This window comes from Pseudomonas sp. TJI-51 (genome assembly GCF_000190455.2).
GTDB classification, from domain to species: domain Bacteria; phylum Pseudomonadota; class Gammaproteobacteria; order Pseudomonadales; family Pseudomonadaceae; genus Aquipseudomonas; species Aquipseudomonas juntendi.
In genome coordinates, this window is sequence record NZ_AEWE02000006.1 from 191 (window position 1) to 57861 (window position 57671).

Consider the following 57671-nt stretch of genomic DNA (forward strand, 5'->3'; position numbering starts at 1 on the left):
CTGTAGGAGCTGGCTTGCCGACGATTGGCTGCGAAGCAGCCCCATTGGGTGTTACTCACACTCAAGTGAACTACCCGCTAGCGGTGGTGCACAGCTTCCCAGCGAGATACAAGCCCATTACAATCGCGATGAATTCCTATTCTCGTTTTCGCGTGGGTAACAAGATGTCCGGATCGGTCACGGAAACGACGCACCATCAACACCTGCACAGGCTGTATCAGGATCACAACGGTTGGCTACGTGGCTGGTTGCGCCAACGTTTGAGTAATTCGGCGGATGCTGCCGATCTTGCCCAGGACACGTTCGTACGGGTAATGGTCGCGCGCACCGCCCATTCGCTGCAGCACCCCCGTCATTACCTGGCGACCATCGCGCGCGGGTTGGTCATCGACCTGTATCGCCGCCGCAGCCTGGAGCAGGCGTACCTGCAAGCATTGGCGTCCAGGCCAGACGTTCATGCGCCCTGTGCCGAGACCCGGGCAATCATTCTGGAAAGCCTGCTGGCCATAGACCGCATGCTCGACGGCCTGGGGCTGCGTACACGGCAAATATTCCTTGCTGTGCAACTGGATGGGCTGACGTATGAGAAGACCGCCGAGCGTTTCAATGTGTCGGTCAGCACCGTGCGCAAGCACCTGGCCAAGGGCCTGATGCACTGCCTGTTGATGGACGGCGAATGAACCAGGTACTGGCCCAGGCGGTTGAATGGCATGTTCGCCTCAATGACAGCAGCGCCACCCAGGCCACCCGCGCGCAATGGCAGGCCTGGCTGGATGCCGACCCCGTGCATGCACAAGCCTGGCAGCGTGTAGAGCGGTTGCAACAACGTTTGAGCCTGGCACCCGCTGGCGTGGTCTCCACCACCATCGAGCAGGCACGCCAGCATAGAAGGGCGGTACTCAAACAGCTGGTCGTGCTGCTTGGGGTCGGTGCAACCGGCTGGGCAGGCTACCGGGCTTCGCCCTTCGCCGCCGACTACAGCACGGGCGTCGGCCAACGGCAGCGGCTGACGCTGGCCGATGGCAGTGTACTGGTGCTGGATACCGCCACGCGGGTGGATGTGCTGTTCGATGCCCAGCAACGGCTGATCGTGTTGCGCCAAGGTGCCATTCTGGTCGACACCGCAAAAGATGCTCGCGCCCTTAGCGTGCAGACTGCGCAGGGGCGTGTCGAGGCGCTCGGCACCCGATTCACGGTGCGTCAGGACGATGGCACTACCCGGGTTGCCGTGCAAGCGCATGCCGTGCGGGTCAGGCCGCAACTGGGCCTCGGCCAGGCACTGCGCGCCGAAGCGGGGCAGGCCGTGAGCTTCAGCGCAACCACCATAGGCCCCCTGCAGCCAGCGCCAGAACAGGGCTCTGCGTGGGCGCGCGGCATGCTGGTTGCCGTGGACTGGCGCCTGGATGCGGTACTGGCCGAGCTCTCCCGCTATCGCCACGGTGTGCTGAGCTGCTCGCCTGATATCGCCGGCCTGCGGATCTCCGGCACTTTTCTGCTCGACGATACCGAGGGCGCGCTGGCCAACCTGGAGGCCTCACTGCCGGTTCGGGTCCGCCGCCTGACCCGTTACTGGGTAAGGCTGGAACGCCAGGCGGCATGACGGTGAATTTTTCTGCATAGAGGGGTAACAGATTTTCATTCCTGTTTCGGCTCTACCTGCATGTGCGCATCAGACGCACCCATTGCCAACGCTGACAGGAAACCTTTCATGCAAGTACGCCCCCTCTTTTCTGGCCTTTGCGGCCAACCCACAGCACGGGCCCTGTGCTTTGCTGGCGCCGTATTGGCGGTGACGCCTGCCTGGGCCAAACCGATCGACTATGACATCCCCGCTGGCACGTTGGCTGCCGCCTTGAGTCAGCTCGCTGCCGCCAGTGGCGTGATGATCACCTTCAGCTCGGAACAAACAGCGGGCTTGAGCTCGCCAGGGCTGCACGGTAGCTACGAGGTGGAGCAAGGTTTCGCCCACGTGCTTCAGGGCAGCGGGTTGCGCATTGTGCAGGCTGGCGAAAAACGGTTCGTACTCGCCAGCATGGAACCCGGCGGGGCCCTGCAGCTGGGCGCTACCACCATCGATGCAGCAGGCCTGGGCGCCATCACGGAAGGGACCGGCGCCTACACCACGGGTGCCACCAACGCCGCCACCAAGCTTGCCTTGTCATTGCGCGAGACCCCGCAAACGGTCAGCGTGATGACACGCCAGCGCATGGAAGACCAGCAACTCACCACACTGAGCGATGTGCTGAAACAGACGCCAGGCCTTTCCGTGCAGAACATCGACAGTGAACGCGTGAACATCTATTCGCGTGGGTATGCCCTGGACAGTTACCAGTTCGATGGCATCCCGACCACCTTGATCGTGCAAACCAGCGCAAGCCCGCAGAGCCTGATCGATACCTCGGTCTATGACCGGGTCGAAATCGTCAGGGGCGCCACCGGTTTGATGACCGGTGCCGGCGACCCCTCTGGCAGTGTCAACCTGGTCCGCAAGCGGCCAACCGCCGGGTTCCAGGGCTCGGTCAGCGCCGGCGCAGGCTCGTGGGACACGTATCGCACCGAAGTGGATGTGTCTGGCCCGCTGACCACCGATGCGCGCTTGCGCGGCCGCGCTGTCATGGCTTACCAGCAGGGCAACAGCTTCATCGACCACTACCAGCAGGAGAAGCAAACGTATTACGGCATTCTGGAAGCTGACCTCACCGACAGTACGCTGCTGACGGTCGGTTTCGACTACCAGAAGAATGACCCGCGTGGCGTATCCTTCGCCAGCTTCCCGTTGTTCTACAGCGACGGCAAGCAGACTGACTTCCCACGCTCCATCAACGCCGGGGCGCGCTGGAGCTATCGCCAGCAGAACACGCTCAATACCTTCGCGACCCTCGAGCACGGCCTGGGCAACGACTGGAAACTGAAGCTGGCCGTGAACAACATGTACAGCACCCGGGACTATTCGCTGGCTTCGCTCAGTGGTGGGGCACCTGACCGTGAAACAGGTGAGGGCGCCTACCTTTACGGGGGAGATGGCTATGGCTCCCAGCGCCAATTGGGTCTCGACGCCATGGCCCAGGGGCCGTTCCAGTTCCTGGGCCGCGAGCATGAACTGGTATTGGGCCTGAGCGCTTCGCAGTTTAAGGACTACAGCGACCCGGACGATGACGACCTGGAGATGCGCCCGGCCAATATCCATAGCTGGGACAACGACACCGAGCGGCCGACATCGGTCGGTAAACTGATGAACGACGACACCACGATTCGCCAGGATGCGGCGTACATGGTGGCACGCTTCAAGCCGGCGGACGATCTGTCGCTGATTGTCGGTGCCCGTGTCGGTGACTACAGCTACAAGAAGAAAGCCATCTACAACCCGCCTTACACGCGTTCGTCCAGCACTGCCGAAAGCCGTGAAAGCGGCTTCATAACGCCTTATGCCGGGGTGGTGTATGACCTCGACGACATTCATTCGGTGTACGCCGGCTACACGACGATCTACAAGCCTCAAGCCCTACGAGAGCAAAACGGCAGGAACCTGGAGCCGAGGGAAGGGGACAACTACGAAGTTGGCCTGAAAAGCGAGTTCTTCGACGGCCGCGTCAACACGGCCATTGCCCTTTATGAAATAAAACAGGACAACCTGGGGGTTCCCACGGGCGAAACCGTGGAAGGCACGGTGCGCGAGTCGGCCTACCGCGCGGTGGCCGGCGCGAAAACGCGCGGTATCGACATGGAAATCTTTGGCGAAGTGCTCCCGGACTGGAATGTCAGCGCAAGCTACAGCCATAGCGTTACCAAGGATGCCGACCATGAGCGCATCAGAACCGAAGCACCGGCTAACTTGATAAAGCTCTGGACGACCTACCGTCTTCAAGGGGACCTGAACCCATTGACCATCGGCGGGGGCCTGAACTGGCAAAGTGGCATGAGCGTGACGACGAGCCAGGGCAAGGCGACGCAGGAACAGTATGCCGTGTTCAACGTGATGGCGCGTTATGACATCACCCGGCAGCTGAGCGCTTCTGTCAACGTCAACAACGTGTTCGACAAGCAGTATTTCAGCGCCCTGGACCCGACCTTCTTCACCGGCTACTACGGTGAGCCACGCAATGTCATGTTCAGCACCCGGTACGCTTTTTAACGCGGGGAGGGTGCAGGCCCGCCGACGCCTCAGGCCAGCCTTTGCAGATAGCCCGGCGCGTCAGGTTCGGGCAGCACCGACAGCACCTTGAGCCGCTGCAAGGTCCGTTCGCGGGCCTTGCACAGGTGGTCACGCAGGCATGAACAGGCAGTGTCGACGGTGCCGTACAGCAAGGCTTCGAAGACCAGGCGGTGCTCCACCAGCATGGCTTCGTCATTGCTGGACTGCAGGGCTTCGTGCAAGACCCGGCCGACATTCATGGGGATCTGACATTGGCGAATGACTGCTGCCATGCGGGTATTGGCCACGCCGGCGATGCAGGCCACATGCAGGTCCTGCTCGAGTTGTTCGATGTCGGCGCGCTTCACATCACGGCCGGCGGCCTGCGCACTGACTACGCGGTGCAGCATCGCTTCAAGATCACTGCGGCTGACATGCTCGACGCCTTGGCGCAGGGCATCCGGCTCCAGCAGCATCCGTAGCTCGTAATCGTGCTTGACCGCCTCGGCCGTCAGCGGGCCGGCGAGCCATTGCGAGTAGGGCTCTTTTTCCACCAGACCTTTGTCGCGCAATCGCATCAACGATTCCCTGACGACATTCCGGCTGACGTTGAGTTCTTCGGCGGCACTCTGCTCATCGATTCGGTAATGACCAAAGACCATGAACCGCACGACTGTCTGGGCAAGGTGGTCGTAAATACGCTCACCTACCGGGCGGTAATCGATCAGGTCTTCTTGTGGCTCCAGCCCCAGGAGCTTGCGCGTGAGCGGTGCGCGCAACGGGATTGCGCTGGTGCCCTGGGGGTCGACGAGAAAGCCCCGGCCCTCGAAGCGGCGGATCAGCCCTTCCTCATGCAGCAGGTTCAGGGCCTGGCGTACCGGTACCCGGCTGGTGCCGAACAGTTCTGCCAAAGGCCCCTCCACCAGCACCAGCCCTGGCGCCGTCTGCCCACCCAGAATCGCCTCGCGCAGGGTGTTCCGGATGATCTCGTAACGAGAGGCCGGGCGGTCTTCAAGGGGTTGGGTAACAGACATCAGAGGGTTCTCATGAAGCGTGGGAGGCCAGTTTCGCACAAGCGAAGCGAGATGTGACCGGTCCCCGGTGACACTGCTGTGAACGGTTTTGGGGCAGGCTGTTACCGAACACCCCAAAATGTATCATCCAGTAAAACATACATTTAATAGGCGCAACCGTGATTGGCTACAGCGGGCCATCGCCAGCCCTTGGCAAACACGGATCCGCGCACTTCTATGAATCGCTGCACAAGGTTGGCACGACGCATGCTTATGCAAATGTACGTATTACACAAATGTACATTTAAGAGGTTTTGCCATGCGTGCCGATGCGCTTTCCCTGGCCGGGCAGTTTGCTGCGGGAACCCACGACCCTGTTACTGCGATGGAAGCGGCACTGGTGAGCGCTCAGCAGGTGCCGGCTGCATTCATCACCCTGTGCGAGGCGCGGGCGCTGCGCGAAGCGGCAGCGGCCAGGTGCCGCTGGCAAGCTGGGCAACCGTTGTCTGCGTTCGATGGGGTACCGGTCGTCTGGAAAGACCTGTACGACCTGGCCGACCACATCACCACTGCAGGCGCGAAGGTGCGCTTGCACGCGCAACCGGCGCGGCGTGATTGCGCACTGGCCACGGCGCTCAGCCGGGCGGGCATGGTCAGCGTGGCAAAGACCAACCTCAGTGAGCTGGCGTATTCGGGGCTGGGCCTCAATCCCCATTTCGGCACGCCAACCAACCTGGGCTTCGCCGGCGCCGCACGCGCGCCGGGTGGCTCGTCATCGGGATCGGCAATTGCGGTCGCCCAAGGTGTGGCCCCTATCGCCATGTCGACCGACACTGCCGGCTCCATCCGGGTGCCGGCGGCGTTCAATGGTTTGGTCGGCTACCGCAGCAGTGCCAAGCGGTACTCATTCGAAGGGGTCACCCCCCTGGCACGGTCCCTCGACTCGCTGGGGCCCATTACCCGTAGCGTGCGCGATGCCATCGTCCTCGACAACCTGCTACTGGGCGACCACCTTGGCATGCCGCTAGACACCGTTGCCCTGCCCATCGCCGGGCTCAAGATTTGCGTGGATGCGCAGTTGCTGGGCGACGCACGCATTCAGCCAGAAGTCAGGGCCAACCTTGTTGCGGCACTGGAGCGGTTGGCTGCAGCCGGCGCGGTGGTCGAGCACAAAGCTGTCCCGGCCTTCCAGCAAGCACTGGAGGTGATCGAGCAAATCGGTTGGCTGGGCGGCGCCGAGGCTTTTGCCCTTTACCAAGGGCTGCTCGACAGCCCGCAGGCCGAGCAACTGGACCCCCGGGTGCGCAAGCGGCTCGAGGGCGCCCGTGCCTACCCAGCCAGCAAGCAAGTGCTGCTGTACCAGGCTGCCGAAGCACTGAAAGCACAGATCGCGCACGAGCTGGACGGGGCCTTCCTGGTAACCCCGACCGTCGGCCATGTGGCGCCACTGCTGGCACCGCTGGAAGAGGACGCAGAGCTGTTCGTTGCTACCAACCTGGCAACGCTGCGGCTGACCATGCCGGGCAGCATGTTGGACATGCCTGGCGTTGCGTTGCCAAGCGGCACGGGGGAGGCAGGGCTACCTACCAGCCTGCTGCTTTCGAGTTCGAGTGGGAATGACAAGGGGTTGCTGCGAGCTGCATTGGCGATCGAGCCCTACGTGCGCGCTGGGCTTTGAGCCAGCCCACCGGGCAGGCAGCGGCGCCTGCAATCAATTGAATAACCAAGAGGTCGAGATAATGACAAAAGAAATTTTTGTATCGATTGGCGTTGACGTGGACGCGGTAGCCGGTTGGCTGGGCTCCTACGGGGGTGAGGACTCGCCTGACGATATCTCGCGCGGTCTGTTTGCCGGCGAAGTGGGCGCGCCGCGCCTTCTCAAGCTGTTCAAGCAATATGACCTGCGCACAACCTGGTTCATCCCGGGCCATTCGGTGGAGACCTTCCCCGAGCAGATGAAGGCGGTGGTTGAAGCGGGGCATGAAGTGGGCATTCATGGGTACAGCCATGAGAACCCGATCGCGATGACGCCGGAACAGGAAGAAATCGTTCTGGACAAATCGATTGAAATCATCACCCGGTTGGCAGGCAAGCGGCCCACGGGCTATGTGGCGCCGTGGTGGGAGTTCAGCAACGTTACCAACGAACTGCTGCTGAAGAAGGGCATCAAGTACGACCACAGCCTGATGCACAACGACTTCCACCCTTACTACGTTCGAGTGAAGGACAGCTGGAGCAAAATCGATTACAGCCAGCACCCCGATACCTGGATGAAGCCCTTGGTGCGCGGTGAAGAGACCGATCTGGTCGAGATACCGGCCAACTGGTACCTCGATGACTTGCCGCCGATGATGTTCATCAAGAAATCGCCCAACAGCCACGGCTTCGTCAACCCGCGCCACCTTGAAGAGATGTGGCGTGATCAGTTCGACTGGGTCTACCGGGAGAATGACTACGCGGTATTCCCCATCACCATTCACCCCGATGTGTCCGGCCGGCCTCAGGTGCTGCTCATGCTCGAGCGGCTTATCGAGCACATGAAAAGCCACCCAGGTGTGAAGTTCGTCACCATGGACGAAATCGCCGACGACTTTATCCGGCGCCAACCGCGCAAGCGTTGAGCCACTGCTTCGGTTAGCACGTTTTCAAGCGGATCCAAAACAAGAGAAGCGCCGATATGACCACTACGCAAGCCACCACCACGGCTCCTGTGACCGAGCCTGGTACCTGGAAACCGGTACAGCTGGAATCCAGAGATGTCAGATACGCAACCTGGATTGCCTTCTTCGCCTGGGTTTTTGCAGTTTACGATTTCATCCTGTTCGGCACCCTGCTGCCGGTCATGGGCGGGCATTTCACCTGGAGTGAAGCTGAACAGGCGGAAATTGCCACCTGGGTAGCGGTCGGCGGCGCTGTCGTGGCCTTCATTGTCGGGCCGCTGGTGGACAAGATCGGGCGCCGTGGCGGGATCATCTTCACCATTGGCGGCACCGCACTGTGCTCTGCGCTGACAGCGGTGTGTGCCGGCATGGGCAAGGGGCCGTTGATTGCCGTGCGTTCGGTGGCAGGGCTGGGTTACGCCGAGGAAGGGGTCAACGCTACCTACCTGACCGAGGTGTACGCAGCGTCGACCGACCCGAAACTGATCAAGCGCCGCGGCTTCGTCTACAGCCTGGTACAAAGCGGCTGGCCGGTTGGGGCGTTGATCGCAGCAGGCCTGACGGCATTGTTGCTGCCGCACATTGGCTGGCAGGGTTGCTTCATCTTCGCCGCTTTACCTGCGCTGGTAGTTGCCATCCTGGCGCGCAAGCTCAAGGAAAGTCCCCAGTTCCAGGTGCATCAGCGCATCCACCAGTTGCGCAAAGCAGGCGACGAACCTGCCGCGCGCAGCCTGGCGCGCGAGTACAACGTCGACTACGACGAGCACGCCAAAGCCGGTGTTGCTGCTGCCTTCCGTGGGGCGGCCCTGCGATCGACCGTGGTCTTGAGCCTGGCGATCCTGCTGAACTGGTCGGCTATCCAGGTGTTCAGCGTGCTGGGCACGTCGGTGATCGTGAGTGTTCACAAGCTGTCGTTCGAGAACTCCTTGTGGATCCTGGTGTTGTCCAACCTGGTGGGCTTCATCGGCTACCTGGTTCACGGTTGGCTGGGTGACCGGATTGGCCGGCGCAATACCGTAGCGCTGGGCTGGATGTGTGGCGGCCTGGCCTTCTTCGCCATGATCCAGGGCCCCAGCGACCTGGTCACGGTCATCGCCTTCTACAGCCTTGGCCTGTTCTTCCTGACCGGCCCTTACTCCGCCATGTTGTTTTTCATGGGCGAGAGCTTCCCCACCAGTATCCGTGCCACAGGCGGCGCCATCGTGCATGCCATGGGGCCGATCGGCGCCATCGTCGCCGGGCTGGGGATTACCAGCGTGTTGTCCACTGGCGGTGAATGGCACAGCGCGGCGCTCTGGTTCGGCGCGCTGCCTTGCTTCCTGTCGGGCTTGATCATGCTTGCCGCCCGGCATGTCGAACCTCTTTCAGTCAAATAACCAGGAGTTGCACACATGTCTCGACCCGTAGCGTTGGTCACTGGGGCTGCCAGTGGCATTGGCCAGGCGGTCGCCGTCGCGTACGCCCGGATGGGGGTGCGCGTGATGGGCGGCTACCTGCCCGCCGACCCGCATGACCCCGCTGAAACGGAGCGGTTGGTCGCCCAGGCCGGCGGCGAATGTTCGATGATGGCGATGGACGTTACCGACAGCGCCTCACTGGACGCCATCGCCGCCGCGGCAGTCGAGCGCTTCGGTCGGCTCGATTATGCCGTGGCCAACGCCGGGCTTTTGCGCCGGGCGCCGCTGCTGGAAATGTCGGACGAGCAATGGAATGAAATGCTCAACGTCGACCTTACCGGCGTGATGCGCACCTTCCGCAGCGCAAGCCGCCACATTCGGGAAGGCGGCGCACTGGTGGCCATTTCGTCGATTGCCGGTGGCGTGTATGGCTGGCAGGACCACGCGCATTACGCAGCGGCCAAGGCTGGGGTGCCCGGGTTGTGCCGCTCCCTGGCGGTGGAATTTGCCCCCAGGGGCCTCCGTTGCAACACCATCATTCCCGGCCTGATCGAAACCCCGCAATCGCTGGACAGCAAAAATTCGCTGGGCGCCGACGGCCTGGCCAAGGCGGGCAAGGCGATCCCGTTGGGGCGCGTAGGGCGCGCCAGCGAGGTTGCCGACCTGGTCTGCTTCCTGACCGGCCCTGCGTCGAGCTACATCACCGGCCAGAGCATCGTGATCGATGGCGGCCTTACGGTGCGCTGGCCTGAATAGGAAATTGCTGCGCCGCAAGCTCGCCTTGCGGCCGCGAGGAGAACAAGCATGAAACCATTGCAGAACCGCCGCGCCGTCATCACCGGCGCAGGGAGTGGCATCGGCGCGGCCATCGCCCATGCCTACGCCGATGCGGGCGCGCTGCTCGTGTTGTGTGACCGCGACCCCCAGCGCCTGGCGTTAGTCGCGAACCAATGCCGCGACCGCGGCGCGCAGGTGATCGAATCTGTTGCTGATGTAGGTAGCCGGGAGGGTGCGCAAGCCGGTGTAGATGCCTGCGTGGCAGCGCTGGGGGGCATCGATGTGCTGGTCAACAATGCCGGCATGCTGACCCAGGCTCCCTGTGTGGACCTGACCCAGGAAATGTGGGATGAAATGCTGCGGGTGGACCTGACCAGCGTGTTCGTCGCAAGCCAGCGCGCGCTGCCGTACATGCTGGCGCAGCAGTGGGGGCGCATCATCAACATCGCCTCCCAGCTGGGGATCAAGGGCGGTGCACAACTGGCGCACTATGCGGCAGCCAAAGCCGGCGTGATCGGTTTCAGCAAGTCGCTGGCACTGGAGGTGAGCAAGGGCAACGTACTGGTCAACTGCGTGGCGCCAGGGCCGATTGAAACCCCGCTGGTGGAGGGGATCAGCCAGGCGTGGAAGGTTGCCAAGGCCAAGGAGCTGCCGTTGGGCCGCTTCGGCAAGGCTGAAGAAGTGGCACCGATCGCCGTGCTGTTGGCGAGCGAGCCTGGCGGCAACCTGTTCGTCGGCCAAACCCTTAACCCCAATTCCGGCGATGTAATGCCTTGAGGTGAGCCATGTGTGGACTTTGCGGCCTGATCGGTGAGGACGCGCACTGGAGCGACCCCCTGGACACGAGCCTTCCCGGCCGCCGTGAGCGCTTGCGGCGCATCGCCGCGATCAATCAGGTGGTAGCACCCTTCAGGCTCAAGGTCAGTGACGTGCAGGGTGCGTCGTATCTGGTGCAAGGCCCTACCGGCAAGCAGGGTGTTGCCTCGGGTCTGGATCAGCTCTGGCAGACCGCCGAAAGCATACTGGGGCGCACCCTTGACCCCCTGGATCCGCGCATCCTCGATCACCTGGAGGCGTCGGCATGAGCCTGCAGATCAATGTGCTGACAGGTTTTCTGGGCAGTGGCAAAACCACCTTGCTCAAGCGGGTGCTGGCCAATGCGGACATGGGCGACACGGCGGTGCTCATCAACGAGTATGGGGAGGTGGGGATCGATGACGTGCTGGTGCAGGAAGTTGCCCCCGATACGGTGTTGCTGCCGAGTGGGTGTGTCTGCTGTTCTGTTAGGGGGGATCTGAAGCAAGCGCTGATCGACCTGCACGGCAAGCGTGCGCGCGGGGAGGTTCCGGCTTTTCGCCGCGTGCTCCTGGAAACCACAGGCCTGGCCGACCCCGCGCCCATTCTTGCCACGCTGCAGCGAGACCCACAACTGCGCGGCCGCTATCACGTGGGCCTGATGGTGACGGTGGTCGACGCCCAGCACGCCATGCTTCAGGAGCGGATTCACCCCGAGTGGCTGGGCCAGGTCACGGCTGCCGATCGGCTGCTGGTGAGCAAGGCAGACCTGGTAAGCGCTGCGGTGCTCGACCCGTTGCTGGCACACTTGCAAGCCCTCAACCCGACGGCATCCATCGCGTTGGCGAGCACGGTCGGGCAGGGCGATGAGCAGCTTCTGGGCGAGGGGCTGAGAAGCCTGGAGCCCGATGAGGAGGTCGCCAGGTGGCTGCTGTTTGCGCCCACCCGGCAGCCGCACCACGGCGGCGCCCAGGTGTGTGCACTGGAGTACGACACACCGTTGGATTGGCTTGCCTTCGGGGTTTGGTTGTCGATGCTGCTAAGATGCCACGGAGACCGAATTCTGCGGGTCAAAGGGATCTTGAATGTGATCGATGCTGAACAACCTATCGTCATTCACGGCGTACAGCACTGCCTGCATCCGCCCGTGCATCTTCGCCAGTGGCCAGGGCAGGCGCGGCGCTCGCGCCTGGTGATCATCGTGCGCGATCTGGATACCCAGCTGCTGCGCCGCTCTTTCCAGGCTTTTTTGCAGCGCCTGGGGCGTGCGGCATGAGTGGCCCGGTCACGTTGCGGGTATTGGGCACATCGGTCACGCTGCTGGAGCCCATTCGCTTGCGCGCGGAAAAAGAACTGGGCATTCGCATCGAGTACCAGATCCACGATGTACAGACGGTTCAACGCATTGCGTTGATGCACCCTGAACGCTATGACCTGTACGACCAATGGTTCCATAGCATGGATTTTGTCTGGCCGGCCGGCGCCATCCAGCCCATCGACATCCGCCGGGTCGCCTTGTGGGACGAGATCAACGACCTGCCCAAGCGGGGCCGGCTGCACGCTGGGGATGAGCTGGCCGGCGGCAGCCTGCCCTGCGACCGGCTGTATGTTCAGCATGACCGGACCCTGGCCAACCGCCCGACAGACTGGATCAGCATGCTGCCGCTGACCCACAACGCGGACAGCTTTGCCTACAGGCCGGACCTTCTGCCGCCGGGGTTCGGTATCGAGAACGAGAGCTGGTCCTGGTTGGTTGACCCCAACTGGTGTGGGCATGTGGCGTTGCAGAGCGATGCAGCCATCGGGGCGCTGGACGCGGCACTGGCGGTGCAGGCCAAGGGGTTGGCCACGTTCGATGTGATCGCGAACCTGCGCCTGGACGAGATCGACCAGCTTGCGGCAGTGCTCATCAAGCTTCAGCGCCAAGGCCATTTCGCCGCGTTCTGGTCTGATGACCGCGACGCAGGCAAGCTGATGCTGGGCCCCAAGGTGCACATCGAGAGTGTCTGGTCGCCTGCCTTGATGCAGCTGCACCGCGAAGGCATTCAGTACCGCCAGGCCGTGCCCAGGGAGGGTTACCGTGGCTGGTTTGGTGGCCTGTCGTTGTCCCGTGCCGTTGAGGGTGGGGTGAAAGATGCGGCCTATGCCTACCTGAACTGGTGGTTGGCTGGTTGGCCAGGCGCGATGATGGCCCGGCAAGGGTTCTACATTTCCAATCCACTGCGCGCGCGCGATCACCTGTCGGCTGCAGAGTGGGATTACTGGTACGAGGGCAAGCCAGCCCGCGAGCAGTTGCTGGGCAGTGATGGCGAACCGCTGATCGAGCCTGGGCAGCTACGCGAAGGGGGCGCCTACGCCGAGCGTGTGGGCCGTATCAGGGTCTGGAACTCGGTGATGGATGAGCATAATTACCTGGTGCGCAAGTGGGCTGATTTTTTGCGGGCGGGTAAATGAGCCGGTCGCAGACCGGCGCCAAATACCCACGCACGCCGGACGGGCGCTATTTCGTCGTCAACGGCCAGCTCTGGCGCTGCAGCAACCCTGCGCTTGCAGACGAAGCGCGCCAGCACCTGGTGGGCGCGTTGATGGAGGCGCGGCGGGCCGTGAAGCAGGCAAAAGCCTGCGACGATGCAGCCGCTTTGAAGCGGGCCAGGGCAGCGGTCAATGATGCCAAGGTTGCATTAGGCGAGCGTGGGCCGGTGTGGTGGGATGACGGTAGCCCTGATTACAACCGCTACAAGGCTACCAACACCCCTTATGCTGCCTGGTACGACCGGCTGGGGGCGCAGCCGTGAAGGCCTTTCACCGCGCCGCCAGGGCCGCGAACCTTGCCAGCGTTCAGCGCCGAACCGATCTGATACGGAGCCTGGCACCTGCCGGCGCTCGGTGAACTTTTACCAAGGTGGACGACTAGATGCTTTTCGTGGTGCTGCTTGGGGGCAAACACCCCCAGGCAAAGATTGAGGTTCACGACATTGTGTTTGCGGCCGCGGATACGCTGGAGCAGGCATACCCGCAACTACGGGACGGTTGGTTTGGCAGCCCCAAAGGCGTGCACGTCGATGCCTGGATGGCCGTCGATGGGGTTGACAACTGGCGCGTCGAGCTCAGCTCGCTGGCGCCGTCGCCTGAATCCCTTCGGCTCTACTTCATCAACCTGGGCGGGTACGACGCCCAGGCCTTTGGCGAGGCGCACGACTATCTGCTGGTGGTCGCCAGGGACAAACGGGAGGCCATGGCTAAAGGCAAGAAACAGGCCATGGCGCACTGGTCGCAAGCACACAACGATGCAGTGCTGGATGTCGATGACTGCCTGCCCATCGACCAGGTGGGCGGGCGTTTCGTGCACCTTGTGGAGGGGCCGCATGCCGGGGTACGCAGCCGGAACCAGTACATTGTCCTTTGATAACGGTCGTGGCAGTCAGCTTGCTGGTTGAGGCATGGTCAAGCTCGTTTCTGGGCGTGGTATTCGGCCGGCGGGCTTCTCAGTTGAATTTTCCCCGCATTTCCCCCCTCACACGCATGAGTAACAGAGCGCTGTAAGTGGCATGCCACCTACAGCTAACCCCAATTGCCTGGAGGCTTTGCCATGCAACCCGAAACCAAAGGTCATGAAGAGCACGGACCGAGTGGCGTGCCGTTCATCAACGATCCGGAAAAGCCGAGTTCACCGCCTTTGAATGACGCTGATGCCACGGATGCCGCTGAGGCTGAAGAAGACATCGAGGACGATGGCCAAGCGCTGTGAGCAGCAGCGGGTCACGGATGACCATCGTTTCAGCCCGCCCCCTGGCTACTGGGGGCCGGTTTCAAGCGTGCTACACGACCTGATCTGTTGCGGGTACGGCGTGTGCCAGATCTTCAGCATCGGGCCGAGCATGCAAGAGCACGACAGGCACCGATTTCGCGGCGGGCACTTTGCTTCGCTTGGCATAGTGCCACAAGGGCACGAGCGCATTGGCCTCGGGGTAGTAAGCGGCGGCGCAGCCCACCGGTATGTCATAGGCGATAATCTGAAAAGGGCCTGCCTCGCGGCGAACTGTCGGTTCCACAGCTGTACGCAAGCGAACCCAGCCCCCCGGCACGAAGCCCAGGCGGACGATATCGTTGCGGTTGAGGAACACCACTTTGCGCGTGCCCTTTACGCCCCTGAAGCGATCGTCGTAACCGTACACGGTGGTGTTGAACTGGTCATTGCTGCGCAACGTCATCAGTTGCAGGACATCACGGCCGGCTTCGCCCGTCAGCACGTCGTCGTCTTCATCCAGCGTGCCTGGGGTAATGAACTGCGCCTTCCCTGAAGGCGTAGCCCATTGCCGCTGTGCCACGCCCAGCGGGCGATGGAACCCGCCGGGCTCCCACATCCGCGTCTCGAAGTCATGGAAAATACTTGGATAAACCTTGCTGATGGCTTCACGAACCAGGGCATAGTCGTGCTTCCAGTGTGCCCAGGGAATGGCGACCGTGTCGCCCAGCGTCGCCAGGGCCAACTCTGCGATGATCGCCAACTCCGAGCGCAGCTGCTCTCCTGCGGGTTCGGCGTGGCCGCGCCAGGCGCGGATGCAGCCGGTGCTGTCTTCAGTGGTGTAGGTTTGTTCGACGCCAAGCTGCCGGTCGATCTCGATCCTGCCCAGGCAGGGCAGCAGCCAGGTGCTTTCACAAGGGACCAGGTGGGTGCGATTGAGCTTGGTCGCGATCTGTACACTGAGGCTGAGGTGGGCCCAGGCGGGTTCCACCCGGCTGGTATCGGGCACGGCACGCAGAAAGTTACCGCCAAGCCCGATGAACCCCTTCACACTGCCATTGAGAACGCCCTCGCAGGTGTCGACCGTCGCCAGACCCTTGTGCTCCGGAATCTTGAAGCCGAACAGCGACTCGATCTTCTCCCCTGGTACTTTCGCAGGGTCCTCGGTAATGCCTACCGTGCGTTGGCCCTGTACGTTCGAGTGCCCTCTGACCGGGCAGATACCAGCCCCTGGTTTACCGATATTCCCGCGCAGCAATAGCAGATTCACCAGCATCTGCACGTTGGCCACCCCGTGCCGGTGCTGGGTCATGCCCATGCCATAGACTATTATCACTTTCTCGCTGCGCGCATAAACGGTGGCCGTGGCCTCCATCGCGCTTCGGCTCAGGCCGGACCGTCGCTCCAGTTCAGCCCATGTGTATTGCTGCACACGCTCCATGAACTGGGCCAGGCCGTCCGTATGTTGTGCGAGAAAATCGTGATCGAGCACCGGCGGCTCGCCGTTGCTTTTGGCCCTTTCCTCCATTTCCAGAAGCGCCTTGGCCACCCCCATGACGGCAGCGGTGTCACCGCCGATGGCCACTTGGTGGTATTGAGTGCTGATGACTGTGGATTGCGGACCGAGCATTTCAGTGGGGGACTGGGGGTTTACAAAACGCTCCAGACCACGTTCCCGGATCGGGTTGAAGGTGATGATCGGGACATTGCGCTTGCGCACCTCCTGAAGCGGGTGAAGCATGCGCGGGCTGTTGCTGCCTACGTTCTGCCCGAAGAACAGAATGCAGTCGGTATGCTCGAAATCGGCCAGTGAGACCGTGCCAACCGGGACCCCGATGCTTTCCTGCAGGCCAACCGAGGTGCTTTCGTGGCACATGTTGGAACTGTCGGGAAGATTGTTCGTGCCATAAGCACGGGCGAACAACTGGTAGATGAACGATGTTTCCAGTGATGCGCGCCCTGATGCATAAAAAACGACGTCGTCGGGGCTAAGCGCGCGCAACTGCGCGCCGATGGCTTCATAGGCTTGCTCCCAGGTCACGACCTGGTAGCGATCAGTGTGCTTGTCGTAACGCATTGGGTGGGTTAACCGGCCATGCTGCTCCAGCTCGAAGTCCGACCAGCCGCGCAACTCGGTCAAGGAGTGGGCCCTGAAGAAATCGGGCGAGGTGCGTCGTGACGTCAATTCCCATGCCGTGGCCTTGGCACCATTCTCGCAAAATTCCAGGGCATGAGGATCGCCTGGCTTGGCCCAGGCACAGCTCACGCAGGCGAAACCCTTGGGCTTGTTCAGCTTGAGCAGGGCGGTTGTGCCTTTGATCAGTGCCTGCTCGCGCCAAAGGATATTCAGCACGGAGTGGGCCGACCCCCAGCCGCCCGCTGCAGAGGTATAGGGCCGAAAATGTGATGTGCCATGGATCATCTTCATGTCGACCTCGCCTTGCCATTTAGTGTGTCTAAACGCTACGAGTACTGGGGAGCCTCTAAGTTCGAAGCGATTCAAGGGGCGGCTGGGACCCCGCGCACGCAACGGGGGGCGAATGGGGTGGGCGCTCACGCGCCCCTGATGCCCAGGCCCTCGCGCGCTGGCACCGACAAGTTGGCTTCTTGCGGCAATGCGGTGACCTTGATCGCCCGCACCGGTACCGCGAACTTGGCGCCCACTTTGGAGAAGCGGTCGAGCAGGTGGAAGTTGATCGCCTGCTGGATGTCCATGTACAGGTTGTAGCCTGGGTCCTGGACGATGTATACGCACTCGAACTCCAACGCTTCCTTGCCAAAACCACGCAAATGAGCACGGTCGAAGCGCACCTGCGATTGCGCCTTGATAGCCTCCTCAACGATGCCAGGGGCTTTTTTCACTGCCTCGGTGGGCGAGTCGTAGGACAGGCCAAACTCAAACACAATGCGGCGTTCCTGCAGGCGTTTGTAGTTCTGGATCGTGCTGCTGATCATGCTGGCGTTGGCCATGACGATCTGCTCGCCACCCAGGCTGCGGATGCGTGTGGTTTTCAAGCCCACATGTTCAACGGTGCCGGCCAACGGGCCAATGACGATGAAGTCGCCGACCTCGAAGGGTTTGTCCACGGCGATTGACAGGGAGGCGAACAGGTCGCCGAGTATGTTCTGCACGGCCAGCGCCACGGCGATACCGCCGACGCCGAGGCTGGCGACAAACGCAGTGATGTTGACGCCCAGGTTGGACAGCATCGCCAGTACCACCACCGACCACAGCAGCACCCGCGCCCCCCACGCCGACAGGGTGGCCAGTGCGCTGGCCTGGGTAAGACCATCGGTGCGTTGACCCGCGAAGTAGCGATCCAGCCCCAGGCCGATGGCGCGGTTGGCCCACAGCCCGATTTGGAGGGCGGCGACCACGAACCACAGGCTGCTGACCCGTGTCAGCCAGCGCTCGGGCAGGTCGAGCATGCTCAGGCCTACCAGCAAGGACGCGAGCAGTAGCAGGGAATTGCTGGTGCCGGCCAGCACCTTGGCCAGCACATGGCTGAGCACGCCGTCGTGTTCGGCCCAGCGCCGGATGCGGTGCAGCAGGAAGCTGATGGCGGCGCGGGCGACCAGGAAAGTCGCGATGGCCACCACCATGGCCAGCAGCCAATTGAGTATGGAGATGCCGAACAAGTTAGTCTCGGTGAACAGGGCTATCAGGCGGTCATTCATGAGCAGTGGGTCTCCTGGGTGACTGGATTGATATGACGGTCTTTTCATGGGATGCCCTGACGGCGCCATAGGTCGATCGGATTTCAAAAACCGCACGGCGGCATGCTGAGTCATCGCTAGGTGAGCCAGCGCGCCGGGGGTAGTGTCCATGGAACGACAAGTGCACCTGGCGACTCCATTACAGCAACGGCGATCCATGGAGTGCCATGATGATCCACGTGGGATGCGCGGGCTGGAGCTTGCCGCGCCAGTAGGCCGAGGCGTTCCCGCAGCAGGGCAGCCACCTGCAGCGCTACGCCGCGCGGTTGGGTGCCGTCGAGATCAACAGCTCGTTCTACCGGCCGCACCTGCCGGCGACCTATGCCCGTTGGGCTTGCGCTGTACCAGCGGATTTCCGCTTTGCGGTGAAGCTACCCAAGCACATCACCCACGAGTTGCAACTGGAACGCTTTGAGGCAGCGCTTGATACGTTTCTTGGGCAATGCCAACACCTGGGTGACCGCCTTGGCTGCCTGCTCGTACAATTACCGCCATCGCTGGCCCATGATGATGGCCGGGACCGGCGTTTCTTTGAACGCCTGCGCCAGCGCCATGCCGGGCCGGTGGCGGTCGAACCCAGGCACGCCAGTTGGCAAGCGGCGCAGTCGATGCTGGTCGACTTGCATATCGCTCAAGTGGCGGCGAGCCCTTCGCGTTTTGGCGCCGACGCACAACCCGCGGGCTGGCCAGGCTTGGTCTACTGGCGCCTGCACGGCGAACCGCGCATCTACCGCAGCGAGTATTCCCAACAATACCTGCAACAGCTGGCTGCACGGCTGCGGCGCAGCCACGCTGCCGGTGCGGCTACATGGTGCGTCTTCGACAACACGGCTTCGGGTGCTGCGCTTGGAAATGCGCTGGCGCTCGAAGGGTGTCTGAGTTAGGGCATTCTGCGGCCGTCGCAACCACCTTGCCTATTGCGTATTTTATTGCTTCAGCTAACTTGTACAAAAAACTGTACATGAATGAGGTTTTGTACATGTATTGCGAGTGGCCTCTGACGCTTTACTTTGACGGGGCCTGCCCATTGTGTGCCAGGGAGGTCGCATTTCTGCGCAGGCGTTGCACGGCAGCAAAGCTCATCCTGGTTGATATCGACAGCGATGAGTTCGATCCCACACCGCTGGGCCTGACGATTGAGGAACTACGGTCCTGTTTGCACGCAAGGTTCGCGAACGGGCAGTGGGTCACCGGCTTGGACGCGACCCTGTGGGCCTGGCGTGCTGCCGGTTTGGGTTTTTGGGCAGCACCCTTGGCGTGGCGCCCGTTGCGTCCAGTGCTTTCGGTTCTTTACAAATTGTTCTGTCGCTTGAGGCCAAGTCTGGCCTGGTTACCCCATCCCGATGGCGGGCAACGTTGCAAAGGTGAGGCCTCCAAATGTCACATTCGCTAGCCGAACACTATCGTGAAATCCTTGTTGGCGTGGGTGAAAACCCGCAGCGCGAAGGGCTCCTGGATACGCCTCAGCGTGCTGCCAAAGCGATGCAATACCTATGCAATGGCTATACCCAGAGCTTGGGTGAGATCGTCAACGGGGCGCTGTTCGAAAGCCAGAATGACGAGATGGTTGTCGTTCGCGACATTGAACTGTACTCGTTATGCGAGCACCACATGTTGCCGTTTATTGGGAAGGCACATGTCGCGTACCTGCCAACAGGGCGAGTACTAGGGCTTTCCAAAGTAGCGCGCTTGGTGGACATGTTTGCCCGCCGTTTGCAGATCCAGGAAAACCTGACTAGGCAGATTGCCTGTGCCATGCAGGAAGTGACCGATGCGGCAGGGGTTGGGGTGGTCATCGAAGCCAAGCACATGTGCATGATGATGCGTGGTGTGGAAAAGCAGAACTCGGTGATGATTTCCTCGGTCATGCTAGGCGAATTCAGAGACTCGCCAACGACGCGGCATGAATTCCTCACGCTGATTGGCCGACACACCTGAAGTTTGGTTTTGAGTCGTGGAGGAGGGCGCACCCATGGGTTCAGTGTTCGATACGTTATCTCCGAGCCGCTTTACGATCCTGGGCTACGGTGGCTTGCTTCCATTTCTGGGTCTGGCACTGCTGGTTTGTTTTGGCGGTGAGTATCGAGATAACCTGGCTGAAGCGTTGGTTGGCTATGGGGCCGTGATACTGAGTTTTGTCGGGGCCCTGCATTGGGGTTTCGCGATGACGTTGCCAGCCTTGCCTGCTACTGAGCGACAACAGCGGCTTGTGTGGAGTGTCATGCCAGCCCTTATCGGCTGGGTTGCCATGTTGTTACCGGTGTCATGGGGCTGTTGGGTACTGGCTTCAGGATTTACCGTGCACTTTTGGCAAGACCGTAAACTGGCCAACTTCATGCCCGGCTGGTATATGCCTATGCGGGTACGTTTGACGGTCGTGGCGAGCTTGTGTCTGGTATTGAGTGCCATTGTCATGGCGTTCGGAAACTGAAGTCACAGAAGAAACAAATAGCAAAATTTTCCCCCTTGCAACATTTTTGCGCTGGATAAAATCTGATGGTGTGACGCCGGGCCCCTCTGACGGTAAGTAGCCGCCATGTCGGAGTCATAGTTGTTAAACTACGACTATATAGGAGGGGCTCATGTCTGCCCTTAATACGTATCTCTCCCAAGACGTGCTTGGCACTGATCTCTGGCTGTGGCTTTCATTCTTCGCTGTCGTGTTGACGCTGCTGGCGCTTGACCTAGGGGTTCTCCATCGTGGGAATCGAGAAATCGGTGTCAAGGAAAGCCTGCTCCTGTCAGCTGGCTACATCAGCATGGGCCTGCTATTTGCAGTCTGGGTCTATTTCCAGAAAGGCAGCGACGCAAGCATGGACTATGTGACTGGCTTTCTGATCGAGAAGTCGTTGTCCATGGACAACGTGTTCGTTATTGCCCTCATTTTCAGTTTTCTTGCCATTCCCAGAGAATTTCAGCACCGAGTGCTGTTCTGGGGGATCATGGGTGTCATTGTATTGAGGGCCATCATGATAGGCCTGGGCGCGGCGCTGGTTACACAGTTCAGTTGGATTCTTTACTGCTTCGGCGCCTTCCTGGTATTCACGGGTGTGAAAATGCTGTTCGCTCGACTGGACCATGAGCCCGACTTGGAAAACAATCGCTTCGTCAAGTATCTGCGCAGTCATCTACGCGTGACTGACGAGTTGCACGGTCAGCATTTCCTGGTCCGTATACCTGATGGCTCCGGCAGGCGGGTAATATGGGTGACGCCGCTGTTTCTCGCGTTGATTCTGATTGAGTGCGCCGACTTGGTGTTCGCGGTTGACAGTGTGCCAGCGATCTTTGCCATCACGCAGGACCCCTTCATTGTCTATACGTCGAACATTTTCGCGATACTCGGTTTGCGCGCACTGTATTTTGCATTGGCTGCGATGATAAGCCGCTTCGCCTATCTCAAATACGCCTTGGCCCTGGTACTGGTTTTCATAGGCGCGAAAATATTCCTGCACGATATCGTTGGCAAGGTGCCTGCTGAAATTTCTTTAAGCGTTACAATTGGCCTGCTGATTGGCGGCGTGCTGCTGTCACTCTGGAAAACCAGAGCGCCGGTCAAGGTTTGAAGGCTTGCATGGCGCTCAACAGCGCGGGTGGGGTGGGCTGGTCGAGGTAACATCGCCCAGCACGCCAATCCCATGGTGAAGGTCACGTGCGGTCAACGGCTAGATACAGGTTTTGCTGCATCTGATCAATGACACGCCTGGCTCTCGACGAAAGCGGCCACTCTGATCGGTAAATGAGCCAGAGCGTGTCCACAACTGCGTTCCCACACTCCACCACCTGCAAAGCATTCTGTGCATGGAAGGCGCGCCTGGCGAACCTTGGCAGCACAGTAAAGCCCAAACCTCGTGAAACCGGCTCCAGAATGAGGCTCACCTGATTACTGAAGCCGCGTTTCTTGATTGCTTGGATGCCGGCGGCGTCTGGATATCTCCGGCTAAGCAGGCGTGTTGCCATTCCGACCCCATCGGGGTGGTCGATGAAGCCGAGTTCTGAAAGCGTTTCGAAGCCAACATAAGGTGTAGTGGTGGGCAATATCAACTCCAGGGGTTCCTCGCCAAACCGCTGCGCTGTGATCCTCATGTTGTCTGGCTTGTGAGTCACGATTCCCATTTCAAAGCGATTGGTCAGTACTGCATCGAGCACCTCCGCGTCGGGGGCGAACCTGTGGCGGATAATGAGGCCAGGATGGTTTTCTTGATAATCCAGCAGGAGCGGATACAAGGCCAGCCCTATACTGCCGGGGGACACCAGGCTGATATCGCCTACGTCTTGGTCTTCTGAACTAAGGCGGGCATCGAGTGCACGGCCAGCTCGTTCCATTTCTCTGAAGTAGTCCAACACGGCACTCCCGGCAGGGGTCAGCTCAACATGCCGGTGGTGGCGAATGAAGAGGCTGCCGTAGTGCTTTTCCAGGCTCTGGATGTGCTGGCTCACTGCGGCCTGGGTCAAATTCAGATGTTCTGCAGTGCGAGTGAAATTCCCAAGTTCGGCCAGCACTGCAAAGGATCGGAGCCACTGCGGATTAACCATCATGAAGTCTTATCGTAACCATAATGTGGGCACGGTTTTCATTATATATGACCGGGCGTAGGGTAGGGACCAACCTTTCTGGAGACTGTCCGTCATGTCCGTTTACCCCCGTAATTTCTCCCATATAGGCCTCTCGGTCACCGACCTGGATGGCGCTGTCAAATTTTACACAGAGGTGCTTGGGTGGTACCTGATCATGCCGCCGACCACCATCGCTGAAGATGACAGCGCGATTGGCATGATGTGTACGGACGTCTTTGGTGCCGGATGGGGATCGTTCCGCATCGCCCATCTGTCTACGGGCGATCGTATCGGCGTCGAGATATTTGAATTCCGCAACGCCCAGCGCCCTAACGACAACTTTGAATACTGGAAAACCGGTGTCTTTCATTTTTGCGTGCAAGACCCGGATGTCGAGGGCTTGGCCGCCAGGATCGTGGCTGCAGGTGGCAAGCAGCGAATGCCGGTACGTGAGTATTTTCCAGGTGAGAAGCCATTGCGCATGGTTTACATGGAGGATCCCTTCGGCAATATCCTGGAGATCTACAGCCACAGCTATGAGCTCACCTATTCTGCAGGCGCATACCAATCATGATTTTGCCAACAACTCACCGCGCGTTTACCTGGCAGGGCAGTGCTGACCCGGCTGATCTGTTGCTCACTGAAACTCAGATTCCCAAACCGGAAGCGGACGATGTTCTTATCCGCAACGTCGTGATCGGCCTCAATCCTGTGGACTGGAAAGTCTTGGGTGGGCAACTGGTCAACTGGCAGCCCGGGCACGTACCCGGGGTCGATGGTGCGGGGGTCGTGGTTGCTGTAGGCGACAACGTCTGCACTTCCTGGGTCGGCCAGCGCATCGCTTACCATCAAAGCCTTGGTCGGCACGGCAGTTTTGCAGAATATACCCCGGTGAGAGCCAGCGCAGTGCTTCGTGTACCAGCCATGGTTAGCTGGGAGCATGCAGCCAGTCTCCCTTGCCCAGGCTTGACCGCTTGGCTGGCGCTGGAAAAGCTGCCGCAATCATGTCGGACTTTGCTGGTGAGCGGGGCGGGCGGCTCCGTTGCCAACCACCTGATTCAGATAGCGGTGCGGCGCGGGTTGAAGGTCACTTCACTGAGCCACCGACGACATGCTCAACGCCTGGCGGATCTAGGGGTGGCAGAGTGCATGGAGGGTCCACTGGATCAGGCCTGGAGCGGCCCCATGGTGTTCGATGCTGTTATAGACACCGTGAACGCTGAACATGCTGCGCGACTCGAACCCGCGCTCAGAGCCAACGGCCATCTGGTATGTGTTCAAGACCGGCTCCACGCCTCGCCCATACCACCGTTCACCCGGACCATTTCGCTGCACGAGGTCGCTCTCGCGGCATTGCATACGTTTGGTGATGATCGTGCCTGGCAAGCGCTAGTGGACGCGGGCGAGGGCATGCTTACCTCAATGGGGCGGGCGCAGTGGACGCCTGAAAGTTACAGCGTAGCCTCGTTCGAGCGTCTTCCAGATCACCTCACCGGGCTGCAACAACGCACGTTCAGCGGCAAAGGCGTGATTCGGGTCGCAAACGACTAATTGCGTGGCATGCATGAACCACCCAGACTCGGGCCCTGAAGAATTCGCATTCCGTTTCATTCATAGCCAAGGTATACCAATGCACAGTGCCCCCGAAGGAAATGAGATCATCATTGGCGCCGACCTGGGGGGAACCAAGCTCCTGCTGGTATGCGGAGCCCATTCACGACGTTGTGAAACCGGGCCCGGGTATACGCCTGACGATTTTGCCGCCCAGCTCCGCGCCTTCATCGAAGATTTGGGGCTACGCCCGGCTCTTATCGGGATTGCGGTACCGGGGCTGGTCGGTTGCGATGGCATAGTCGTTAGTTGCGACGTGCTGCCTGGCCTGACCGGCTGGCGTCCGGCGCTTGCACTCGAAGCACTTGGGTGCCGGATAGCTGTCATCAATGATGTAGAGGCCGCCCTGCTGGAAGAAATGCAGGATGCCAGCGCTGAGTTCACGGGCGGCGTCATCATGGCTGGCACGGCCATTGGTGCTGCCTTCATGACGCACGGACGGGCGTTGCGGGGTGCCAATGGCTGGGCTGGCGAGCTTGGTTACCTGCCGCTGCGTGTTGGTGGTTCAGTCAGGCGGCTGGATGAGGTAGCCGGCGGTGGCGCTATGGCCAACCGGCTTGGCATCAGTGGCGATAAGCTCGCACGTTTGGTAGAGGCTGCAGACCCTGGCGCCATGGATACAGTCAGGGCCGGCGGCCAGGCCCTGGGTCTTGGCATTGCCACTATCATCAACTTGCTCAACCCCTCGCGTCTGGCAGTGGGTGGTGGAACCTTGAAACTCGAAGGGTACTGGGAGGGTGCATTGCAGGCAGCCGAAGCCCATGCCATTGCACCCCTCTGGGATGCTTGTACTGTCGAACGCGTGAAGTCGGAAGATTTCGTAGTGGCACTAGGGGCGATTCGAGCCGTTCAGAGCACCTTGAAACCATAGGTGCCTTCGCGTTCTAGTTGAGCGATCAGACCGCACTTCCAGTGCAGATACCCCAGCATGGCCTCGCCGGGAAATGTCCGCTTTCTCGTAAGGGCGCTGGCAGCGTTAGTACCGCTACTGTTGAGTGCTACCGTGAAATGCGGCCAAGCATGCCGGCTATTCACTGCTGGACGAGGTCGAGCGGCGCATCCGGCACTTCATCGTCGCGCAGTGTGCCGGGCTGGTTAGAAAATGGTGTTGGAAGCGGCGCATTGAGGACATCGTGTGAGCGTCTTGCGGTGGAGCGCCGAGCTTGTGGACGCACCCGGCAGATGAACGCTTGGCCGCCAACACCTTCGAAACAGCGAGCGCCACTGCTGGTTCAGGCGGGTTGGTCTGGGAGAGGGCGGAAGTTTGCGGCCAAGCATGCTGAACTGATCTTCATAGCCAAGTCGAACCCGCACGAAATCCGTCAAGGACTGGAAGAGATTTGGACGATAGCTGAGGCACGTGGCCATGCTCGCGATGATGTAAAGTCGCTGACAGTGCTGCGCATCCCTTTAACCGCCGGAGATGTCAGAAAGCGCTTTGCAAATGTTACACGGGGCACCTATCTGATCCTGGTAGGTACTGCGGAGCAGGTGGCAGGCAGAATCGACGCGCATGCCCGGATATCGGGTACGAGTGGCTACATGCTCAACCCGTTGACGAGCCCTGGCACATTAGAAGATTTCGTGGAGCTGGTGGTGCCGGCGCTGCAAAAGAGAGGTTTTTACCGAACCGGTGCTCAGAGCGGAAGCTTGCGTGCCAGATTGAGGGCTGACAGATCTGACTGCCTGCCAGCGTCGGCCTACGGATCCTCCTTCCGCTTTCCCGCATAAACAACATCAAAAGCGGGGCCCGTGGGCTAACGCCAGTCAGTCAAATAATTTGGGGCCGCTTTGCGCCCCTTCGCGGGCGTGAAATGCCCATCGGCCTGCTGGTTATTGACGTCGATGATCGTGATCAGATTATCGAGCTTCCAGTGCGAGGCCGACATCGCAGCTTCCCAGGTCGAGAGTGGAGGAGGAGGGGCGGTTTTCGGTGCTGACGAGGGTGGAGGGCAGCCGCTATGTGATGGCTACGTTTCGGCGAGAGGGCGGTCGTAATTCTCTGCGGGATTTCCAGCAGATGGCTGTGGCGTGAAGCGCTTTGTGCGCGGAGAAATGGGCGTGCCGCGTCGCGGATGGCTGTCGTGAACCGAACCACCTGTGGTGTTTCGGCCCTGCGGGCTTCCATCCTGCACGCCTCCGGCCGGCAGCCTGCGCGCTCCGCTTGCCTTTGAAAACCTTAACCACTTCGACCTGGCTCCGCTTAGTGGAACTTAGGGTCGCCTCCATGCACCCCATGCAAGGAGCACTTCAGGCCTCGGGCTGACTGGCTGGATGGTCGGCGTCTGACCTACTTCACTAACCCCCCTGTAGTGGTCTACTAACCCCGGACACCCATTTAGGCCAAAATGCTCGCCACAGAGAGGTGTCCGATGACCAAGCAACGCCGTACCTTTACCCCTGAGTTCAAACGCGAAGCTGCCTGCCTGTTGCTCGATCAAGGCTACAGCCATGCCGAAGCGGCCCGTTCGCTCGGCTTGGTCGAGTCGGCACTGCGCCGATGGGTTAATCAGCTTCAGCAGGAGCGCGGCGGCGTTACGCCGGCCAGCAAAGCGTTGACGCCAGAGCAGCAAAAAATCCAAGAGTTGGAAGCCCGGATCACGCGCCTTGAACGCGAGAAATCGATACTAAAAAAGGCTACCGCGCTCTTGATGTCGGAAGATCTCGAGCGTACGCGCTGATCCGCCAGCTCAGCGATCATGAGCCCGTTGATTGTTTGTGCGAAGTGTTTGAAGTCACTCGCTCAAGTTACTACGCACATCGTCACAGAAGGCGAACTCCGGACGTTGAACGACTGCGGTTGCGCAGTCGAGTGAATGAGTTGTTCACGCGAGGTCGAGGTGCGCCCGGCAGCCGTACCATCATGGCAATGATGCAAGAAGAAGGTGAGCAAATCGGGCGGTTCAAGGTACGCAGCCTGATGCGTGAGCTGGCGTTGATCAGCAAGCAGCCAGGATCACATGCGTACAAAAAGGCCACAGTGGAGCGGCCAGATATTCCGAATACCTTGAACCGAGCGTTTGATGTCGAAGCGCCAAATCAGGTCTGGTGTGGAGACATAACTTACGTCTGGGCTCAGGGCAAATGGCACTATCTCGCAGTTGTACTGGATCTCTACGCACGCAGAGTGGTGGGCTGGGCCTTATCAGAGAAGCCGGATGCAGACTTAGTCGTCAAAGCGCTGGACGTAGCTTACGAACAGCGTGGAAAGCCTCAAGGACTACTGTTCCACTCCGACCAGGGATCGCAATATGGCAGCCGTCAGTTCCGCCAGATACTATGGCGCTACCGGATGCGCCAGAGCATGAGCCGCCGAGGCAACTGCTGGGATAACGCGCCGATGGAGCGAGTCTTTCGCAGCTTGAAGTCAGAATGGATACCGACCACGGGCTACCTGACCGGGCAGCAAGCCCAACGAGACATTAGCCAGTACCTGATGAGCCACTACAACTGGATTCGCCCCCATCAATTCAACGATGGGCTGGCTCCGGCGAAAGCTGAAGAAAAACTCAAAACTGTGTCCGGAATGAGTTGACCACTACACATATCCTCGCGGGAGGAAACGGGCTTACGAAATCAGCTCAGCTTAAGTGGGATGCGCATCAGGCAGCGTTAAGTGCCGACAATAAAGCGCTTGTCTATCTCCCTAATGAAGCCGTCGCGCGGCTGGCAAACGAATACAAACCAGAGATTCTCAGCGCGTTGAAGGGCCCGCTCGGGGTAGAGCAGCAATCACCACCTGAAAATGATGCCTGACGGCCATGCATGGCAACGCATGTGACTTAGGGCGATCTGGGCATATATGGTACATGCTCCCAGAGAGGTTGAGCATTAAAGCGATAGATGACGTGGGGCATGCGCGAACGAGATACACAAGCCGCTGCTTCCTGTAGATCTCGTAGAGCTCAAGATTCGTGAGGTAACGGCCGTCGTTTCGAGATGTGTGGCCCGATGCAAAAACAAGCATCAGGCCACACCGGTAATGGCATCAGGAGCGATCGTCATCCAGCAGCGCTACAGCCCGGACGAAGCCTGCGGATGCATGCCTGATTTTGTAGGGGAAGCATGAAATCCAGAACCCAGATGAAGGGAGTTGATCCAGGTTCGCCAGCTTTTCCATTTGACCGTAGCCTATGTCACGACCGGCTTTGTGGCCCTCCCAGACGATTGATGCATCCCCAGTCTGTGCGAAGCGCTCGCGGGTAAACTTGAATGGCGCGTCCCAACTCCATGCGTCCGTACCAACGACCCGAACCCCTTTTTCAAGAAGGTATAGGGTGGCATCGCGCCCCATCCCAACACCCGCATCGAGATAGCCAGGTTGCCCAAAAAGGCTTCCGGCGCGGGTATTGATCACTACGATCTCCAGTGGCTGAATCTCGTGACCGATGCGCCTCAATTCAGCCTCTACATCGGCAATGCTCACGACATACCCGTCTGGCAAGTGGCGAAAGTCCAATTTGACGCCTGGCTTCAAGCACCACTCCAGAGGCAGCTCATCGATCCCGTAGGCGGGCTTTCCACCATCCGTTGTCGAGGCATAGTGCCAGGGCGCATCCATGTGCGTACCGCTGTGCGTGGTGATACTTAGCCGTTCTGCCGCCCACGACTCGTTACCAGGTAAATCCTCCTTGCGAAGCCCTGGGAACATCGCGGCCATCTCTGGCCACCCCTGCTGATGATCCATGTAGTCAATCTTGGGCAGTAGGGGTGGTGGATCTGTATACGGGTTGTTGTCCAGGCTGACCGAGAGGTCGAGCATGCGAAATTTAGCCAAGTTCATGAGTAGTAATCCCTACTTCCGTGCTCTTGGGGCGTGTGAAGGGTGGGTACTTGCCGAGTGCGTTCCGAATCAGCTGGGAAGCCGAGCGATCATTCCGGAAGCCGAATTCGCGGGCGCGTGTGGTGCGCAGAGGAGGCAGGCTCCCGAACAGCGCCTCAAGCTGGGGGTCTGGATTGAACCGGATGTTTTTGCTGTTCTCAGCGCCGAATCGCGATGCAAGAGCCTCAAGGATTTCACTTATAGAGAGCTGCAGAACTGGCAATTGCCAGACTCGATTCCCCTGAGACTCGCTCAATTCTGCAGCACGGATAAGATTGTCCACACAGCAGCTTGCCGACATCCACCAGCAGGTTGCTTGAGGTGAAACCGGGCACTCATAGGCTTCGCCAGCCGCGTAGGCATGCAGCAAGTCGCTCATGAAGGCGGACTTCAATCCGTTCGGCTGCTTCGGGCGAGCCACGATCCCAGGCAGGCGGACAACGCGTCCGTCCAATTCACCCCGGCGCACCAGGTCTTCGATGCCGATTTCGACCATCCGCTTGTGTGCCGCATAGGACAGTTGCGGATGCGCAGGTTGAGACTCATCCATACGAGCCGGTAAATCCCCTCCATAGACCGCAACGCTACTCGCATACACCAGGACAGGAGGGCGCTGGCGGTTTCTGAGTTGCTGGAGCAATTCCAGGCTGGCTTGCAGATTGACCTGGTAGCCGAGATCGTAGTTGGCCTCTGCTGCACCGCCTGGAATGCTGACCAGGTGGAAAACAACATCGATGCCATCCGCCAGTACTCGTCGCAGAAGCGCAGGATTGGTGATGCTCCCTTCATGCCGGCGAAGACGGCTATCGTCAAGAAGGCCATCGGTAGTCTGGTCTACAGCAAGAATGGCTTCGATCTTTTGTCCGCGCAGTTGGCCTTGCTGCAGCAAGCGCTCGACGAGCTGGCGACCTACGAAGCCATTAGCTCCGCTGATCATTACACGCATGGCGCACCTCCTTGCACAATTCGCTGGTCGATCGGCCCGAAGAGTGCGCTACCGTCAGCGCCCTTCGCCTCCATTCGGACACGATCTCCGAAGCGCATAAACGGAGTGCTAGGTGCACCGTTAGCAATGGTTTCAATCGCTCGGCGCTCAGCGATACACGCTGACCCTACGGAGCGGTCGTTGTTGGAGACAGTACCTGACCCTACAAGGGTGCCAGCGCTCAGTCGGCGGGTGCGCGCAGCATGAGCAATCAGCTGGTGGAAGCCGAAGTGCATTTCACCCCCGTGCGGGTGTCCGAACCATTCACCATTCCACTCCACGTTCAGAGGCAGATGCACCCGACCATCTCCCCAAGCATCACCCAGTTCGTCTGGAGTCACGGCTACAGGCGCGAAGCTGCTGGAGGGTTTGGCCTGGAGAAAACCAAAACCTGTTTTCATTTCGCGTGGGCCGAGGGCACGCAAGCTGACGTCGTTCAACTGAAGCACTAAGCGGACATGGCGCAACGCCTCGTCTGCAGGGCATCCCATGGGAACATCGTCCAGCAGCACCGCAAACTCACCCTCGAAATCGATGCCGTCCGCTTCAGAGGGAAGCGCAACGTCTTCATTCGGGCCCAGGAAGTCGTCACCCGCACCCTGGTAGATCAACGGAATGGTGTCGGCGTTCTCGATCGGCTCCAGGTTAAATGCTTTCTGCATCAACTTGCCGTGGGTCAGGAAGCACGAACCATCTAACCACTGCCATGCCCTGGGCAGGGGAGCCATCAGTTGATCAAACGTGAGCACGAACGCGTCGGCAGCGTCACCAGGATTCAGTTGGTGGTACAGGGACGCCAGGTGCGCTTCAACATTCGCCCAATTCTCCAGTGCCGCCTGCATTGTGGGCGCTGCGTGCCCTGCGATAACTGCATGGTGCAGATCTCGGGAAACTACAATCAGCGTCCCGTCCCGGGTATCGTCGTTGAGCGTAGCGAGCTTCATCCCAGCAGCTCCTGCAGTTCAGGTGCGTAACGTCCGTCAAGCAGGATGAAGACCATCCGCGACATCTGTTCAGTACGGTTGCTCCAGGCGTGATTGGTGCCGCGCTGGACAACGATGTCACCTCGTTTGAGATGCACTTCCTCTTCATCCAGCACCAGCCATACCTCGCCCTCAGTGACGATGCCGTAATCGAGCGTCTCGGTGCGGTGCATCAGCTTGTGCTTCGAGTCCGCTTTCCCGGTGCCGGCGTGAGACTCACCAATTTCTGCAAATGCAGCGGCAGCATCTTCGGCACTGACCTGGTTCTGTACGCTATCTGGCGGAATGTCCACGACGCGGATAACGCTGCCCAGAGGGCCAGGGCTCAGTTGAAGTAGCTGAGAGGTCGGATCGTCCGCGTTGTCCAGAGGCGCAGGGGCCGTAGCACTGTTCCAGACTTCGTAGAAGACAGTGCCTGGCACTGCTTTAAGCGGGAAGTTGTTCGGCGTTGGCGCACTGCTGGCGACCACCGCAAGGCCTTCACCATTGTGACCGGTTACCACGCGCTTGAAAGTAGGAAGGGTTTGCATAGGATCTCCTTTAGTTTCCGTCACCGATGGTTGTGCCACCATCGACAATAATGTTCTGACCACTGATGAATGCTCCGCCCGGCGAGGCCAGCAGCAAGGCAACAGCAGCTACTTCCTCCGGGCGTCCAACACGGCGAAGCGGCGTCAGTGCGAGACGGCGCTGCATAACTTCGGCGTTATCGGTCAGGGGGCGAGCGAATTCGGTTTGAATCACACCCGGGCTGATCGAATTCACCCGAATGTTTTGTGGCCCCCATTCGACCGCCAGGTTGCGGGCGAGCTGCGAGAGGGCCGCTTTGGATAGCCCATACAGACCGAGCGCTTTGTTGCCGCGCACGCCAGCAATACTCGACATGAGAATGACGCTGCCACCGCCATGCTCAGCCATGGCGGGCAGTAATCCATTGGTGAGCCAGATAGCACTTCGCAGGTTCACGTTGAGGGTCAATTCCCAGTCTGCATCGCTCGCCGAGCTCATCGCCCCTAAGTGCGGCGCTACGCCGGCATTGCACACCAAGACGTCGATGCGCCCGAAATGCCTGATGGCCTGAGCAGCCAATGCATGTACCTCGTCTTGCTTGCTCAAATCAGCAGCAATCCCAATGACATCAATCCCCGCATCATTCAATGTCTGGGCGACGCTAGAGGTTTCGCTATGACTTTCACTGCTCACAATCAACTTGGCGCCGGCTCGCCCAAGGGCATAGGCGATCGCAAGGCCTATTCCTCGTGTAGCACCGGTGATAAGCGCCGTTCTGGCGCTAAGAGAAAAGAGTTCGTTCATACAGCACCTGTGCCTGAATAATCTGAGCGATGGGCGTCAGTCCTAGGCCGCACACATAGCGTCGCCTGCAACCGACAGCCCACCGAGCCTTTCAAAGTCGCTACGCCCACGGCACTGCCTTGTGCACTTCACTGCAAGGTGGGGTTTGAGTGTGCTTCTGCTCAGGAACAGCAACCGCTGACTTTTCAGGCGCACGCTGAGGCAGTAGGAAATAGGCCAAGGCAGGGAGGAGGATGAGGGCGCCGACCATGTTCCAAATGAACATGAAGGCAAGCAGCACACCCATGTCGGCCTGGAACTTGATCGGAGAGAAGATCCAGGTACCCACACCGATTGCCAGGGTCACCCCCGTCAGCATCACGACCTTCCCTGTGAAAAGCAGTGCTTGGTAGTAGGCTCGGGACAAGCTGGCGTCTTGACGCAGTTGCGCCAGGACGATGCTCATCACATACAGTGCGTAATCGACACCGATGCCGACGCCCAGGGCGATGACGGGGAGGGTGGAGACCTTGACCCCGATCCCCAGTGCCACCATCAAGGCCTCACAAAGAATGGAGGTGAGTACAAGCGGAAGGACTGCGCAAACCACGGCCCTCCAGGAGCGGAATGTCACCAGGCAGAGCAAAGTGACCGCGCCGTACACCCACCAGAGCATGTCATGGTTGGCCTTCTTCACAACGATGTTGGTCGCCGCTTCGATCCCTGCACTCCCAGCAGCCATCAGGAATGTCGCGCCCTCCGAGGAGTTGGCCAGGGAGAAGCGCTCAACATTCGAAACCACGTCGGTGAGGGTGTCGGCCTTGTGGTCTTTAAGATAGGCAAAGACTGTCAGGAGGCTGCAATCATCGTTGTACAAGCCGCGAGGAGCGCCCGCAGTGACCATGTTCAAGGTCGCTTGGTTGTTCACCAGCTCGTACCATTTCGGGTTGCCTTCCGAGAGGCCAACCAGCACACGCCGATTGAGCAGCGCCAATGAGTTTGTCGAATCTACGCCTTCAAGCCCGCGCAATTGCCAATCCAGATCGTCGACTTTCTTGAGGGTGCTGAATGCCGAACATTGCCCCGGTGGAGTCTTGATCATGACCGCAAAGAGGTCACTGCTCGCACCGTAGTGTTGGGTGATGAAGAGGTTGTCCTGGTTGTATCGAGAGTCAGGTCGCAGCTCAGGTGCCCCAGCATCAAGATCGCCGACCTTCAACTGCAGGCTGATCGCGTAGCCTGCGACGGCCATTGCAGCAGCAACGATGACGCAGGCTGTTGCCCAACGTTTGCGGGTGAACAGATCAAGGAAGCGCCATACCGCATGCTTGTCCGCGCCAGACGCCTCAGCCTCTTCTGCACGCAAGCTACGTCGAGCAGCTTTAGGGCTTACGCCGATGTAAGAAAGAACAATGGGCAACAAGATCAGATTGGTGAAGATGAGTACCGCGACACCAAGGCTCGCAATCACCGCCAAGTCTTGGATCACTTGAATCTTGATGATCATCAGAACCGCGAAACCTACGGCGTCGCACAGCAGGGCGGTCAGGCCAGCCAAGAACAGCCGACGGAACGTGAAGCGTGCAGCCACCAGGCGGTGCATCCCGCGCCCGATATCTTGCATGATGCCGTTCATTTTCTGCGCGCCATGGCTCATACCGATGGCGAATACAAGAAACGGTACCAAGACCGAGTAGGGGTCGAGTTCGTACCCCAGCATCGGAAGCAGACCCAACTGCCATACCACGGCAACCAGCGAACACATGACCACCAGGAAGGTGCTGCGCACGCAGCGGGTGTACCAATAGAGCACTGCAGCGGTGATCAGGATGGCCACGCCGAAGAACACCAGGATCTGCTTCAAACCATCGATCAAATCACCCACGACCTTTGCAAAGCCCGTGATGTGAATCTCAACACCCTGAGACTGGTATTTGGCACGCAGTTGCTCAAGCTCATGAGCAAAGCTGGTGTAGTCCAGTGGCTGACCATCCGGCGTCTGCGCCAGCAGCGGAACATAGACAATGCTGGATCGCTGATCGAAGGCAACCAACTGGCCAATTTCGTTCGAGCGTTCAACGTTTCGTTTCAGCGCCTCCAAACTCTTGGGCTCGCCATCGTAGCCATCAGGGATCACTGGCCCACCTTCGAGACCTTCCTCTGTTACCCCCGTCCAGCGCGTAGACGGTGTCCACAAGGACTTCATGGCAGCGCGGTCGACACCCGGGAGCAGGTAGACCTCATCACTGATCTGCTCAAGGACTTTGAGGTATGCCTTGTCGTAGATGCTGCCCTGGGGATTGGCAACTGCGATGCGCACGGCATTACCCAGGCCCTTGAGTTCGTCGCGGTGCTCCAGGTAATTGACGATGAACGGATGCTCCCGCGGGATCATCTTCTCGAAGCTGGCGTTCAGCGTCAGGCGTGTGGCCTGCCAGCCCAGGAGCAGAGTAGCGGCAATGCAGAGCAGCAGTACCAAAGCACGATTGTTGAACAGCGCGCGCTCCAGTAGGGAACCTGAGGCACTGTTGAAGTCTTCGAGATTGCCCGAAGGGGGAGCGGAGGAGGTTGGTACATGCATGGCTTAATCCGCGATTTTGGAGAGGGAAGAAGGCGCAACACGTTGTGCTCCGGCTACACCCACAGCAACCAGGTTGCCGTCGGGCGTGGCTGTCACAGCACTGAGCGGAAGTCCTTCAGATACAGCGATGGGTTCAAGCTTCAAATCCTTGAGGCCGCCTTTCAGAACCATGCCGGCCTGGTTGGTCAGGAGCAGTTGCTCACCCTCAACGCGAATGGCGTTAAGCGATGCCGGAGCAGGGGTATCGATCGCGTTGAAAGTGGCCCCGTCATCGTCAGAAGCGAAAAGCTTGCCTCGCAGGCCTCCGACGAGAAGTCGTCCGCTGGGCAGAATCGCGGCTGCGAAGTAGCTACCATCGTAGGAGCCTTGGAGTGCACTGAAGCTGGCGCCGCCATCCATAGAGCGAAGCAGAAGGCCCTGTTCTCCTGCGATCAGAATCTTGTCGTGGTGGCGAGCCATCGCGTAGTAATGCAATCCACGAGGATTCGGGAGATCCCCCATCTTGGACTGCCAGGTTTTCCCTCCGTCACGGGTAAGCAACGCAAGCCCGTAAGCGCCGACAACGATCCCGTTGTGGGCATCGCTGAAGTTGATCGCCAGAAGGGGCTTGTCAGCGCCATCCGCCGACAAACGCTGAGCGGAGGCAAGGCGCTTGGCATCTCCAGAATGCTCAGCGGCATGGAGCTCGATCGCTGCAGCCTGCGTGCCGTCCAGCTGTACTTGCCAGCTCACCCCAGCGTCCGCGCTATGCAGCACAACGCCTGAGTGGCCGACGGCCCAACCATTGGAAGAGTCCACAAACTGCACGCTGGTCAGCGTGGTGCTCACTGGGCTTGGAGCTTGCCGCCAGCTCAGGCCGTTATCATCAGACAGCAGTACAACGCCGCGCTCGCCCACGGCAATCAAACGAGCGCCGGCGTGATCGATGTCCAGTAGCACTGCATGCAATGCTTGAGGCCCAAGCACTGAGGCTTGGGAGAGTCCATCATTGGCCCCGGCTGGCGCGACCATCGTGAGTGAGCAGCTTGCAAGCAAGAGCATTCCTGAGACTATCTTTTTCATCTCGTAAAACCTTTCTTGTTCTTCTAAGAAGCAGGCGGGGCAGGCGCCCCGCCAGCATCAACGAACTCCTTCGCCCGCCATTGCGTCAGCGGTGAAAACCGAGTCCTTGTACGGCGGCACGATGCGGTACTGCTCGTTCTTGCCTGCGTACACGTCGCCCACGAACCAGGATCCGGAGAGCAGGTCGTAGAAGCCGTTGGTCAACGAGGTGACGCCTGGGAGGTCAGGCAGGACAACCGGGGAAGTCCACACCACCTTTGCCAGTTGACCACGAGCGTCATATCGATCACCCAGGACAGCAGTCCAGGTGTCTTCATCGAGGTAGTAGGTGCTCTTCGGCATGACGTGGCGCGCGCCGCTTTTCAAGGTTGCTTCAACTACCCAGACGCGGTGGAGCTCCCAACGCACGGCATCAGCTTTCATGTGGTGCGCATCGAGCAGGGCCTCTGGGGACGATGCGGTGAACACCCGGTTCGAGTTGTACGGGATGTACATCTCTTTCTTGCCGACGAGCTTCCAGTCGAAACGGTCAATTCGGCCGTTGAAGACGTACACCTCGTCAAAGCTCATGACGCCAGCAGTGGCTGGGGTAGGGGTGTCGCAGCAGGCATTAGGCAGGCGGCGAACGCGTCGTTGGCCAGGCAGGTAACTCCAGGCGGCGGAGTTATCGGCATTCAGGTTTTCAAGGCCAGTGATGGCTTCACCGGCGCGCAGTGGAGGGCCATCGTTGGTCATGCGAATCGACCAGAAAACACCTTTCTCCGGACTGAAACCTGGCAGGTACCAAGGCATCTGCAGATCAGCTCGCGAATCGTTGGTCAGCACGTGCTTCCCATCGGCAGTGGTCAGATACTGCGTGAAGCTGGAGTGCCAGGAGGCTCCGCGCCAACGCAGCAGATGGTTCCAGATAGCCTCTGCACCGTTCTGAGGAATTGGGAATGGAATGCCGCCTGCCGCACCCTGAGGCATTGGCCCGGAAGCACCATCCACCAGCTTGCCACTAGTCGCGTTAGCGAAGGTCGCGTCGTAGACCGATTGCGGTGCTGCAGCACTGCGGTGCGTTGGGTAGACGACAACCTTGTAGGAGTCTGAGTACTTCTTCAGCATCGCCTGGATGCCTGGGGTCAACTTGTCTGCGTACTGAGCCATATTCTGGGCAGTAATGGTCAACACAGGCTGATCGCCGGCATACGGATCGCCTCGCTTACCGCCGTCCTTGTAGGCAGCATCGACTTTGGTGAGACCGCCAGTCCACGCAGGGATGCTGCCATCCGAATTGCCCGCACGTTCTCCCCCAAGGGGCGTCAGTGTCGATTTCAGTGTGGCCGCTTGATCAGCCGAAACCGCAGCCATCGACGCATGGGAGAAGAGCAGCGCAGCACTCAAGGCAGTAAGAGCAGCAAGAAACTTTTTATTGTGGTTCATCGAGACATCCTCGGTCAGAAGGTGCGACTGACAGTAAAGGCGATGAAATCGCGGTCTTTTAGCGGCTGTTCAAAGGTGTAATTGTTGTTGCCGTCCAGGAAGGTGTTTTCTGGGCCGTAGTAATGGGTGTACGTCAAACCCAGGCTCCAGGTATTCAGGTAGTTGCCCTTGATGCCGATGTTGATATCGCCACCATGGTCAGCGCCGAAGCCGGTACCCAAGGCCCCGGAGGCGCCATCGGTGTAGCTGAAGCCAACAGGCACCGAGACATCCAGGCCTGACAGGAATTGGCGATACATGGGCTCGTACACAACGCGCAGGCTCGTCGCATCGCGATCGGCATTCGGATCAAACGCGTCCTTGTTTTTGGTGACGCTCATGACCCTGTTCCAGGCGATTTCACCGAGGAACGTTGCTTCTTGAGAAATGAAGTTAGGCTCCATGCTCGACAGCCACGAGATGTTGGCGTGCAACGTCCGCCCAGTTGCATATAGTGGGTCGGAGTCGTTGTCGATCGCTTCGCCAACTGCCAGCGTGCGCTGACTGGTGGAGGCCAAGGGCTGATTCCAGCGAGTGGAAAGCTCACCAGCAATATTGTAGTTGCCAAGGGTCGTGGAGAAGCTCGCACCGAAGGCTTCAATACCCTCTGGGTAAACCCAGTAGTACTCACCCGCTTTGCCTGACTGCGGGTTGAGGTTGGCGAAGTCTGGGCGAACGTTCAGTTGCGGACTCTTGTCGTGGAATCGGATGGCATAAAGGCCCCAGTCCACCGACTCGGTTCTCCAGCGAAGCTGAATACCGCCTTGCCCGGAGTCCTTAGCCTCCTTGTCGTTCCCATGGTAGAAGGCCAGCGGCTGAGCGCCGGGGAACAGGGGTGCGCCAATGAACATGCGCTCGTTGCCGTCGCCAAAGTTATCGGAGCTGGAGAAATAGCTTCCTGCGCCAGGCAGGCGATTCGCTTCCCACTCGAATTGGTAGTAAGCGCCAATGGACACATCTGGCGTCAGCTGGAGCTGTCCGGATATCTGCTGAACAGGACGGATCAGCTCTTTGAATTGAGTGTTCGGTACCGACAGGCCCTTCACAACGTCAATGGGCGCCATGCCGCCGGCGATGCCGTTCATGCCGTAGAAGAGACTTTCGCCCCATTGCATGGCGTACTGACCAACACGCCCAGTTACTGGCATGTCGCCGATTTCAGTTTTGCCGAAGATGAATGCGTCGAGCAGCTCACCTTTACGCCCGTGCAGAGTACGGGTGTCGTCGGTGAAAGCGTCATACCTTACTGAATAGCTGTTCGAGCGCGTGGGATCGTTATTGTCATTGCCCTGGTTATAGACATCGTCATACCAAGCAGCGCCACTCACACGTGCACCAACATTTTGGTAGGTGATATCCATTTCAGACAGCAGATCAAGACGATTGGAAATCAGGCCTTTGTTGAAGTTGCGATCACCGTCATCCTGGTTCAGCGCGGTTTGACCTTCAGTCAGCTTGTTGCTCTGGCTCTTGGTACGCCAGGCTGCACTGTATTTCAGGGTATTGTCCCAACGCACCCGAAGATCGGGGTTGCCAGTTTCAATTTCAAACGCATGTACATCAGGAATACCAGCCGTAATTGCGAGGAAAGATGTGGCTAGTGCGAGCGGCTTGAGAGGCGGTAATTTTTTCTGGGGCGAGCGTTTGCAAGACAGCATTTAAGTCACCTCATTATTGTTCTTGTTTGTCAGTGTTGGCTTTCGAGTCAGGTGCATCAGGTTGCGACCTGATACACCCCAGGATTCATACCGGTTGTGCTGTGACCTCAAGCATCTGCTTCACCAAAGCAATGCGGTCGAAGTCGCGGTCTTTTTGAATCTCTTTTTCGCCGGCAAACAGCGATCGCTCGCTGATGTACTTGCAGCGCTCAAAACGACGGGCCATGAACCGATCAAGCTGTTCCGCCAGCGTGCCGCCGGAGGTCAGCTCCTCGCTGAGGACGATGGCGTCCTCGATGGCCATGCCGGCACCCTGACCAAGGTGAGGCGTGGTGGCATGAGCAGCATCGCCAATCAGCAGGACGCGGCCGGTGAACCACTGCTCATCAACGAAGACGGCTTCGAGCGGCTTGTAGACGACCTGGGTGTTGTCGGTGATCTGTTCACGCAGTTGTTCGATCAACCCACCAAAGCCTTCCAGGCGCTTACGCAGCTCTTGCGCCAGATGGTTCTCGTCCATCCAAGGATTGCCTGGCTCATGGGAGGTGGTGAACAGGTACATCAGGTCATCTGCCAGTGGGACAAGACCCGCGTTGCCGAAGGAGCCCTGGTAGTTGGCCAGGTGATCGATCTCTGGAGACCGAGGGAAGTTGTAACGCCAAACAGCTTGGCCCGTGAACTTCGGACGGTATTTGTCACCGAAAACCAGAGTTCGTACTTTGGAGTAGAGGCCATCAGCACCCACAACCACCGAGTAGCTACCCTTGGTGCCGTCGGTCATGACCACGTCGATGCTGTTTGCGTTCTGTTCGTAACTTTCAATCGACAGGCCCAGGCGTACTTGGGTACCAAGCTCGATGGCGGTTTCGCTCAGCACCTTGTGTAGCGCACGACGCGAGATTCCAACGTTGGCGGGGTATTGAGGCCCGGCGAGGCGCTGACCTGGAATGCGAACCAGGGGCACGCCGTCGGTGTTGTAGATTCCGACATCTTCGAATGCATACGCGGCGTCAAGGTAGGCATCAAGCAATCCAAGCTTGGCCATCTCGCGTACCACGTTGCTTTGCTGAATGATGCCGACACCGTAGACAGTCCATTCGGTTTTGATCTCGACCAGGTCGACCGCGATCCCTTTGCGGCGCAGCGCAATAGCTGCGCACAGGCCACCGATACCACCACCAACGATCAGGACTTTTTCGATATTCATGAAAGTACTCACGTGTTGTTCTTGTTTGGCTCGCCCGTTACACAGGCAGCCTTTTTCGTGGTTGGGCTGAGTTTCCCCAGAGACGACCGATTTGACTAATCGAGTCCTCAGATGCGACCTATCGCGCTGCGCGATACTTCGATAGGCTGACCAAGGCTGTCGATCGAAAGGCGAATCAGCTCGTCCTCACACTTGAACTCAAGCGCTGTTAAAAACTTCCCCAGGCATGGGCCGTAAACGCAAAGCCCTGTGTCCGGCATGAACTGCGCTCCGTGCGCATAACAGATGACCCGCTCCCCGTTGGCTGAAAGAAACCGATCCTTTCGGTACTCCAAAGGCACATCTAGGTGAGGGCAGCTGTTGCGATAGATGCGCACCTCTCCCTGATGCTTCAGTGCAAACACAGTCGCGCGCCCAGACTCGAACGGATCGAAACCCAGGGCGGTGCCTTCTTGCAGTTGCTGGAGCGGGCAAAGCACCACGCTACGATCCATGGCTCACTCCTGCTGCGGAGGTGGCCCACCTGGTGCCCATTTGTCGCGGGAGCTGAAGAGGAAGAGCTGAGAGTTATCAGCAGACATCGGAGCATGGCGGGCAGCCCAGGCGTCATCGTGCTTGTCCATATCGGCGTCGTATTCGATATGGCAGCCCAGAGGGCTGTTGAAGTACCAGAACCAGTTGGAGCCGAAGAGGTGGCGCCCCGGGCCCCAGAAGCTTGTCCAGCCTTTCTGCTGCAGGCGATAACCAGCCAGGAGCACTTCTGTGCCGCTGCCCATGTGGAAGGTGAAGTGTTCACAGCCTTGCATGTGAGGCGGCGTCTGGATCATGAACAGGCAGTGGTGGTCATCCATCCCGTTCGTGCGCATGAAGGGGCCAACGCCGATGAAGCTGTCAGTGGTCACGAAGCCCAGGCGATCTCGGTAGAACGCTTCACCTTTTGCCACATCGGGAACGAAGTACACCACGTGGGAAAGTGACCGGGGCAGGGCGACCATGTCGGGAGTGATACCCAACTGGTTCATCGGGCGTTGCGGTTCACTGCCAGGCGCATTGGTGAGGTCGGCAGACGCGCTGAACGGACGGCGGCAGGTAACCTGGAAGGCGATGGCAAAGCCAAGGTCATCGACTGTGTGTAGGGCGCCAGCAGCATCCCGATGCACCTCACGATCCCGGCTCAGCTCATCTTCGATCGCGGCCAGATCGGCAGTGCTTTCTACGCCATAGACCGTCTCCCTGAGGGAAGGAGCCGGGCCCATGGCGGGGGGGAGGGATGAGTCATCGGGCTGACGGATGATAATGGCGGTTCCGTCCAGGGCCTCGAAACGGCCACCTTCGGCGTCCAGGTGAACTGGCTTCAGTCCGTAATCACGCAGGCAATCAGCGCAAGCTTGTAAATCGTCGACGCCAAAAACCAAGGCATCAAGTCCAAGGATCTTCATGGAAACCACTCCGTTGAAATTATGATCCGGCAGCTGGGCCGGTGGTGGTCTCTGCGGTAGGCATGCCGCATGACGCGATTGAGAGTGCAGTCAGGTTTTTGAACTGACTAATCGCAACTTGGGATGCCTACCATCTGCGAACTCGATACATAGTCGCAGAGCAAGGAAATCCGGGAGTGGGGCGGTGGTGTAACAAACGGCCTCTTGACGTATCGATTATGGCGGACGAAGGTATTTCAAAAATAACTACAATCACAAGGATGCATCGCAATGCGATTCCACCACTTGGATTTGAATCTGCTCGTGGCCCTGGACGTGCTCCTGGACGAGCAAAACATTACCCGTGCTGCCGAACGCCTTCACATGACCCAGTCCGCCACGAGCGGGGTGCTGGGTAGGCTCCGTAAATACTTCGAGGATGACTTGCTTGTGCAGGTAGGCCGCTCAATGCAGCCCACAGCCTACGCGCTTGAGTTGGCAAAACCCGTCCGTGAAGTACTACTGACCATTAGCTCCTCAATCACTTCAAAACCTGTCTTCGACCCCTCTACCAGCAAACGGCATTTCCGTTTGGTCATGTCGGATTACCTGATCAGCGTCCTGTTCACGCGGGTGATTCAACGCATCCACCAGGAAGCCCCAGGAATCACCTTCGAGATGTACGCCCCAGGGGAGCAGTCGGTGGAGATGGCCAGTCGTGGCGAGATCGACCTCATGTTCGTTCCAGAGCGGTATTGCATCGATGGGCATCCCTCGCAGCTGCTGTTTGAAGAGGAGCACGTCTGCGTCGTTTGGAACCAAAACCCGCTGGTAGGCGAGACCCTTACCTTGGAAAAGTACATGGAAATGGGCCACGTATCTGTCGGTTTCGGCCGCACTCGCCAGTTGAGCATCGAAGAGTGGTTCGTGAACCAGTACGGTTTCAAGCGCCGGCTTGAGGTGATCACGAACGACTTCAACACGCTTCCCCAGTTGCTGGTCGGCACTCATCGCATTGCAACTATGCATCGCAGATTGGCGGAGCTTTATTCGCAATATCTACCGTTGCGGATTCTCCCGCCACCGGTGGAGCTCCCGGTGATGAAGGAGATCATGCAGTGGCATCGAAGCATGGACAGTGACCCCATGCATCGTTGGCTGAGAGAGGCTGTCCGAGCGTCAATCCTGGCACTGGATCAAGCCTCAGCGCCCGAGTCGGCCGCAGTTCTTGACGCTGCGCACTGACTAACAAAACGGAAACTGCGTGGTTTTCAATCCAGGCATCGCGTTTCGCGATACCTTGCATCCGCACTCGCGATTGGCCAAAGCGGAGCCTGCTCAATAACGTCCTTCTCTGATCGTGCCTGGTGTACTTCCCAGCCCCGGGTTCACCTTCCGACTGAAAAGGAAAATAAGAAATGTTCCGCTACTTCCCCACCAATTACGTTTGGAACCTGTCTGTCGACCTCGCCATCGAGATGGGCGCTCGCATGGGTGAGATCGAGGAAATGTGCGCGCCGTTGCAAGAGGCTGCGAAGCAGCCAGACGCAGCCGGCACCGCAGCATTTCGTGAAACCTGGTCAAAAATGGCAGACAAGCTCTGTGGCCTGGCTGAAGAAGATGAGGCTGCAGGCCGCTTGCTGTCGGCGGGCGAGAAGTACAACCGGGCTGCCACCTACTACCTGACCTGCGAGCGCCTGCAAGCACACGGAGCTCCAGGGCGCGAGGCTCTGTACAAGCAGTTCGTGAGCACCTTCGCACGTGGTATTTCCCTGTCCAAAGAAAACTGCGAGCGTGTGGAGATTCCCTACGAGGGCAAAGTCCTCTCCGGGCTCTTCGTGCGCGCTGAAGGCGTGAACGGCCCGGCCCCGATTCTGCTGCAGGTCAACGGCTTGGACTCGACCAAGGAAATGAAGTACCGCGTGGGCTTGCCAGCTTGGCTGGCCAAGCGGGGCGTGTCCTCGCTGCTCATTGACCAGCCTGGCACTGGTGAGGCCCTCCGCCTGCACGACCTCACCGCCCGCTTCGACAGTGAGCACTGGGCGAGCCGGGTGGTCGATTGGCTGGAAACCCATCCTGAAGTCGACTCCAAGCGCATCGGCATGGAAGGTGTCTCGCTGGGAGGCTACTACTGCCCAAGAGCGGTGGCATTTGAACCTCGATTCGCGTGCGGCGTAGTCTGGGGTGCAAACCACGATTGGCGTGATGTCCAGAAGCGTCGCCTGGAGAAGGAAGGCAGCTTGCCTGTCCCTCATTACTGGGCACATGTTTGCTGGGTATGGGGCGCCAAGGATATCGAGGACTTCATGCCAATCTCCGAGAAGGTTCACCTCGACGGGATCCTGGATCGCATCAAAGTGCCGTTCCTGGTCACCCATGGCGAGAAGGACTCTCAGATTCCACTGAAGTGGGCTCATCGTACCTTCGAACAACTGGTCAACAGCCCTAAGCGCGAGCTGAAGATCTTCACCGATCGTGAGGGTGGGGTGCAGCACTCCAGCTTCGACAACAGCATCAACGCGGGCCAGTACATTGCGGATTGGGTCGCTGAGACGCTCGGTGGTCGTACCGCCTGACGGCATTTGCTGGCTTGAAGGGTGGGGTGGCTACGGCCACCCTTTTTTTCGGCTTTCTAATTTGCCGTTTGCAGCCCTGAGTAGGTGTAGGAGCTTGTAGGCGAGCTGGCGCGGACGGACTTCGAAGTGATACTGACTGCCGGCGCTGGCGCCCATATGGAGAGCTGCTCACAGCGGCTTGTCCTTACTGACCAGACAACCATGCCGGCAGGGCCATAAGTGTTGCGCACGGGCACACACCAGCGCTTTCAATAGGTCACATAGATGCAGCTAACTGCGATGACCGACTAGCTATCGCTCAGCAGCTTTTCCAGCTGTGCGTGCTCCCAGGTACTCAACAGCTCTACTGGGTCAGTACTGTACGACTGCAGCGAGTCGAAAATGTAAGCACGTCCCTCCGGGCTGTAGCAGCTGTCGCAATAGTCGAGCGTGTCGCAGTCGTTGTAGAACGTGAGCACCCAGCCATATCACAAGCAATGAGGGGGGCTAATGAGCGTTTTGGAACTTAAGATGAGTCTTAGCCTTCTGAAAAGGCGGGAGCAGCGGACAGCTGAAGTGATCGCTAGACATCGCGTATTTAGGGCGTAAACGCTGAGGCTGTCGCGAAATGAGGCGACTAGCCCTAAGCGTTGTTTCACAAGGGCTCTAGCCGATGCCCTGCCAATTTAAGCGACTTTTCTTGGGATAGTCGCTAGATTAAACATTATTTTTGTGGATTGTCGCCTTATTAAGCATCAACAACAACGAATACCATTTTGTCGAGGATATCTCCCATACGAAGGTAGTTCGGCTGTCATGAAATTAGTCCAAAGTTAGATCAGTAGATTTATTGGCCCTATCTCCGCCCCCGATGGGCGGTCTACCCAGTTGTGGTCGCTAACCCCGGAGGCCGTGGCATGCGCCTACCTAGACAGGCAAAGACGGCGTAGCCGGACACTCGCGCTGCGGCCAAAACAGAATTCTCCGGTCTCCGCACATAACAAACCGCAATCTCCATCCCTCCTTGCTGGGCAATCTGGCTCGGTGGAAGCCTTTTTGCGCAGAGTGTTGTGTTGGTGGCTGCATCTGTTGTACCCACCAATAAGTGATCCGTTTCGTCCAGATTTCTCTAGGCTCTGTACGAAAAGAGATGTCGCAAACACCGCATGGAGCAAGCCAGTGAGACCATGGCGGCATAACTTTTCGCGAGCTTGTCGAAGCGAGTCACGATCCGACGGTTCTCTTTCAGCCAGCCGAACATGCGCTCGATGATGTTGCGCTGTCGGTATTTGGGCCGGTCAAACAGTCTTGGTAAGCCAGGCTTGGGCTTGCGCTTCATCGAGCGCAGCGGGATGACGGGTTGCATTCGATATTGGTCGCAGTAGCGGCGTAGCGCTTCTGCGTCGTAGCCCTTGTCGGCAAGCAGCCATTTGCAGCGCTTGCGCGGGCGGCCACGTTGGCTCGATGGAATGCTGATCTCGTCCAACAGTGGTTGTGCGTAGCTGATGTCACTGGCTTGACCGCCAGAGAGGAGAAAACGCAGCGGTGTTCCGTTGGCGTCGCATAGCATGTGGATTTTGGTTGTCAGGCCACCGCGACTGCGGCCTAGAGCATGATCGGCAGGCTCGTCAGGCCCCCTTTTTTCCCGGCGCCTGATGAGGCTCGGGTTGCGCGTACTGCGGTTGAGTCGATCATCCAGGTTTGCAGATCGATCAAGCCCTGCTCATTCAATCGCAGGTGCAGACGTTTGAGCATCTGCTCTAAAGTCCCTTGGTTTCGCCAGCCCCGAAACCGTTGATACACCGTTGACCATGGGCCGAAGCGCTCTGGCATATCTCGCCATGCAGCACCTGAGCAGAGCACCCACAGCACGCCATCGAGCATCAGCCGGTCGCTCAGTCGGGGCCGGCCTCGGCCATGGGTTTCGATGAAGAGATCGGAGACCACATCCCAGGCCTCGTCCGTGAGTTCGTAGCGCCTTGCCATCACAGAATTCCTTTCCGTTAATGGCGCGTAACTCTACAAAATCTCAGCGCTAAAGGAGCGACGATTAGGTTTCTCGGGATTTCGTACAGAGCCTAGGGCTCCCCCTGGTGGCTTCGCCTTCTGCGATGCAGGGCCCTAGGGCTACTTTTCGTTTGAAACTAAGGACGAACGACCCTCTGACAAGATGAATTTAGTAAATGCATTTTGGATTGAGCATGTACCGAGATGAAGCCTTGATGAAATTCCGTCGTTCCCGTTTCAATTGGAGGCTTCTGCCTCGATTTACTCAGTGATTTGTGCGTCAACCTTGTACTTTTTAATGCTTGAGCTTTGAATTTCGGTATGGCGTTTTGGGTTGCGTTTTATACGTCTATTGTTTTGTGGGTTTTGATCAAGATTCACCTTCGCCTATCAAAAAAGTTGCATTCACAGGGTTGACACAAAGCCAAAATGGAAGTTAAAAATGAAAAAGCATTCAACTTCGCGCTCAGGTAGATGGGTATCACCTGATGGTTTAAAGCATGTCCATCGGGGCTCTACAGGTGTACTTGTCAATTTCATAATCCTTGGTTCAAAGCTATGACCGATACTTCAGAAGATTTGTGGGGGGCGTTAAATAGCTTTACGCCGCTAGAGGAGATAGGGCGGCATAAGGTCGGAAGTGAGCGCTTTACGGTAATTAGCCTCTTCATTGATGGAAAAATATCAGCCGCTGAAGGCATAAATTTACTAGGCATAGGGAAGCAGTATTTTTATAAGTTGGTAGCAAGGTCTCGAGGGGCACGAAATTACAATAAATTAGTGCCAGGTAAGCGGGGTCGTAAAAGCGGGAGCGATAAACTTGATGCTCGCGTGGAAGCAATTATTGATAAAGCTTTTGATGATTACTATTATGGTATTTCTGCTAGCTATGCGAAGGTGTGGTCGGTATGTCAGTCAGAAGCTGATGCTCAAAAAGTTGTGCGTCCCTCTTACTATACGGTCAGGCGAAGGATTAAATCTAAGCCTCCAAGATTATTGTACGAAAGGAAATACGGAAAAGACGCAGCGGAACAAAGATACGGAGCGAGGCCTGGACATAAGAAAACCGACCGCCCACTCCAATGGGTTCAATTCGATCACACCGTCATGGACATATTGTTGGTCGACGAAAATGACCGCCAAGTCATTATTGGCAGGCCTTGGATCAGTTTGGCAATTTGTATCCATACAAGGGTGGTTCTTGGGTTCTATTTGTCTTTATTGCCACCGAGCGCTGTAAGCGTGGCAATGTTAATCGAAAATTGCGTGCTGCCAAAGAATAAGATCTTATTAGCTTTAGGGATGGAGGAAAACCTTTGGCCAGTTCACGGCTTGATGGAAACTATCCATACTGATAATGCTAAGGAATTCATATCTGATGTGCTGGTACTAAACTGCAAGCACTATGGAATTGACGTAAGGCATCGCAATGTAGGAAAAAAACATCAAGGAGGACATATCGAGAGTTTGATTGGGAAGTTCATGACAACCAAAGTGCATTTTTTGCCAGGAACAACGGGTTCAAACGTAATCGACCGGAAGTCATATAGCAGTGAAAAACGCGCATCAATGACGTTTAGTGCGCTACGCAAGTTCATGATTTATCAAGTGTGCGCATATCATGAGACCAAGCATTCTGGCATCGGGAAAAGCCCTATTGAAGCTTGGAATGATTATTATCGAGATGGGGTGGAACCAAAAAGCATTCCAGAAAAAGACCATGATGGTTTTCGCTTTAGCTTTTATCCAGAGTTTGCCGCAAAACAAGTAGTTCCGCAAGGGATAGAGTTATTCCGACGGTTTTATTATGCTCCTGCACTAAAAAATCATATTAGAGAGAAGGTGCTGGTTAAGTATGACCCTTACAACCTTGATGTAATAAGGGTTAAAGTGAATACAGAATGGTTCGTGGTTCCTTGTGTACGAAACTCTTCTGGCAGACATTCGCATTATGAATATTATCGGCATCAGAGGCGCATTAAGTCCATACCAAATGGCACTATGACTAGGCGTGGCAGTGAGGCAGTATATAGTGCAAATCAACTCGTGGTAAATGAAGTAAAAGCTACGACTAAGGCTAGGCGTCTGAAGAAGGAAAAAGGTCTAGAGCAGCATAATGCTTACTCCATCATTTTAGAAGGCGCGAGCAAAAAAAATAATGAAAGCGCTGAAAATTATTCGAACGTTGCCCATGTAAGTGCTAGCCAGGTTGGAGGGCGTAGAGGGCTGATTGACCATTCGATGCCTGGGATAGTCTCGAACCTGCGCTCAAACAATAGTGTAGATTACGAAGATGAGCCGACTTTGTATTGATCGTTCATTAATGAACGATTAAGTATTTTGATTTTTGCCTTAATCCAATTGTTTTTGCGAGACTATTATGTCCGATTTTTCCCACGTGCATCCCGATAGCCATAGCTATTTTTCGTTAACGGATCATGAGCGAACATTGGTGTGCTGTCAGGATATTTGGGTGCCTCATCCCTCAGTTGAAAACCTAATTGCACGTATGCATGTGATGATGCAGATGACAAATAAAATCAATGCCCCCAGTATGCTAGTAATAGGGCCTGGTGGCTCAGGTAAAACTAGCATGATTGAGGAATTGAAGAAGCGACATCGTGTTTGGGCGGAGAAAATGGTATTTGTAACAATGCATCAAAGCCCTAATGGCTATTCATTGAAGGAGTTGATACTGCAAGAAATTGGAGTAGGTGTGTCGCGTCGTGCGCGTCTGAATGAAAATATCTCGCCGGAATTGCAATACTTGATTAAAAGTCAAAATATTCGGGCCATCGTTATCGATGAGATTCATGATGCATTGACATTAACAGACTTCCAGCAGCGAATTAACTTGTCATTGTTGAAGAATTTAGCTGGCTCTAACTATGGTCTCTGTGTCTTTGCATTCGGTATCCCAGATGCCGCGCGGGTATTGAGGCGTGACGCTCAGTTGGCCCGCCGGTATGCTGTGAGGTCCCTAAAACAATGGGGGAATGATAGTGAGTTCAGAAGCTTTGTAGCATCGTACATTTTTCGCCTCCCTTTACGGAAGCCGACAAACTTCAAAGACCAGAAGTTGTTTCTAAAGATAATGGAGACGGGCCAGGGGCTGACCGATAACATTGTGAAAATTTTACAGGCGGCAGCCATGGCCGCAATCACTGATGGCTCTGAACATATTGCTCACAAGCATCTTGACAATATTGAGTATATTATGGATGACCTATGTATTGCGCTGCGCGACGTCGACCAGCTTGAGCGTGAGGGCGGTTTCGCATGAATAGTAGCTCCCGTATTTCCAAGGCAATTAAAGTTCTCCAAGGACAATGCAAGATTGAATATTCGTTCCCTGAATTGACGAATACCATAGCAGAGCTAATACGAAATACAAACATCACTGCTAAGGGTGTAGTCGTTCACCTAGAGGGCGAACCTGGTTGTGGCTTGTCCGCCAGTCTTGAACATGTGGTAAATAAATTTGGTGTAGAGGCAACTAAGGTCAATTATAATTTTAGCTTCGGCAAGCTATCTTTATTGGATAATTTCGCTATTTCTTTGGCAATAAGATCCCCCTACGAGCACCTGAAAAAAGCTCCCTTATATATGGATCAGTACATAAATGAGGTAGGGTTAAAGCTAGTAGTAATTGATGACTTGGAGCGCTTCGAAATCACACATGATAACTCATTGGCTGAATGCTTGGTCGCTATATCGGAAGTCGGAAATGGTCTAGTTGTTCTATATACAACGCACTATCGGCCGCTGGCAAGAAAGATAGAAAAAATTATGAAAGGAAGGGTGAATTTATTTAGAGTTAGAATGTCGCTCGAGTCATCTGATCTTTCCAATGTCGCATTTAAGTTTTTAATCGCTGCGAATGGTGAAACTAGACAAAGTATTAAGTTTTCTGAATGTGCACTTGAACACATCGAGCAGCAAGCATGCCGGCTCGATGAGTTTGTAAAGACCTTAGAGGTGGCTTACGCATATGCGACTTTAAGAAATGATAGCCTACTCAAATTTTCAGGTGCTGAAGAAGAGCTTTCAATTCAAGGAAGTCAGTATGTTGAAGTCCGGGCTATGCTCGAATGCTAAAATGATAGCCGGTGAATCTCTTTCATCTTGGAGTTATCGGCTATGTCAAATCCCAGAAGTGCAGCAGTATATACTGCACAATGCTGGGGGTTATGGACGTGGTCCACGATTATTTTTGTCACTTTTCGAATTTGAAAAGCGTGAAGCTCACTGCGACTTAGATTTTATAAGCCCGGACCATAAATGGAAGGTTCTGCCATTGATTATGGGGTCAGATTTAGAAAGATTCGTCAAGCCTGTTAATGTCGCGCCGATGATACCTTGGGGATTTCGGCGATCTTATTGCGAAGATTGCATGCGTGAAAATCTTCGATCTAATTGTTCTTTGATGCTCAAGATTGCCTGGCGATACGTATCAAAACCATTTTGTGAATTGCATGATGTGTTGCTTAAGGATGTCCCGCGACAGATAGGTGCCGCGTTGGATGCGCCTCGGGCCATATTTAAATGGAATCATAGTATTGAGAGTAAGAATCTCGGACATGCAGAATATGTTAACAACTGGGCCGATTTGCTTAAAACCGCATGTCGTGTTCAGAAGAAACTCGTAAAATTACGTAATCTTCAGCAGGATCGTTGCATTTATCTCTTTGATAACACAATAATGAGCCTTATGCGGGCTCTTCTTACACCAGGCATGGATTTGTATCGTCATTCCGGTAGTAACAGACTGCTAGATATTGTGTCCAGTGAAGGTGAGACGCTATACCTTAGCTGCTACTTGCAGCCGTTTAGGGCTTCTGCAGCTTGTCGCGCGCGCGCGCTTTTTTTTATTGGAATATTGCTAGGGTGGGTTAGTCAAAAGGAGGCCTTTAAGTCACTTCGTGGCGATCCTTGGGAATCAGATACGCCGGAAAAAATATGGGGGAGCGTGTATAAATTTGATAAAGAGCTTTATTATTGGCTTAGAAATAGCTTGATCAGATTCCAGACAAGCGCCCTAAGTATTTGCACTCCACAGTTCGCATAAGTATTTCATGTACACTTATATAGTTCCGATTTACGTTACCCTGGGTTTTTACGTCAAGGTGTCGGGTCAGTTCAAGAGGCAACATCCGTTTTTATGTTATGTAGTTGACGCGCGCAGCTGCAAAATAGTAGGCCATGCTTTTTCGGTCGGTAAGCCCACGATCAATCTCTATGGTAGAGCAATGCTGGGCGTGCGCGCGGAACAGTTGACTCATTCCTCTGACTCCGCTCACACCTCTCATTCGTGTGAATTGTTGCGAATTCGCGGTCCTAGTTTTGTTGGTTCTCTAGCTGACGTTTTTTGTGATGTTGATAAGCCAGTGATGATATCAAAGATACGTAGATCGCGGAATTTGACATTGATTTCTGAGACGATGTTGGCATCTTTGTTGATGCACCATATTTACGAAGCCTTTTCCGATATTTTCATGGCACAAGCAGCAACGATGTCTATTGAGGTCGCTACTCTAAATGCTTTATTAAACCAAGCACTTAGTCGCTGCAATCGATCATTAGATGATTTCCCGCACTGGATCACATTGAGGTAGCGGGTAAGTTTTGCCAAACTACTATTCCAAGCTAATGGAATAGTAGTGTGGTGGGAGAATTGATGTCCTAATTTCCGCCAGCAAAAGCTGTGCAAAAAGAAGGTGCGCTCTCATACTTAGTCTCCATCCTATAAGCTCAATTCTAAGTTGGTCCGTACTCAAACGAACTACCACTATATTTTAAGTCTGAACGGGAGAGCCGGCGCTGCTCGAGGCTAGATTAGGAGTGGCGCAGAGATAGATTCCAAGGCTGATCGTGGTTTCAAATGTGGATTTGCTTTGCGAGACACTGTGCCGCCTAAGGTGGCATTGAAGGCCAAGGTCGAGAGCTCTAGGTGCATGTGGGATTCGTGTTTTTTTGTTACGATCACCGCCACCGAAATGATTTTCTTCACTTGGCAAAAAAAACTTCATTTTTGAGGTTTTCCTACACTTTTTCTTCATTCGCGTGAACCAACGCGACGTATTCCAAGCCACGTTCCAGTGGCTTCGACACTGTCCCTGCGGTTCAACGCTTTTACAGTAGGCTGTCCATGAACGATCAAAAAAGCCCCCCTAGTGTCCATTCGAAAGCAGTCGTTTTCCACTCCTGCTACGACACTGTGCTCAGAAAGGTGGACGCACGATACGATATACGCGGTTACGTTTTGGCTCAGATGGTCAAGCTTTGCCTCCAGAGCCGCGGTACGCTCCCGCTCGCGTACCGCAGCTTTTATGCGCAGTACGCTCAAGCCGAGGCGATTGCGTTCTTGGAAGCGTGTGTTACCCACTTGTTATTCGGCCCGGCTGGTCGCCTTTCACCACAGGAGTATCACTACCAGAGAGATGCATACCAAAACCCGGGCTAGCCCGTAGCCCGATCAGCAGCATTCTGATGCTCACGTGTAAACGCCGTACTCAAGACGGTAGAGGAAGGCCCATACCTCCATATAGCTTTCATGACTCCAAAGCAAGGTGCATGGGGTGTGGTTGCCAAGACCAAGCGCAGGGCTGATCATCCAACGCTGTGCCAGTTCTCCTTTGCCGAGCACCTCCATTGCTTTTCGAAAAATTTGCGCCTTCCTTGTTAAAAAAGCCCCATGAGCAGAGGTCCAGCAGCTGATTGAGGGCTGGTCGCTAATTCCGTGGATCGTGATACTGTTCATGACAAGTGTTCCAAAGGCAAATGTCGAGAGACTTTGATGACACTATGACCTCAGGCGGGGGTTGCACGCCACCGATCTTGTAGGTAAGCGCAGCGACTGCGGACTGCTATGTCAACATACCCTGAGTTTATCGAGTTGCGGGGGAGTGTCGCCTGAGGCCAGTCGGTCATGCCGCTAAACCCGCCCCTGAAAGCCCCGTCTGAATGGCGTCCATAGAGCGCAGCCGCCACGCCTGCCCACGCCTGCAGTGTGGGGAACGGGCTGAACATCGCTGGCTTCAACACGGGGACCGCACCAGATTCGTGGGTTGGTGGTATGACTTCAAGCTCCATCGGCGGCGCACAGTCCTGCATCGCCTCTTCCGAGCTATCATTGCACTTATCGCGGCGAAGATAGCGGTCGCTGCGGCATACAGCCTGGTGTGGGTAGGGCCAGCATGGCGCGTCCGGTGAAGCGTGCTAACAGTCTGCGCCTCATCGACGACACGCGGCTCGGCGTGTCCCTGGATGAAACCTGCGAGCAGGCCAGCGTCGAGGCGCTGTGGCAGGTGTTCGCCGTGCCCGGCCAGGCCCTGCCGGAGTTCGCCGCGCTGGCACTGGATGTCGAGGATTGCCTGCCGGCCGCGCTGCTGCGGGAAAGCCCTTTCCTTCAGCATGAGGTGTTCAACCGCTATCACTCGGAAACCGAGCTGATGCGCTACCTGCGCCGCCTGGCCGACAAGGACCTGGCCCTGGACCGCACCATGATCCCGCTGGGCTCCTGCACCATGAAGCTCAACGCCGCCAGCGAGATGATCCCGGTCACCTGGCCGGAATTCGGCGCCCTGCACCCGTTCGCCCCGGCGGAACAGGCGAGGGGTTACCGGCAACTGACTGACGAGCTGGAAGCCATGCTCTGTGCCGCCACCGGTTACGACGCCGTGTCGCTGCAGCCCAACGCCGGCTCCCAGGGCGAGTACGCCGGCCTGCTGGCGATCCGTGCCTATCACGCCAGCCGAGGCGAGGGCGGGCGCGATGTATGCCTGATCCCGTCGTCGGCCCACGGCACCAACCCGGCCACGGGGCAGATGGCCGGGCTGCGGGTGGTGGTCGTCGCCTGCGATGCCCGCGGCAACGTCGATGTCGCCGACCTGCAGGCCAAGGCCGAACAGCATCGTGAACGCCTGGCCGCGTTGATGATCACCTATCCCTCGACCCACGGTGTGTTCGAAGACGGTATCACGCGGATCTGCGAGATCGTCCATGAACATGGCGGTCAGGTGTACATCGACGGCGCCAACATGAATGCCATGGTCGGCCTATGTGCGCCAGGTAAGTTCGGTGGCGATGTTTCCCACCTGAACCTGCACAAGACGTTCTGCATTCCCCATGGTGGTGGCGGCCCGGGCGTCGGGCCGATCGGGGTCAAGGCGCACCTGGCGCCTTTCCTGCCGGGTGCTGGCAAGACCGGGGCAGTGAGTGCGGCGCCGTTTGGTAGCGCGAGCATTCTGCCGATCACCTGGATGTACATCCGCATGATGGGCGGAGCGGGCCTCAAACGCGCCTCGCAGGTGGCGATCCTCAGCGCCAACTACGTGGCCCGGCGCCTGGAGGAGCATTACCCGGTGCTCTACACGGGCGAGAACGGCCTGGTGGCCCATGAGTGCATCCTCGATCTGCGTCCGCTCAAGGAGAGCAGCGGAATCGGTGTCGAGGACGTGGCCAAGCGCCTGATCGACTATGGCTTCCATGCGCCGACCATGTCATTCCCGGTGGCCGGGACTTTGATGGTAGAGCCGACCGAGAGTGAGTCAAAGGAAGAGCTGGACCGCTTCTGCGAGGCCATGATCGCAATCCGCGAGGAAATCTGTGCGGTGGAGACCGGTGGGCTCGACAAGCAGGACAACCCGTTGCGCAACGCCCCGCATACAGCGGCTGAGCTGACTGGTGAATGGACGCATACCTATAGTCGCGAGCTGGCGGTGTACCCATTGTCGAGCCTGCGCGAGAGCAAGTACTGGCCGCCGGTGGGGCGCGTGGACAACGTCTACGGCGACCGCAATCTGGCGTGTGCCTGTCCGCCGGTGTCGAACTATCAGGATGCCTGAGTGATCTTTCGCCCCCTGTCGCTGACTTGCCAGCGATAGGGGGGCGAAAACCTGGCTATAAAACCCGAACAACAAGGAATTTCCCATGTTCCACAAAAGCCTCACCCTGTCTGATTTCGACCCTGCACTGTTTGACGCCATCCGTCGCGAGACGCAGCGCCAGAAAGACCATATCGAGCTGATCGCCTCGGAAAACTACACCAGCCCCCAAGTGATGCAGGCCCAGGGGACCGAACTGACCAACAAGTACGCCGAAGGCTACCCGGGCAAGCGTTACTATGGAGGCTGCGAGCACGTCGATGTGATCGAGCAACTGGCCATCGACCGTGCCAAGCAATTGTTCGGCGCCGGCTACGCCAACGTTCAGCCACACTCCGGCTCTCAGGCCAATGCCGCCGTGTACCTGGCCTTGCTGCAACCTGGCGACACTATCCTCGGCATGAGCCTGGCCCACGGCGGTCACCTGACCCACGGCGCCAAGGTCTCGTCCTCCGGCAAGCTTTACAACGCCGTGCAATACGGCATCGACGCCAATGGCCTGATCGACTACGACGAAGTCGAGCGCCTGGCTGTCGAGCACCAGCCAAAGATGATCGTCGCCGGCTTCTCCGCTTATTCGCGAACACTGGACTTCCCACGTTTTCGCCAGATCGCCGACAAGGTCGGCGGCTGGCTATTCGTCGACATGGCCCATGTCGCCGGCTTGGTCGCCGCAGGCCTGTATCCAAACCCGCTGCCATACGCCGACGTGGTCACCACCACCACCCACAAGACCCTGCGCGGCCCCCGTGGCGGCCTGATCCTGACCAAGGGCGAGCCAGAGCTGGAGAAGAAGCTCAACTCGGCGGTATTCCCCGGCGGCCAGGGCGGCCCGCTGATGCATGTGATCGCGGCCAAGCAGTGTGCTTCAAGGAAGCCCTCGACCCCAGCTTCAAGGACTATCAGGCCCAGGTGATCATGAACGCCCAGGCCATGGCACAGATCTTCATCCAGCGTGGCTATGACGTGGACTCCGGTGGCACCAACAACCACTTGTTCCTGGTCAGCCTGATCCGTCAGGGCATCACCGGCAAGGACGCCGATGCTGCCCTCAGCCGTGCCCATATCACCGTGAACAAAAATGCGGTACCCAACGACCCGCAGTCACCGTTCGTGACCTCGGGCCTGCGTATTGGCACCCCGGCGGTCACCACCCGCGGCTTCCGGGAGGCGGAATGCCGTGCACTGGCGACGTGGGTGTGCGACATCCTCGACCACCTCGGCAATGCCCAGATCGAGGCCCACGTGGCGAAGCAAGTCGCGGGGCTGTGCGCGATGTTCCCGGTCTACCCAGCCTGATCCATCGAGACGGCCAGCAGCACGCTGGCCGTCGTCTCTACCGAATGCCTGGAGTCACCCCATGTCCACTGAAACACTACAAAAGACACCGTTGCACGCTCTGCACCTGGAATTGGGTGCGCGCATGGTGCCGTTTGCCGGCTACGCGATGCCGGTCCAGTATCCGCTGGGCGTACTCAAGGAACACCTGCACACCCGCGAGCAGGCCGGCCTGTTCGACGTCTCCCATATGGGCCAGATCTGCCTGCGCGGCGTGGATGCCGGCAAGGCGCTGGAGCGCCTGGTGCCGGTGGATATCGTCGACCTGCCGGTGGGTATGCAGCGTTACGCGCTGTTCACCAGCGCCGACGGGGGCATCCTCGACGACCTGATGGTCGCGCGGCTGGCGGATGACGAGCTGTTCCTGGTGGTCAACGCCGCCTGCAAGGAACAGGACTTGCGTCATCTGCAGCAGCACCTGGAAGGCCTTTGCGAAGTGGAATCGCTGTTCGACAGCCGAGCCTTGCTCGCCCTGCAGGGGCCGGCGGCGGCGCGGGTGCTGGCGCGCCTGGCGCCGGAAGTGACCGGCATGACCTTCATGCAGTTCGCGCCGCTACGCCTGCTGGGTGTCGATTGCTATGTCAGCCGCTCGGGGTATACCGGCGAGGACGGCTATGAAATCTCGGTGCCGGTCGAGGCGGCGCTGATGCTGGCCCGCTCGCTGCTGGCCGAGCCCGAGGTGGCGGCCATCGGCCTCGGTGCGCGCGACTCGCTGCGCCTGGAGGCGGGGCTGTGCCTGTATGGCCACGATATGGAAACCCGCACCACGCCGATCGAGGCCAGCCTAGCTTGGGCGATTTCCAAGGTACGACGTGCCGATGGCGAACGTGCCGGCGGCTTCCCCGGTGCCGAGCAGATCTTCGCCCAGCAGCGCGATGGCGTGGCCAGCAAGCGCGTCGGCCTGCTGCCGAAGGAGCGGGTGCCGGTGCGCGAGGGCACGCTGACCGTCAATGCCCGCGAGGAGGTGATCGGCCGCGTTACCAGCGGCGGTTTTGGCCCGAGCCTGGGCGGG

The 57671-nt window shown here is 57.9% G+C and carries 49 protein-coding genes and 4 pseudogenes (1 of these 53 cut by a window edge); 34 read left to right on the forward strand and 19 right to left on the reverse strand.

The features are described 5' to 3' along the window. Positions 1–164 precede the first annotated feature (164 nt). The 3 genes from G1E_RS01290 (at position 165) to G1E_RS01300 (ending at position 4132) form a co-directional block, all read left to right on the forward strand. A complete protein-coding gene (locus tag G1E_RS01290; protein ID WP_033690784.1) occupies positions 165–680 on the forward strand; it encodes a sigma-70 family RNA polymerase sigma factor in 516 nt (171 codons plus the stop codon). Then, positions 677–1600, forward strand: a complete 924-nt coding sequence (locus tag G1E_RS01295; protein ID WP_047149570.1) for a FecR domain-containing protein — start codon at positions 677–679, stop codon at positions 1598–1600. Before G1E_RS01290 ends, G1E_RS01295 begins: the two co-directional genes overlap by 4 nt. Before the next feature lie 108 nt (positions 1601–1708). Next, positions 1709–4132: a TonB-dependent receptor gene (locus G1E_RS01300; RefSeq protein ID WP_047149571.1), complete on the forward strand. Its 2424-nt coding sequence runs from the start codon at positions 1709–1711 to the stop codon at positions 4130–4132. Positions 4133–4161: 29 nt separating this feature from the next. Here the strand turns inward: G1E_RS01300 and G1E_RS01305 are convergent, their stop codons facing one another. Then, positions 4162–5166 (reverse strand): GntR family transcriptional regulator, encoded by a 1005-nt coding sequence (locus tag G1E_RS01305; protein ID WP_009684838.1) that lies wholly within the window; start codon positions 5164–5166, stop codon positions 4162–4164. Positions 5167–5464: 298 nt separating this feature from the next. On the opposite strand from G1E_RS01305, the gene G1E_RS01310 reads away from it, so the two are divergent. The 11 genes from G1E_RS01310 (at position 5465) to G1E_RS28585 (ending at position 14522) form a co-directional block, all read left to right on the forward strand. Then, positions 5465–6823 carry an amidase gene (locus G1E_RS01310; protein ID WP_009684839.1) on the forward strand — a complete coding sequence of 453 codons (1359 nt, stop codon included), beginning with the start codon at positions 5465–5467 and terminating at the stop codon, positions 6821–6823. 61 nt (positions 6824–6884) lie between these two features. Beyond that, positions 6885–7766 (forward strand): polysaccharide deacetylase, encoded by an 882-nt coding sequence (locus G1E_RS01315; protein ID WP_009684840.1) that lies wholly within the window; start codon positions 6885–6887, stop codon positions 7764–7766. Positions 7767–7822: 56 nt separating this feature from the next. Continuing rightward, positions 7823–9181 carry an MFS transporter gene (locus tag G1E_RS01320; RefSeq protein WP_009684841.1) on the forward strand — a complete coding sequence of 453 codons (1359 nt, stop codon included), beginning with the start codon at positions 7823–7825 and terminating at the stop codon, positions 9179–9181. A gap of 15 nt (positions 9182–9196) precedes the next feature. Next, positions 9197–9958, forward strand: coding sequence for an SDR family NAD(P)-dependent oxidoreductase (locus G1E_RS01325; RefSeq protein WP_047149572.1), 762 nt, complete (start codon positions 9197–9199; stop codon positions 9956–9958). Between the two features lie 48 nt (positions 9959–10006). Next, on the forward strand, positions 10007–10756 hold the full coding sequence (locus tag G1E_RS01330) for an SDR family NAD(P)-dependent oxidoreductase (RefSeq protein ID WP_009684843.1): 750 nt from the start codon (positions 10007–10009) through the stop codon (positions 10754–10756). Between the two features lie 8 nt (positions 10757–10764). After that, entirely contained in the window at positions 10765–11064 is a 300-nt protein-coding gene (locus G1E_RS01335) for a hypothetical protein (RefSeq protein WP_009684844.1), read from the forward strand. Beyond that, positions 11061–12050, forward strand: coding sequence for a GTP-binding protein (locus G1E_RS01340; protein WP_047149573.1), 990 nt, complete (start codon positions 11061–11063; stop codon positions 12048–12050). Before G1E_RS01335 ends, G1E_RS01340 begins: the two co-directional genes overlap by 4 nt. Further along, complete coding sequence (locus G1E_RS01345) at positions 12047–13228, forward strand: PotD/PotF family extracellular solute-binding protein (protein WP_009684847.1); 1182 nt, start codon at positions 12047–12049, stop codon at positions 13226–13228. Before G1E_RS01340 ends, G1E_RS01345 begins: the two co-directional genes overlap by 4 nt. After that, positions 13225–13569 carry a hypothetical protein gene (locus G1E_RS01350; protein WP_047149574.1) on the forward strand — a complete coding sequence of 115 codons (345 nt, stop codon included), beginning with the start codon at positions 13225–13227 and terminating at the stop codon, positions 13567–13569. The genes G1E_RS01345 and G1E_RS01350 overlap by 4 nt, the downstream gene beginning before the upstream one ends. 119 nt (positions 13570–13688) lie before the next feature. Further along, positions 13689–14180, forward strand: a complete 492-nt coding sequence (locus G1E_RS01355) for a DUF1543 domain-containing protein (RefSeq protein WP_009684849.1) — start codon at positions 13689–13691, stop codon at positions 14178–14180. Between the two features lie 183 nt (positions 14181–14363). Then, a complete protein-coding gene (locus tag G1E_RS28585; RefSeq protein WP_009684850.1) occupies positions 14364–14522 on the forward strand; it encodes a hypothetical protein in 159 nt (52 codons plus the stop codon). A gap of 70 nt (positions 14523–14592) precedes the next feature. Here G1E_RS28585 and G1E_RS01360 read toward each other — a convergent pair whose 3' ends face one another. Next, positions 14593–16947 carry an FdhF/YdeP family oxidoreductase gene (locus tag G1E_RS01360; protein WP_009684851.1) on the reverse strand — a complete coding sequence of 785 codons (2355 nt, stop codon included), beginning with the start codon at positions 16945–16947 and terminating at the stop codon, positions 14593–14595. A gap of 125 nt (positions 16948–17072) precedes the next feature. Further along, positions 17073–18197: a mechanosensitive ion channel family protein gene (locus G1E_RS01365; protein WP_009684852.1), complete on the reverse strand. Its 1125-nt coding sequence runs from the start codon at positions 18195–18197 to the stop codon at positions 17073–17075. Positions 18198–18481: 284 nt separating this feature from the next. On the opposite strand from G1E_RS01365, the gene G1E_RS01370 reads away from it, so the two are divergent. From G1E_RS01370 to G1E_RS01385, 5 genes are all read left to right on the forward strand, one after another. Further along, positions 18482–19120, forward strand: a complete 639-nt coding sequence (locus G1E_RS01370; protein WP_306282997.1) for a DUF72 domain-containing protein — start codon at positions 18482–18484, stop codon at positions 19118–19120. Positions 19121–19215: 95 nt separating this feature from the next. Then, entirely contained in the window at positions 19216–19629 is a 414-nt protein-coding gene (locus G1E_RS27175) for a thiol-disulfide oxidoreductase DCC family protein (protein WP_033690796.1), read from the forward strand. After that, complete coding sequence (gene folE, locus G1E_RS01375) at positions 19614–20174, forward strand: GTP cyclohydrolase I FolE (RefSeq protein ID WP_009684855.1); 561 nt, start codon at positions 19614–19616, stop codon at positions 20172–20174. The genes G1E_RS27175 and folE overlap by 16 nt, the downstream gene beginning before the upstream one ends. 34 nt (positions 20175–20208) lie before the next feature. Next, complete coding sequence (locus G1E_RS01380) at positions 20209–20667, forward strand: DUF3429 domain-containing protein (RefSeq protein WP_009684856.1); 459 nt, start codon at positions 20209–20211, stop codon at positions 20665–20667. A 151-nt stretch (positions 20668–20818) separates the two neighbouring features. After that, positions 20819–21799, forward strand: coding sequence for a TerC family protein (locus tag G1E_RS01385; protein WP_009684857.1), 981 nt, complete (start codon positions 20819–20821; stop codon positions 21797–21799). An 82-nt stretch (positions 21800–21881) separates the two neighbouring features. On the opposite strand, the gene G1E_RS01390 is transcribed toward G1E_RS01385, so the two are convergent. Then, positions 21882–22772: a LysR family transcriptional regulator gene (locus G1E_RS01390; protein ID WP_009684858.1), complete on the reverse strand. Its 891-nt coding sequence runs from the start codon at positions 22770–22772 to the stop codon at positions 21882–21884. 91 nt (positions 22773–22863) lie between these two features. Here G1E_RS01390 and G1E_RS01395 point away from each other — a divergent pair, with 91 nt between their 5' ends. The 4 genes and pseudogenes from G1E_RS01395 to G1E_RS01410 form a co-directional block, all read left to right on the forward strand. Beyond that, positions 22864–23364, forward strand: coding sequence for a lactoylglutathione lyase family protein (locus tag G1E_RS01395; protein ID WP_009684859.1), 501 nt, complete (start codon positions 22864–22866; stop codon positions 23362–23364). Further along, a complete protein-coding gene (locus G1E_RS01400) occupies positions 23361–24341 on the forward strand; it encodes an alcohol dehydrogenase catalytic domain-containing protein (protein WP_009684860.1) in 981 nt (326 codons plus the stop codon). The genes G1E_RS01395 and G1E_RS01400 overlap by 4 nt, the downstream gene beginning before the upstream one ends. Positions 24342–24354: 13 nt before the next feature. Then, on the forward strand, positions 24355–25272 hold the full coding sequence (locus tag G1E_RS01405; RefSeq protein WP_082437961.1) for an ROK family protein: 918 nt from the start codon (positions 24355–24357) through the stop codon (positions 25270–25272). 329 nt (positions 25273–25601) lie between these two features. Next, a pseudogene (locus tag G1E_RS01410) lies at positions 25602–26132 on the forward strand (LLM class flavin-dependent oxidoreductase); the annotation flags it as partial. Between the two features lie 83 nt (positions 26133–26215). On the opposite strand, the pseudogene G1E_RS27185 reads toward G1E_RS01410, so the two are convergent. Next, a pseudogene (locus G1E_RS27185) lies at positions 26216–26308 on the reverse strand (transketolase); the annotation flags it as partial. Positions 26309–26773: 465 nt separating this feature from the next. Between G1E_RS27185 and G1E_RS27190 the strand changes: the two are divergent. Together G1E_RS27190 and G1E_RS28195 are read left to right on the forward strand one after the other, a co-directional pair. Further along, a protein-coding gene (locus tag G1E_RS27190) for an IS3 family transposase (RefSeq protein ID WP_156327347.1) occupies positions 26774–27936 on the forward strand; the annotation gives its coding sequence in 2 pieces (ribosomal slippage) (positions 26774–27029 and positions 27029–27936; 1164 coding nt in all). After that, a complete protein-coding gene (locus G1E_RS28195) occupies positions 27933–28157 on the forward strand; it encodes a hypothetical protein (RefSeq protein WP_132475866.1) in 225 nt (74 codons plus the stop codon). Before G1E_RS27190 ends, G1E_RS28195 begins: the two co-directional genes overlap by 4 nt. 232 nt (positions 28158–28389) lie before the next feature. Here the strand turns inward: G1E_RS28195 and G1E_RS01425 are convergent, their stop codons facing one another. From G1E_RS01425 to G1E_RS01480, 12 genes are all read right to left on the reverse strand, one after another. Then, positions 28390–29184 carry a cyclase family protein gene (locus G1E_RS01425; protein ID WP_009684867.1) on the reverse strand — a complete coding sequence of 265 codons (795 nt, stop codon included), beginning with the start codon at positions 29182–29184 and terminating at the stop codon, positions 28390–28392. Further along, on the reverse strand, positions 29171–30169 hold the full coding sequence (locus G1E_RS01430) for an NAD-dependent epimerase/dehydratase family protein (RefSeq protein WP_009684868.1): 999 nt from the start codon (positions 30167–30169) through the stop codon (positions 29171–29173). The genes G1E_RS01425 and G1E_RS01430 overlap by 14 nt, the downstream gene beginning before the upstream one ends. Next, complete coding sequence (locus tag G1E_RS01435) at positions 30160–31152, reverse strand: fumarylacetoacetate hydrolase family protein (RefSeq protein WP_009684869.1); 993 nt, start codon at positions 31150–31152, stop codon at positions 30160–30162. Before G1E_RS01435 ends, G1E_RS01430 begins: the two co-directional genes overlap by 10 nt. Continuing rightward, positions 31149–31721 carry a cupin domain-containing protein gene (locus tag G1E_RS01440; RefSeq protein WP_009684870.1) on the reverse strand — a complete coding sequence of 191 codons (573 nt, stop codon included), beginning with the start codon at positions 31719–31721 and terminating at the stop codon, positions 31149–31151. Before G1E_RS01440 ends, G1E_RS01435 begins: the two co-directional genes overlap by 4 nt. A 10-nt stretch (positions 31722–31731) precedes the next feature. Next, positions 31732–32505, reverse strand: coding sequence for an SDR family NAD(P)-dependent oxidoreductase (locus tag G1E_RS01445; protein WP_009684871.1), 774 nt, complete (start codon positions 32503–32505; stop codon positions 31732–31734). A 100-nt stretch (positions 32506–32605) separates the two neighbouring features. Continuing rightward, positions 32606–35065 (reverse strand): RND family transporter, encoded by a 2460-nt coding sequence (locus tag G1E_RS01450; protein WP_009684872.1) that lies wholly within the window; start codon positions 35063–35065, stop codon positions 32606–32608. A 3-nt stretch (positions 35066–35068) separates the two neighbouring features. After that, positions 35069–36127 (reverse strand): YCF48-related protein, encoded by a 1059-nt coding sequence (locus G1E_RS01455; protein WP_009684873.1) that lies wholly within the window; start codon positions 36125–36127, stop codon positions 35069–35071. A 57-nt stretch (positions 36128–36184) separates the two neighbouring features. Then, positions 36185–37552, reverse strand: a complete 1368-nt coding sequence (locus G1E_RS01460) for a DUF1329 domain-containing protein (RefSeq protein ID WP_009684874.1) — start codon at positions 37550–37552, stop codon at positions 36185–36187. A gap of 14 nt (positions 37553–37566) precedes the next feature. Further along, the gene (locus G1E_RS01465; RefSeq protein ID WP_033690794.1) at positions 37567–39249 is read right to left on the reverse strand and encodes a DUF1302 domain-containing protein; all 1683 of its coding nucleotides are present in this window, start codon (positions 39247–39249) and stop codon (positions 37567–37569) included. Between the two features lie 85 nt (positions 39250–39334). After that, complete coding sequence (locus tag G1E_RS01470) at positions 39335–40456, reverse strand: FAD-dependent oxidoreductase (protein ID WP_009684876.1); 1122 nt, start codon at positions 40454–40456, stop codon at positions 39335–39337. Positions 40457–40563: 107 nt separating this feature from the next. Beyond that, positions 40564–40950, reverse strand: coding sequence for a Rieske 2Fe-2S domain-containing protein (locus G1E_RS01475; RefSeq protein ID WP_009684877.1), 387 nt, complete (start codon positions 40948–40950; stop codon positions 40564–40566). 3 nt (positions 40951–40953) lie between these two features. Then, positions 40954–41895, reverse strand: coding sequence for a VOC family protein (locus tag G1E_RS01480; protein ID WP_009684878.1), 942 nt, complete (start codon positions 41893–41895; stop codon positions 40954–40956). 270 nt (positions 41896–42165) lie between these two features. On the opposite strand from G1E_RS01480, the gene G1E_RS01485 reads away from it, so the two are divergent. Then, entirely contained in the window at positions 42166–43119 is a 954-nt protein-coding gene (locus tag G1E_RS01485; protein ID WP_009684879.1) for a LysR family transcriptional regulator, read from the forward strand. A 173-nt stretch (positions 43120–43292) separates the two neighbouring features. Beyond that, positions 43293–44450, forward strand: coding sequence for a S9 family peptidase (locus tag G1E_RS01490; protein ID WP_009684880.1), 1158 nt, complete (start codon positions 43293–43295; stop codon positions 44448–44450). Between the two features lie 1108 nt (positions 44451–45558). On the opposite strand, the gene G1E_RS27195 is transcribed toward G1E_RS01490, so the two are convergent. After that, a protein-coding gene (locus G1E_RS27195) for an IS5 family transposase (protein WP_157050327.1) occupies positions 45559–46415 on the reverse strand; the annotation gives its coding sequence in 2 pieces (ribosomal slippage) (positions 45559–46071 and positions 46074–46415; 855 coding nt in all). 579 nt (positions 46416–46994) lie between these two features. Here G1E_RS27195 and G1E_RS27200 point away from each other — a divergent pair. From G1E_RS27200 to G1E_RS28205, 4 genes are all read left to right on the forward strand, one after another. After that, positions 46995–48749, forward strand: a complete 1755-nt coding sequence (locus G1E_RS27200; protein WP_080641041.1) for a Mu transposase C-terminal domain-containing protein — start codon at positions 46995–46997, stop codon at positions 48747–48749. A gap of 67 nt (positions 48750–48816) precedes the next feature. Then, complete coding sequence (locus G1E_RS01505) at positions 48817–49719, forward strand: TniB family NTP-binding protein (RefSeq protein WP_232251875.1); 903 nt, start codon at positions 48817–48819, stop codon at positions 49717–49719. Next, positions 49716–50534: a hypothetical protein gene (locus G1E_RS28200; protein ID WP_143524265.1), complete on the forward strand. Its 819-nt coding sequence runs from the start codon at positions 49716–49718 to the stop codon at positions 50532–50534. Before G1E_RS01505 ends, G1E_RS28200 begins: the two co-directional genes overlap by 4 nt. After that, positions 50503–51504: a hypothetical protein gene (locus tag G1E_RS28205; protein WP_143524266.1), complete on the forward strand. Its 1002-nt coding sequence runs from the start codon at positions 50503–50505 to the stop codon at positions 51502–51504. The genes G1E_RS28200 and G1E_RS28205 overlap by 32 nt, the downstream gene beginning before the upstream one ends. Before the next feature lie 1425 nt (positions 51505–52929). Here the strand turns inward: G1E_RS28205 and G1E_RS01515 are convergent. Beyond that, positions 52930–53196, reverse strand: a complete 267-nt coding sequence (locus tag G1E_RS01515; RefSeq protein WP_009684887.1) for an antitoxin Xre/MbcA/ParS toxin-binding domain-containing protein — start codon at positions 53194–53196, stop codon at positions 52930–52932. 463 nt (positions 53197–53659) lie between these two features. Here G1E_RS01515 and gcvP point away from each other — a divergent pair. The 3 genes and pseudogenes from gcvP to gcvT form a co-directional block, all read left to right on the forward strand. Beyond that, positions 53660–55282: pseudogene (gene gcvP, locus G1E_RS01520) on the forward strand (aminomethyl-transferring glycine dehydrogenase); the annotation flags it as partial. Between the two features lie 85 nt (positions 55283–55367). Next, positions 55368–56620, forward strand: a pseudogene (gene glyA, locus G1E_RS01525) (serine hydroxymethyltransferase). A 61-nt stretch (positions 56621–56681) separates the two neighbouring features. Then, on the forward strand, positions 56682–57671 hold the 5' portion of the coding sequence (gene gcvT / locus G1E_RS01530; RefSeq protein ID WP_009684891.1) for a glycine cleavage system aminomethyltransferase GcvT. The gene runs 135 nt beyond the window's last position; 990 of the gene's 1125 nt are visible here — the first part of the coding sequence; the start codon lies at positions 56682–56684; its stop codon lies beyond the right edge, outside the window.

Excerpts from the sequence above, each read along its gene's own strand:
- G1E_RS01485 (WP_009684879.1), top strand. The coding sequence starts at position 42,166 with ATGCGATTCCACCACTTGGATTTGAATCTGCTCGTGGCCCTGGACGTG.
- G1E_RS01455 (WP_009684873.1), bottom strand. The coding sequence starts at position 36,127 with ATGAAAAAGATAGTCTCAGGAATGCTCTTGCTTGCAAGCTGCTCACTC.
- folE (WP_009684855.1), top strand. The coding sequence starts at position 19,614 with ATGTCACATTCGCTAGCCGAACACTATCGTGAAATCCTTGTTGGCGTG.
- G1E_RS01315 (WP_009684840.1), top strand. The coding sequence starts at position 6,885 with ATGACAAAAGAAATTTTTGTATCGATTGGCGTTGACGTGGACGCGGTA.
- G1E_RS01515 (WP_009684887.1), bottom strand. The coding sequence starts at position 53,196 with ATGAACAGTATCACGATCCACGGAATTAGCGACCAGCCCTCAATCAGC.
- G1E_RS01480 (WP_009684878.1), bottom strand. The coding sequence starts at position 41,895 with ATGAAGATCCTTGGACTTGATGCCTTGGTTTTTGGCGTCGACGATTTA.
- G1E_RS01440 (WP_009684870.1), bottom strand. The coding sequence starts at position 31,721 with ATGCAAACCCTTCCTACTTTCAAGCGCGTGGTAACCGGTCACAATGGT.
- G1E_RS01325 (WP_047149572.1), top strand. The coding sequence starts at position 9,197 with ATGTCTCGACCCGTAGCGTTGGTCACTGGGGCTGCCAGTGGCATTGGC.
- G1E_RS01430 (WP_009684868.1), bottom strand. The coding sequence starts at position 30,169 with ATGCGTGTAATGATCAGCGGAGCTAATGGCTTCGTAGGTCGCCAGCTC.
- G1E_RS01305 (WP_009684838.1), bottom strand. The coding sequence starts at position 5,166 with ATGTCTGTTACCCAACCCCTTGAAGACCGCCCGGCCTCTCGTTACGAG.
- G1E_RS28585 (WP_009684850.1), top strand. The coding sequence starts at position 14,364 with ATGCAACCCGAAACCAAAGGTCATGAAGAGCACGGACCGAGTGGCGTG.
- G1E_RS01445 (WP_009684871.1), bottom strand. The coding sequence starts at position 32,505 with ATGAACGAACTCTTTTCTCTTAGCGCCAGAACGGCGCTTATCACCGGT.
- G1E_RS01385 (WP_009684857.1), top strand. The coding sequence starts at position 20,819 with ATGTCTGCCCTTAATACGTATCTCTCCCAAGACGTGCTTGGCACTGAT.
- G1E_RS27200 (WP_080641041.1), top strand. The coding sequence starts at position 46,995 with ATGACCGATACTTCAGAAGATTTGTGGGGGGCGTTAAATAGCTTTACG.
- G1E_RS01330 (WP_009684843.1), top strand. The coding sequence starts at position 10,007 with ATGAAACCATTGCAGAACCGCCGCGCCGTCATCACCGGCGCAGGGAGT.
- G1E_RS01400 (WP_009684860.1), top strand. The coding sequence starts at position 23,361 with ATGATTTTGCCAACAACTCACCGCGCGTTTACCTGGCAGGGCAGTGCT.
- G1E_RS01295 (WP_047149570.1), top strand. The coding sequence starts at position 677 with ATGAACCAGGTACTGGCCCAGGCGGTTGAATGGCATGTTCGCCTCAAT.
- G1E_RS01405 (WP_082437961.1), top strand. The coding sequence starts at position 24,355 with ATGAACCACCCAGACTCGGGCCCTGAAGAATTCGCATTCCGTTTCATT.
- G1E_RS01335 (WP_009684844.1), top strand. The coding sequence starts at position 10,765 with ATGTGTGGACTTTGCGGCCTGATCGGTGAGGACGCGCACTGGAGCGAC.
- G1E_RS01390 (WP_009684858.1), bottom strand. The coding sequence starts at position 22,772 with ATGATGGTTAATCCGCAGTGGCTCCGATCCTTTGCAGTGCTGGCCGAA.
- G1E_RS01395 (WP_009684859.1), top strand. The coding sequence starts at position 22,864 with ATGTCCGTTTACCCCCGTAATTTCTCCCATATAGGCCTCTCGGTCACC.
- G1E_RS01425 (WP_009684867.1), bottom strand. The coding sequence starts at position 29,184 with ATGAACTTGGCTAAATTTCGCATGCTCGACCTCTCGGTCAGCCTGGAC.
- G1E_RS01490 (WP_009684880.1), top strand. The coding sequence starts at position 43,293 with ATGTTCCGCTACTTCCCCACCAATTACGTTTGGAACCTGTCTGTCGAC.
- G1E_RS01300 (WP_047149571.1), top strand. The coding sequence starts at position 1,709 with ATGCAAGTACGCCCCCTCTTTTCTGGCCTTTGCGGCCAACCCACAGCA.
- G1E_RS01360 (WP_009684851.1), bottom strand. The coding sequence starts at position 16,947 with ATGAAGATGATCCATGGCACATCACATTTTCGGCCCTATACCTCTGCA.
- G1E_RS01380 (WP_009684856.1), top strand. The coding sequence starts at position 20,209 with ATGGGTTCAGTGTTCGATACGTTATCTCCGAGCCGCTTTACGATCCTG.
- G1E_RS01290 (WP_033690784.1), top strand. The coding sequence starts at position 165 with ATGTCCGGATCGGTCACGGAAACGACGCACCATCAACACCTGCACAGG.
- G1E_RS01320 (WP_009684841.1), top strand. The coding sequence starts at position 7,823 with ATGACCACTACGCAAGCCACCACCACGGCTCCTGTGACCGAGCCTGGT.
- G1E_RS01340 (WP_047149573.1), top strand. The coding sequence starts at position 11,061 with ATGAGCCTGCAGATCAATGTGCTGACAGGTTTTCTGGGCAGTGGCAAA.
- G1E_RS01475 (WP_009684877.1), bottom strand. The coding sequence starts at position 40,950 with ATGGATCGTAGCGTGGTGCTTTGCCCGCTCCAGCAACTGCAAGAAGGC.
- G1E_RS01470 (WP_009684876.1), bottom strand. The coding sequence starts at position 40,456 with ATGAATATCGAAAAAGTCCTGATCGTTGGTGGTGGTATCGGTGGCCTG.
- G1E_RS27175 (WP_033690796.1), top strand. The coding sequence starts at position 19,216 with ATGTATTGCGAGTGGCCTCTGACGCTTTACTTTGACGGGGCCTGCCCA.
- G1E_RS01355 (WP_009684849.1), top strand. The coding sequence starts at position 13,689 with ATGCTTTTCGTGGTGCTGCTTGGGGGCAAACACCCCCAGGCAAAGATT.
- G1E_RS01460 (WP_009684874.1), bottom strand. The coding sequence starts at position 37,552 with ATGAACCACAATAAAAAGTTTCTTGCTGCTCTTACTGCCTTGAGTGCT.
- G1E_RS01505 (WP_232251875.1), top strand. The coding sequence starts at position 48,817 with ATGTCCGATTTTTCCCACGTGCATCCCGATAGCCATAGCTATTTTTCG.
- G1E_RS28205 (WP_143524266.1), top strand. The coding sequence starts at position 50,503 with ATGTTGAAGTCCGGGCTATGCTCGAATGCTAAAATGATAGCCGGTGAA.
- G1E_RS01350 (WP_047149574.1), top strand. The coding sequence starts at position 13,225 with ATGAGCCGGTCGCAGACCGGCGCCAAATACCCACGCACGCCGGACGGG.
- G1E_RS01345 (WP_009684847.1), top strand. The coding sequence starts at position 12,047 with ATGAGTGGCCCGGTCACGTTGCGGGTATTGGGCACATCGGTCACGCTG.
- G1E_RS01310 (WP_009684839.1), top strand. The coding sequence starts at position 5,465 with ATGCGTGCCGATGCGCTTTCCCTGGCCGGGCAGTTTGCTGCGGGAACC.
- G1E_RS01450 (WP_009684872.1), bottom strand. The coding sequence starts at position 35,065 with ATGCATGTACCAACCTCCTCCGCTCCCCCTTCGGGCAATCTCGAAGAC.
- G1E_RS28200 (WP_143524265.1), top strand. The coding sequence starts at position 49,716 with ATGAATAGTAGCTCCCGTATTTCCAAGGCAATTAAAGTTCTCCAAGGA.
- G1E_RS01365 (WP_009684852.1), bottom strand. The coding sequence starts at position 18,197 with ATGAATGACCGCCTGATAGCCCTGTTCACCGAGACTAACTTGTTCGGC.
- G1E_RS01435 (WP_009684869.1), bottom strand. The coding sequence starts at position 31,152 with ATGAAGCTCGCTACGCTCAACGACGATACCCGGGACGGGACGCTGATT.
- G1E_RS01465 (WP_033690794.1), bottom strand. The coding sequence starts at position 39,249 with ATGCTGTCTTGCAAACGCTCGCCCCAGAAAAAATTACCGCCTCTCAAG.